At 72.0% G+C, this 50,201-nt stretch carries 42 protein-coding genes and 1 pseudogene (1 of these 43 cut by a window edge); 28 read left to right on the top strand and 15 right to left on the bottom strand.

Going from position 1 to position 50,201, the window contains the following annotated elements; genetic code table 11:
• Positions 1–268: the 5' portion of a VOC family protein gene (locus tag ACIBJF_RS25980; RefSeq protein ID WP_399177103.1), read on the bottom strand. It extends 107 nt beyond the left edge of the window; the window shows 268 of its 375 coding nt (coding positions 1–268); its start codon is at positions 266–268; its stop codon lies off the left edge, out of view.
• Between the two features lie 95 nt (positions 269–363).
• Here ACIBJF_RS25980 and ACIBJF_RS25985 point away from each other — a divergent pair, with 95 nt between their 5' ends.
• Positions 364–870, top strand: coding sequence for a CGNR zinc finger domain-containing protein (locus ACIBJF_RS25985; protein WP_365334205.1), 507 nt, complete (start codon positions 364–366; stop codon positions 868–870).
• A 140-nt stretch (positions 871–1,010) separates the two neighbouring features.
• Here the strand turns inward: ACIBJF_RS25985 and ACIBJF_RS25990 are convergent, their stop codons facing one another.
• The gene (locus tag ACIBJF_RS25990) at positions 1,011–2,354 is read right to left on the bottom strand and encodes a UDP-glucose dehydrogenase family protein (RefSeq protein WP_399177105.1); all 1,344 of its coding nucleotides are present in this window, start codon (positions 2,352–2,354) and stop codon (positions 1,011–1,013) included.
• A gap of 181 nt (positions 2,355–2,535) precedes the next feature.
• On the opposite strand from ACIBJF_RS25990, the gene ACIBJF_RS25995 reads away from it, so the two are divergent.
• Both ACIBJF_RS25995 and ACIBJF_RS26000 read left to right on the top strand, forming a co-directional pair.
• A complete protein-coding gene (locus ACIBJF_RS25995; RefSeq protein WP_399177107.1) occupies positions 2,536–3,693 on the top strand; it encodes an acyl-CoA dehydrogenase family protein in 1,158 nt (385 codons plus the stop codon).
• Positions 3,694–3,856: 163 nt separating this feature from the next.
• Entirely contained in the window at positions 3,857–4,219 is a 363-nt protein-coding gene (locus ACIBJF_RS26000; protein WP_399177109.1) for a four-helix bundle copper-binding protein, read from the top strand.
• Positions 4,220–4,303: 84 nt separating this feature from the next.
• Here the strand turns inward: ACIBJF_RS26000 and ACIBJF_RS26005 are convergent, their stop codons facing one another.
• Positions 4,304–5,626: an LCP family protein gene (locus ACIBJF_RS26005; protein WP_399177111.1), complete on the bottom strand. Its 1,323-nt coding sequence runs from the start codon at positions 5,624–5,626 to the stop codon at positions 4,304–4,306.
• 119 nt (positions 5,627–5,745) lie between these two features.
• Here ACIBJF_RS26005 and ACIBJF_RS26010 point away from each other — a divergent pair, with 119 nt between their 5' ends.
• A complete protein-coding gene (locus ACIBJF_RS26010) occupies positions 5,746–6,306 on the top strand; it encodes an acyl-CoA thioesterase (protein WP_399177112.1) in 561 nt (186 codons plus the stop codon).
• A gap of 88 nt (positions 6,307–6,394) precedes the next feature.
• Positions 6,395–8,074 (top strand): LCP family protein, encoded by a 1,680-nt coding sequence (locus ACIBJF_RS26015; protein WP_399177115.1) that lies wholly within the window; start codon positions 6,395–6,397, stop codon positions 8,072–8,074.
• 1 nt (position 8,075) lies between these two features.
• Here the strand turns inward: ACIBJF_RS26015 and ACIBJF_RS26020 are convergent, their stop codons facing one another.
• Complete coding sequence (locus ACIBJF_RS26020) at positions 8,076–9,452, bottom strand: LCP family protein (protein WP_399177116.1); 1,377 nt, start codon at positions 9,450–9,452, stop codon at positions 8,076–8,078.
• 252 nt (positions 9,453–9,704) lie between these two features.
• Here ACIBJF_RS26020 and ACIBJF_RS26025 point away from each other — a divergent pair, with 252 nt between their 5' ends.
• From ACIBJF_RS26025 to ACIBJF_RS26065, 9 genes and pseudogenes are all read left to right on the top strand, one after another.
• Positions 9,705–10,733, top strand: coding sequence for a glycosyltransferase family 2 protein (locus ACIBJF_RS26025; protein ID WP_399177118.1), 1,029 nt, complete (start codon positions 9,705–9,707; stop codon positions 10,731–10,733).
• Positions 10,734–11,002: 269 nt separating this feature from the next.
• Positions 11,003–12,316: an efflux RND transporter periplasmic adaptor subunit gene (locus ACIBJF_RS26030; protein WP_399177120.1), complete on the top strand. Its 1,314-nt coding sequence runs from the start codon at positions 11,003–11,005 to the stop codon at positions 12,314–12,316.
• Entirely contained in the window at positions 12,313–13,005 is a 693-nt protein-coding gene (locus ACIBJF_RS26035; protein WP_399177121.1) for an ABC transporter ATP-binding protein, read from the top strand. The genes ACIBJF_RS26030 and ACIBJF_RS26035 overlap by 4 nt, the downstream gene beginning before the upstream one ends.
• Before the next feature lie 212 nt (positions 13,006–13,217).
• Positions 13,218–14,395 (top strand): annotated as a pseudogene (locus ACIBJF_RS26040) (ABC transporter permease).
• An 86-nt stretch (positions 14,396–14,481) separates the two neighbouring features.
• Positions 14,482–15,363 carry a hypothetical protein gene (locus ACIBJF_RS26045; protein WP_399177123.1) on the top strand — a complete coding sequence of 294 codons (882 nt, stop codon included), beginning with the start codon at positions 14,482–14,484 and terminating at the stop codon, positions 15,361–15,363.
• A 64-nt stretch (positions 15,364–15,427) separates the two neighbouring features.
• A complete protein-coding gene (locus tag ACIBJF_RS26050; RefSeq protein WP_356311624.1) occupies positions 15,428–15,844 on the top strand; it encodes a hypothetical protein in 417 nt (138 codons plus the stop codon).
• Positions 15,845–15,943: 99 nt separating this feature from the next.
• On the top strand, positions 15,944–16,414 hold the full coding sequence (locus ACIBJF_RS26055) for a DUF2690 domain-containing protein (RefSeq protein ID WP_399177126.1): 471 nt from the start codon (positions 15,944–15,946) through the stop codon (positions 16,412–16,414).
• Positions 16,415–16,460: 46 nt separating this feature from the next.
• Positions 16,461–16,898 carry a hypothetical protein gene (locus tag ACIBJF_RS26060; protein WP_356311621.1) on the top strand — a complete coding sequence of 146 codons (438 nt, stop codon included), beginning with the start codon at positions 16,461–16,463 and terminating at the stop codon, positions 16,896–16,898.
• Positions 16,899–16,959: 61 nt separating this feature from the next.
• The gene (locus ACIBJF_RS26065; RefSeq protein WP_399177128.1) at positions 16,960–17,856 is read left to right on the top strand and encodes a hypothetical protein; all 897 of its coding nucleotides are present in this window, start codon (positions 16,960–16,962) and stop codon (positions 17,854–17,856) included.
• Between the two features lie 75 nt (positions 17,857–17,931).
• On the opposite strand, the gene ACIBJF_RS26070 is transcribed toward ACIBJF_RS26065, so the two are convergent.
• The 4 genes from ACIBJF_RS26070 to ACIBJF_RS26085 all read right to left on the bottom strand — a co-directional run bounded on the left by ACIBJF_RS26070 (position 17,932) and on the right by ACIBJF_RS26085 (position 23,711).
• On the bottom strand, positions 17,932–19,530 hold the full coding sequence (locus tag ACIBJF_RS26070; protein ID WP_399177175.1) for an LCP family protein: 1,599 nt from the start codon (positions 19,528–19,530) through the stop codon (positions 17,932–17,934).
• Between the two features lie 130 nt (positions 19,531–19,660).
• Positions 19,661–21,421, bottom strand: coding sequence for an LCP family protein (locus tag ACIBJF_RS26075; RefSeq protein WP_399177130.1), 1,761 nt, complete (start codon positions 21,419–21,421; stop codon positions 19,661–19,663).
• A gap of 230 nt (positions 21,422–21,651) precedes the next feature.
• Positions 21,652–22,833: an LCP family protein gene (locus tag ACIBJF_RS26080; protein ID WP_399177132.1), complete on the bottom strand. Its 1,182-nt coding sequence runs from the start codon at positions 22,831–22,833 to the stop codon at positions 21,652–21,654.
• Positions 22,834–22,955: 122 nt separating this feature from the next.
• Positions 22,956–23,711: a TIGR03089 family protein gene (locus tag ACIBJF_RS26085; protein ID WP_399177134.1), complete on the bottom strand. Its 756-nt coding sequence runs from the start codon at positions 23,709–23,711 to the stop codon at positions 22,956–22,958.
• Between the two features lie 141 nt (positions 23,712–23,852).
• Here ACIBJF_RS26085 and ACIBJF_RS26090 point away from each other — a divergent pair, with 141 nt between their 5' ends.
• Both ACIBJF_RS26090 and ACIBJF_RS26095 read left to right on the top strand, forming a co-directional pair.
• Complete coding sequence (locus tag ACIBJF_RS26090; RefSeq protein ID WP_399177136.1) at positions 23,853–25,235, top strand: peptidoglycan recognition protein; 1,383 nt, start codon at positions 23,853–23,855, stop codon at positions 25,233–25,235.
• Positions 25,236–25,419: 184 nt separating this feature from the next.
• On the top strand, positions 25,420–26,502 hold the full coding sequence (locus ACIBJF_RS26095) for a sugar phosphate nucleotidyltransferase (RefSeq protein WP_399177138.1): 1,083 nt from the start codon (positions 25,420–25,422) through the stop codon (positions 26,500–26,502).
• A gap of 533 nt (positions 26,503–27,035) precedes the next feature.
• On the opposite strand, the gene ACIBJF_RS26100 is transcribed toward ACIBJF_RS26095, so the two are convergent.
• The 4 genes from ACIBJF_RS26100 to ACIBJF_RS26115 all read right to left on the bottom strand — a co-directional run bounded on the left by ACIBJF_RS26100 (position 27,036) and on the right by ACIBJF_RS26115 (position 30,934).
• Entirely contained in the window at positions 27,036–28,055 is a 1,020-nt protein-coding gene (locus ACIBJF_RS26100; protein WP_399177140.1) for a DNA-3-methyladenine glycosylase family protein, read from the bottom strand.
• Between the two features lie 86 nt (positions 28,056–28,141).
• Positions 28,142–29,449: a coenzyme F420-0:L-glutamate ligase gene (locus ACIBJF_RS26105; protein ID WP_399177142.1), complete on the bottom strand. Its 1,308-nt coding sequence runs from the start codon at positions 29,447–29,449 to the stop codon at positions 28,142–28,144.
• Entirely contained in the window at positions 29,446–30,405 is a 960-nt protein-coding gene (gene cofD, locus ACIBJF_RS26110) for a 2-phospho-L-lactate transferase (RefSeq protein ID WP_399177144.1), read from the bottom strand. The genes ACIBJF_RS26105 and cofD overlap by 4 nt, the downstream gene beginning before the upstream one ends.
• A 34-nt stretch (positions 30,406–30,439) precedes the next feature.
• Positions 30,440–30,934: a cysteine dioxygenase gene (locus ACIBJF_RS26115; RefSeq protein ID WP_399177146.1), complete on the bottom strand. Its 495-nt coding sequence runs from the start codon at positions 30,932–30,934 to the stop codon at positions 30,440–30,442.
• 632 nt (positions 30,935–31,566) lie between these two features.
• On the opposite strand from ACIBJF_RS26115, the gene ACIBJF_RS26120 reads away from it, so the two are divergent.
• The 3 genes from ACIBJF_RS26120 to ACIBJF_RS26130 all read left to right on the top strand — a co-directional run bounded on the left by ACIBJF_RS26120 (position 31,567) and on the right by ACIBJF_RS26130 (position 37,230).
• Positions 31,567–31,830, top strand: a complete 264-nt coding sequence (locus ACIBJF_RS26120) for a WhiB family transcriptional regulator (RefSeq protein ID WP_003975777.1) — start codon at positions 31,567–31,569, stop codon at positions 31,828–31,830.
• 193 nt (positions 31,831–32,023) lie between these two features.
• Complete coding sequence (locus ACIBJF_RS26125) at positions 32,024–35,707, top strand: glycosyltransferase (RefSeq protein WP_399177148.1); 3,684 nt, start codon at positions 32,024–32,026, stop codon at positions 35,705–35,707.
• A complete protein-coding gene (locus ACIBJF_RS26130) occupies positions 35,704–37,230 on the top strand; it encodes a DUF5719 family protein (protein WP_399177150.1) in 1,527 nt (508 codons plus the stop codon). The genes ACIBJF_RS26125 and ACIBJF_RS26130 overlap by 4 nt, the downstream gene beginning before the upstream one ends.
• 170 nt (positions 37,231–37,400) lie before the next feature.
• Here ACIBJF_RS26130 and ACIBJF_RS26135 read toward each other — a convergent pair whose 3' ends face one another.
• The gene (locus ACIBJF_RS26135) at positions 37,401–37,853 is read right to left on the bottom strand and encodes a metallopeptidase family protein (RefSeq protein WP_351812250.1); all 453 of its coding nucleotides are present in this window, start codon (positions 37,851–37,853) and stop codon (positions 37,401–37,403) included.
• Between the two features lie 414 nt (positions 37,854–38,267).
• On the opposite strand from ACIBJF_RS26135, the gene ACIBJF_RS26140 reads away from it, so the two are divergent.
• From ACIBJF_RS26140 to ACIBJF_RS26165, 6 genes are all read left to right on the top strand, one after another.
• Entirely contained in the window at positions 38,268–38,690 is a 423-nt protein-coding gene (locus ACIBJF_RS26140; protein WP_399177152.1) for a DUF3499 domain-containing protein, read from the top strand.
• Between the two features lie 150 nt (positions 38,691–38,840).
• Positions 38,841–40,205, top strand: coding sequence for a phosphomannomutase/phosphoglucomutase (locus ACIBJF_RS26145; protein WP_399177154.1), 1,365 nt, complete (start codon positions 38,841–38,843; stop codon positions 40,203–40,205).
• Between the two features lie 131 nt (positions 40,206–40,336).
• The gene (locus tag ACIBJF_RS26150; protein WP_399177156.1) at positions 40,337–40,507 is read left to right on the top strand and encodes a Trm112 family protein; all 171 of its coding nucleotides are present in this window, start codon (positions 40,337–40,339) and stop codon (positions 40,505–40,507) included.
• A gap of 60 nt (positions 40,508–40,567) precedes the next feature.
• Complete coding sequence (locus ACIBJF_RS26155; RefSeq protein ID WP_399177158.1) at positions 40,568–41,695, top strand: SIS domain-containing protein; 1,128 nt, start codon at positions 40,568–40,570, stop codon at positions 41,693–41,695.
• Positions 41,696–41,811: 116 nt separating this feature from the next.
• A complete protein-coding gene (gene manA, locus ACIBJF_RS26160; protein ID WP_399177160.1) occupies positions 41,812–42,963 on the top strand; it encodes a mannose-6-phosphate isomerase, class I in 1,152 nt (383 codons plus the stop codon).
• Positions 42,964–43,134: 171 nt separating this feature from the next.
• The gene (locus ACIBJF_RS26165; RefSeq protein ID WP_399177162.1) at positions 43,135–44,115 is read left to right on the top strand and encodes a cation diffusion facilitator family transporter; all 981 of its coding nucleotides are present in this window, start codon (positions 43,135–43,137) and stop codon (positions 44,113–44,115) included.
• Positions 44,116–44,124: 9 nt separating this feature from the next.
• On the opposite strand, the gene lepB is transcribed toward ACIBJF_RS26165, so the two are convergent.
• On the bottom strand, positions 44,125–44,817 hold the full coding sequence (gene lepB, locus ACIBJF_RS26170; protein ID WP_399177164.1) for a signal peptidase I: 693 nt from the start codon (positions 44,815–44,817) through the stop codon (positions 44,125–44,127).
• A gap of 625 nt (positions 44,818–45,442) precedes the next feature.
• Here lepB and ahcY point away from each other — a divergent pair.
• Both ahcY and ACIBJF_RS26180 read left to right on the top strand, forming a co-directional pair.
• The gene (ahcY, locus tag ACIBJF_RS26175) at positions 45,443–46,900 is read left to right on the top strand and encodes an adenosylhomocysteinase (RefSeq protein ID WP_399177166.1); all 1,458 of its coding nucleotides are present in this window, start codon (positions 45,443–45,445) and stop codon (positions 46,898–46,900) included.
• 193 nt (positions 46,901–47,093) lie between these two features.
• The gene (locus ACIBJF_RS26180) at positions 47,094–47,708 is read left to right on the top strand and encodes a hypothetical protein (RefSeq protein ID WP_399177168.1); all 615 of its coding nucleotides are present in this window, start codon (positions 47,094–47,096) and stop codon (positions 47,706–47,708) included.
• 45 nt (positions 47,709–47,753) lie between these two features.
• Here ACIBJF_RS26180 and ACIBJF_RS26185 read toward each other — a convergent pair whose 3' ends face one another.
• Complete coding sequence (locus tag ACIBJF_RS26185) at positions 47,754–48,716, bottom strand: RDD family protein (protein WP_399177170.1); 963 nt, start codon at positions 48,714–48,716, stop codon at positions 47,754–47,756.
• A gap of 154 nt (positions 48,717–48,870) precedes the next feature.
• Between ACIBJF_RS26185 and ACIBJF_RS26190 the strand changes: the two genes are divergently transcribed.
• Positions 48,871–49,878 (top strand): stage II sporulation protein M, encoded by a 1,008-nt coding sequence (locus tag ACIBJF_RS26190; RefSeq protein ID WP_399177172.1) that lies wholly within the window; start codon positions 48,871–48,873, stop codon positions 49,876–49,878.
• Positions 49,879–50,201 lie beyond the last annotated feature (323 nt).

Raw genomic sequence — 50,201 nt, forward strand, 5'->3', positions numbered from 1 at the left:
CCTTCTCGGCCGCGTCCAGGTCCTCCACCACCAGGTCCAGGTGGAAGTGCTGCGAGGCGTCCGGCGCGGGCCACTTCGGCGGCACGTACCCGGGCGCCCGCTGGAAGGCCAGCGCCGTCCCGCCGGGCACCTTCAGGTCGACCCACCCGTCGTCCTCGGGGTCCCCCTGCACCTCCACCGTGCCGCCCAGCACCTCGGCGTAGAAGCCGGCCAGCGCGCGGGGGTCGGGACAGTCCAGCACCACGACGCCGAGCTTGGCGAGAGCCATGACTACCTCCTTGTGTCACGGGCACGGTTACCCATAGAGACGGGTAACCGGTAACGGTTACTGCATGCTCCCGCATTGGGGGTAACGTCGCAACCATGAATGAGAGATCGGCCGCCCCCGGAGCCCTGGCGCTGGTCGAGTCCCTGGTCAACACGCTGGACGTCGAGACCGGCGCCGACACGCTGGACACCGAGGAGGGCCGGGGGCGCTTCGGGATCACCGAGGACGGGCTGGAGGAGGCGCGGGAGCTGCGCGAGTCGCTGCGGGCCGTGCTGCTCGCGCACGCCGGGCACGCCCCGCACCGCGAGGTCGCCCCGCTCGGCCGGCTGCTGGCCCACGCCCCCCTGTACGTCGCCGTCGACGACCGCGACGGCTCCGCAGCCCTCGCCCCCGCCCCGGACGCCCCGCTGCTCTCCCGGGTCGCCGCCGCCGTCGCCGAGGGCCTGACGCAGGGCACCTGGATGCGGCTGAAGGCCTGCGAGGCCCCCGACTGCCACTGGGCGTACTACGACCGCAGCCCGGCCGGACGCGGCCGCTGGTGCTCCATGCAGGTGTGCGGGGCACGGGCGAAGATGCGCCGGTACCGGGCCAAGGAGGGGTAAGACACAGGCAGTTCACCGGCCACGTATGTGTCCGGTGGTGCAGAATGCGGACAGACGCCGGTTCGGCCGACTGAGCCTCGGCCGAACCGGCGTCTGTCCGTATGTCCTCGGGCCGGGGCCGCCCCTCGCCCCGTGTGCCCTCAGGCCGTCGGGCGGCCCATCGCGCGGTACGTCCAGCCCGCCCGGCGCCACAGCTCCGGGTCGAGCGTGTTGCGGCCGTCCAGGATCACCCGGGCCGCCGCGGCCTCGCCGAGCGCCGCCGGGTCCAGCTCGCGGAACTCCCGCCACTCGGTGAGGTGCAGGACGACGTCGGCGCCCCGCACGGCCTGAAGCGCGGAGTCGGCGTAGCCCAGGGTGGGGAAGACCTTGCGGGCGTTCCCCATACCCTTCGGGTCGTACACCGTGACCTGGCCGCCCTGGAGGTGGATCTGGCCGGCCACGTTCAGCGCGGGCGAGTCACGCACGTCGTCCGAGTCGGGCTTGAACGTGGCGCCGAGCACCGCGACCCGCTTGCCGAGGAAGGAGCCGCCGCCGAGCGCCTCCCGGGTCATCTCCACCATCTGCCCGCGCCGGCGCATGTTGATGGAGTCGATCTCGCGCAGGAAGGTCAGCGCCTGGTCCGCGCCCAGTTCGCCCGCCCGCGCCATGAACGCCCGGATGTCCTTCGGCAGACAGCCGCCGCCGAAGCCGATCCCGGCGCGCAGGAACTTCTTCCCGATCCGGTCGTCGTGCCCGATGGCCTCCGCCAGCTTCGCCACGTCACCGCCCGCGGCCTCGCACACCTCCGCCATCGCGTTGATGAAGGAGATCTTCGTGGCGAGGAAGGAGTTCGCGGCAGTCTTCACCAGCTCGGCCGTCGGGAAGTCGGTCACCACGAACGGCGTGCCCCCGCCGATCGGCGTCGCGTACACCTCCCGCAGCAGCTTCTCGGCGCGCTCGCTGCGCACGCCCACCACGATCCGGTCCGGGTGCAGCGTGTCCTGGACGGCGAAGCCCTCGCGCAGGAACTCCGGGTTCCAGGCCAGCTCGGCGTCGCCGCCCGCCGGGGCGTGCTCGGCGAGGTGGCCGGCCAGCCGCTCGGCCGAGCCCACCGGCACGGTCGACTTGCCCACGACCAGGGCCGGGCCGTGCAGATGCGGGGCGAGGGAGGAGATCGCGGAGTCGACGTACGACATGTCGGCCGCGTAGTCCCCGTGCCGCTGCGGGGTGTTGACGCACACGAAGTGGACGTCGCCGAAGGCGCCGACCTCGGCCCAGTCGGTGGTGAACCGCAGCCGCCCGGTGGAGCCCTCGATACCGGCCACGTGCCGGCGCAGCAGCTCCTCCAGCCCCGGCTCGTACATGGGGGTCTCGCCGCGCTCCAGCATGGCGATCTTCTCGGGTACGACGTCGAGTCCCAGCACCTCGTAGCCGAGCTCGGCCATGGCCGCGGCGTGTGTGGCGCCGAGGTAGCCGGTGCCGATCACGGTGATCTTCAGGCTCATGGATGTGCTCCAGCTCGGGTACGTCGGTGATGCGGCCCCTGAGCATAGTCGGGCCCCTCGCCGGGCAATCTCCCCGCTGTCGTGTAGCTCACGTAGGCGTGCTGCGGGCCACACTCTAAAATTTGAGTTACTTAACGGTAATTAGCATCAGTATCACTGCGTCTTTGGAGCGTGAGAGACCGTGGCCGGAACGGCTGACTTCGACCTGTACCGCCCGTCCGAGGAGCACGACATGCTCCGGGACGCCGTCCGCTCCCTGGTCGAGGCGAAGATCGCGCCGTACGCCGCGGCGGTGGACGAGGAGGCCCGCTTCCCCCAGGAGGCCCTCGACGCCCTCGTGGCGGGCGACCTGCACGCGGTGCACGTGCCCGAGGAGTACGGCGGCGCCGGCGCCGACGCGCTCGCCACGGTCATCGTGATCGAGGAGGTCGCCCGCGCCTGCGTCTCCTCCTCCCTCATCCCCGCCGTGAACAAGCTCGGCTCCCTGCCGGTGATCCTCTCCGGCGGCGAGGAGCTGAAGAAGAAGTACCTGACCCCGCTCGCCAAGGGCGAGGCGATGTTCTCGTACTGCCTGTCGGAGCCGGAGGCGGGCTCGGACGCGGCCGGCATGAAGACCAAGGCGGTCCGCGACGGCGACCACTGGGTCCTCAACGGCGTGAAGCGCTGGATCACCAACGCGGGCGTGAGCGAGTACTACACGGTGATGGCGGTCACGGACCCGGCCAAGCGCTCCAAGGGCATCTCGGCCTTCGTCGTCGAGAAGTCGGACGAGGGCGTCTCCTTCGGCGCCCCGGAGAAGAAGCTCGGCATCAAGGGCTCCCCGACCCGCGAGGTCTACTTCGACAACGTCCGCATCCCCGCCGACCGCATGATCGGCGAGGAGGGCACCGGCTTCATGACGGCCATGAAGACCCTGGACCACACCCGCATCACCATCGCCGCCCAGGCGCTCGGCGTGGCGCAGGGCGCCTTCGACTACGCCAAGGGCTACGTCCAGGAGCGCAAGCAGTTCGGCAAGCCGATCGCCGACTTCCAGGGCATCCAGTTCATGCTCGCCGACATGTCCATGAAGATCTCGGCGGCCCGCGCCCTCACCTACCAGGCCGCCGCCGCCTCCGAGCGCGGCGACGCCGACCTCACGTACCTGGGTGCCGCCGCCAAGTGCTTCGCCTCGGACGTGGCGATGGAGGTCACCACGGACGCCGTCCAGCTCCTCGGCGGCTACGGCTACACCCGCGACTACCCGGTGGAGCGCATGATGCGCGACGCGAAGATCACCCAGATATACGAGGGCACCAACCAGGTACAGCGGATCGTCATGGCCCGCAACCTGCCGTAACGGCACGGGCCTTCGGGTCTCCTCGCAAAGGCGCCCTCCGGGGCGCCTTTGTGCTGCTCCGCCGCACCTTACGACCGGTCGGTCACATGCGGGCGGGACCGGGGCGGCGTAGGACGGAAGCACACGGGGTCCGCCCCCGGGCCCCCGCCTTTGAGGAGGACCCATGACCCAGTCCCAGATGACGCCGGCGCTCACCCAGCAGATGCAGGACTGCATCGAGGCCTGCATGAACTGCCACAGCATGTGCGAGGAGACCATGAGCTCCTGCATGCAGAAGGGCGGCCAGCAGCAGATGCAGGTCATGCGCGCCCTGATGGACTGCTCCGAGACGACCCGCGTGTGCGCCGACATGATGATGCGCCGCTCGCCCATGTCCGCCGAGATGTGCACGCTGTGCGCCAAGGTGTGCGAGATGTGCGCCGAGGCGTGTATGTCCATGCCCGACGACCAGCAGATGATGCGCTGCGCGGAGGCGTGTCGCCGCTGTTCGGAGACCTGTCGCGCGATGGCGGGCGCCGGAACGTGAGCCCCTCACGGCCGGGCAGGAAAAGGGGTCGAGGGCACCCGCGCGGGTGCCCTCGACCCCTTTTCCTGCGGTCGTCCGCTTCGGCTAGTTGCCGGAGACGGTGACCTTCTGGTCGTTGTTCAGCTCGTTCACCAGCGTCTTGACCTTCGCCTTGTCCCAGACGAGGTTGCCGCCGACGGAGCCGGAGACCGGCATGTTCATCGACGTGCCGTCACCGCCCTGGACGCCCTTCATCGCCCAGAACATCGAGCCCAGGTCCCACAGGGACATGTCCTTGTCGACGATCAGCGAGTCCAGGCCCGCACCCATCACGGGGTAGAACTTGAAGGGGTTGAGGACCGTGGACGGGGTGGCCACCTGGTGGGCCAGCGCGGAGAGGAACTTCTGCTGGTTCTTGGTGCGCTGCAGGTCGGAGGCCGCGAACGCGTGCCGGGTACGGACGAAGGCGAGGGCCTGCGCGCCGTTGAGGGTCTGCTTGCCGGCCTTGAAGTCGGCGCCCGAGTACTTGTCCTTGAAGCCCTTGTCGATGTCGATGGTGACACCGCCGACCGCGTCCACGATGTTGGCGAAGCCCTGGAAGCCGATCTCGACGTAGTGGTCGATGTGCAGACCGGTGTTGTACTCGATCGTGCGGACCAGCAGCGTCGGGCCGTCGTAGGCGTACGCCGCGTTCAGCTTGTTCTGGCCCATGGCGGGGCGGATCTTGCCGGACGTGGAGCCCCGGAAGGAGGGGATCGTGACGTTCGAGTCGCGCGGCAGCGAGATCAGCGTGTCGCCGTTGTCGCCGACGTGCAGGATCATCATCGAGTCCGTGCGCTTGCCCTGGGCGGAGCCGGTGTGCAGCTTCTTCTCGTCCGCCTTGGACATGCCCTCACGGCTGTCCGAGCCGACGATCAGGTAGTTGGTGCCGGCGCCCGACGCCGGCCGGTCGATGACCTTGGACAGGTCGACCTCGCGGCGCAGCTTGGAGTCGGCCCAGAAGTAGGTCGCGACGGATGTGACGACCAGCACGGTCGCCAGCGTGATCGCGGTCCACTTGAGCCGGCGCCGCCAGTTCGGGCGCGGCCGGTAGTGCTGGAGATCCGGGTCCGGGTCGTTGTCGTTGGGTATGAAGCCGCCGTCGCGCCGGCCGCCGCCGTACACCTGCCCGGTGTTGTAGCCGCTGTCGTAACCGGCGCCGTCGTCGTATCCCTGGCCGTCGACGTATGACGGCTGCGGCGGGATTCCGGCCCCGTACGGCGGTGCCGCCGGGCCGGGGTCGCCGTAGGAGCGCTGCCCGGGCGGTACCGCCGGGCCGCGCCGCACCTGCCGCATCACGCGGGCGGCCTCCGGCTGCGAGCCGGCACTGCCGCGTCCGTAGCGCGCGCCGCGGTTGTCGTCGGACCATCCCTCGGGCCAGTCATTCATGCGCCCCAGTGTGCAGGGCGCCGCTGTGTGGCTTACAAGGGCTGTCGGAAAATAACAGCGGCGCTGTTGCGAAGCCGACACAAATTCCGCGATGTTCGCTTCGGCATAAGGTGGACGGCATGACAGACCAGGCCACGGACGTGGAACCGGACATGGAACCGGACATACCAGGCAAGCCGACGTCCGCCTCGCGCACCACTCTCAGCCACATCATGACCCACAACGACACCAACCTGCTGGGGACGGTGCACGGCGGGGTGATCATGAAGCTGGTCGACGACGCGGCGGGCGCCGTCGCGGGCCGGCACTCCGGCGGTCCCGCCGTCACCGCGTCCATGGACGAGATGGCCTTCCTGGAGCCGGTCCGCGTCGGTGACCTGGTCCATGTGAAGGCGCAGGTGAACTGGACCGGGCGGACCTCCATGGAGGTCGGTGTCCGGGTCCTCGCCGAGCGCTGGAACGAGTCGACCCCGCCCACCCAGGTCGGCTCCGCGTACCTGGTCTTCGCGGCCGTCGACGCGGACGGCAAGCCGCGCCGGGTGCCGCCGGTGATCCCGGAGACCGACCGCGACCGCCGCCGCTACCAGGAGGCCCAGATCCGCCGCACCCACCGCCTGGCCCGCCGCCGGGAGATCCGCGAGCTGCGCGAGAAGCGGGCGGCCGAGGGCTTCGAGGACTAGCAACTCCCGTCTTTTTCAAGGGGGTTGCACGGGAGTGGGAAACGTCACGGCCGCCCTCTGTCGAGATCTGTGCGGATACTGTGATGGCGTGGACATATCAGGACCGGATCACGGTGACGACATCGACCCCGCGGACCGGTGGGTGCGCAACCCGCACACCGGCGAGTACGAGCTGCGGCCGGCCCCCTCCGCCGGGGAGCCGGCCGTGCCCGGGCCCCGGTCCACGCCGGACGCCGCGGAAGAGCGCCGGGTGCCCGGTCCGCGCCGCGCCGCGGGCCGCGACGGCGGCCGTGCCCAGCGCAGGGCCGGGAAGAGGCCCACGGGCGGGAAGTCCACCGGAAAAAGGATTCTGCTGTGGACCGGCGGCACGCTGGCCCTCGTCGTGGCCGCCGGTGCCGTCGGCGGTTACGTCTATCTGAGGCACCTCGACAGCAACATCACCACCACGGACACCGCCGGCGCCACCAGCGACTCCTTCAGCAGGGACAAGGCGTTCAACATCCTGGTGATCGGCACCGACAAACGGCAGGGCAAGGGCGACTCCGGCTACGGCGACGCCAACAGCGTCGGGCACGCGGACACCAACATCCTGCTGCACGTCTCCCAGGACCGGACGAACGCGACCGCGCTCAGCATCCCCCGGGACCTGATCACCGACGTGCCGGACTGCCCGACCAGACAGCCGGACGGCTCGCTCAAGACCGTGCCGGGCGCCCGGGGCGTCCGCTTCAACACCAGCCTCGGCCAGTTGGGCCGCGACCCCGGCTGCACGGTCCGTACCGTGGAGCGGCTCGCCGGGGGCATGAGGATCGACCACTTCATGATGGCCGACTTCAACGCCGTGAAGACGCTGACCACGGCCGTCGACGGCGTCGACGTCTGCCTGGCGCACCCCGTGAAGGACGAGAAGTCGCATCTGGACCTGCCCGCCGGACCGGCGAAGATCGAGGGCGAGCAGGCGCTGGCCTTCGTCCGCACCCGGTACAGCTGGGGCAACCGCGGCGACCTCGACCGCATCAAGGTCCAGCAGCAGTTCCTCGGGTCCCTGTTCCGCAAGATGAAGTCCGACTCCACGCTCACCAGCCCGGGCAGACTGCTGGACCTGGCGGAGACGGCGACCAAGGCGCTCACGGTGGACAAGGGCATCGGGCACATCACCACGCTCAAGGACGTGGCCCTGGAGCTGAAGAAGGTGCCGCCGAAGAACATCACCTTCCTCACCCTGCCGGTCCGGGACAACCCCGCCGACGGCCCGGTCCACAAGACGGTCGTCGTGCAGGAGGAGCCCGCCCGGCAGGTCTTCTCCATGATCGGGAACGACACCTCCTTCACGGAGGTGAAGCAGAAGCAGAAGGCGCGGGAGGCCGCCCGGATCAAGGGCCCGCGCTCGGCGCCCGGCGACGTCCGGGTCGTCCTCTACAACGCCGGGGCCCCCGCCGGCTCCGCCCAGACGACCCTGGCCTGGCTGCAGACCGAGAAGGGCGTGACCAAGTCCGGCCAGCGCGGCAACACCGGCACGCACCAGCCGAAGACCATCCTGGAGTACGCCCCCGCCCAGGCCGGTCAGGCGCGCGAGCTGGCCGACCTCATGGGGCTGCCGGCCTCCGCGCTGAAACCGGGCGGGAGCGAGACCGACGACCAGGGGCTCCCGGCGGTCGTGCTGCGGCTCGGCGCCGACTTCCGGGGCGCGGGCGTCCCCCTGACCGGCCCGGCCGAGCCGCCGGCCGTCCCGACACACACGGCCGACCAGGTCAAGTGCGCCTCGTGAGCTAGCTGCTGGAGCACACGACCTCGTTGCCGCGGACGGGGGCCTGCTGGGGCTGCGCCGGGTCCTCGTAGCTGACCTTGTGCACGTCCTTGAAGTCCGCCCCGGCGACCACCTTCAGCAGCGGGCCCTGGCCCGGTACGGCGCGCAGCTCGGCGCCCGGCAGGGCGGCCGCCAGCGCACGGGCCGAGCGGTCCCAGCGGGGGTCGTAGGAGATGACGGTGCGTGGCACGTGCCCGGCGGCCGTCACCGGCAGGTGCGTCGTGGCGAAGCCGGTCCCCGCGAGCGCCGCGTCGACGCGTTTGGCGAGGCCGACGGCGCCGGTGCCGTTCGCCACCTGGACCCGGATCTGCCGGGGATCCACGTCGACGGGCGCCGGAGGCCGCACACGGGGCTGTGCGCGCTGCGGCTGGTCCACGGTGAGCGGCTTGTCGTCGCGCAGGGCCGTGAAGAGCCGGTCCGCCTTGGTCTGGTCCCACTTCAGGGTCGAGCCGAGGCCCTTGACGGCGTAGTTGATCTGCCCGATGGGCACGGTGGTGAACTCGGAGGAGGAGGGGGAGAAGTTCCGCATGGCCCGGCCGAGGTCGAGCAGCTCGTCGGTGCCGAAGCCCTCGTCGGCGCGGACCGAGCCGAGCACCGCGCGGGTCACGTCCCGGAACCGCATCGGGTTCAGCAGCACCCCGGAGGAGGTGGCCCGCTCGATCAGCGCGGCCAGGAACCGCTGCTGCCGCTTCATCCGGCCGAGGTCGCTGGCCCCGTCCACGTGCCGGGCCCGCACGTACTGCAGGGCCTGCCCGCCGTTGAGCAGGTGCGTGCCGGGGGTGAGGTCGAGGCCGGTGAAGGAGTCCTTGAGCGGGGTCGTGGTGCAGACGTTCACCCCGCCGAGCACGTCCACGGTCTTCATGAAGCTGGTGAAGTCGACCTCCAGATAGTGGTCGATCTTCAGATGGGTCATGTTCTCGACCGTGCGGATGGTCAGCTGGGGACCGCCCTCGGCGTAGGCCGCGTTGAGCTTGACCGGGTGCGGCGGCCGCTCCTGCCCGGAGTCGGTGTGCGCGGGGACCTCGGCGTAGGAGTCGCGCGGCAGGCTCACCACGGTGGCCCGCTCCCGGTTCTCCGAGACGTGCACGATCATCATCGTGTCGGTGCAGTGGCAGGGCGCCCCGCCCAGCCGGTACCTCCGCCGCTCCTGCTCGCTGATCTTGTCGCGGCCGTCGGTGCCGACCAGCAGGATGTTCGTGCCGTGGCCCGCGAGCGGCCGGTTCTTCATGTCCTTGAAGGCGTCGACCCGCGCGATCCCCGCGTCCAGGCTGCTGATCACCGCGTGCCCGATCCCGGCGGAGGCGAGCACCACGACGGACAGCGTGCTCAGCGCCCGCATGGCCCACCGGGGTCGCCTGGGCGGCCGTACGGAGCGCACGGGCCGCTCGGGCGGGCGCGGCACCCGGCGGGGCGGCTGCGGTCGGCGCTGCGGTCGCGCGGGGGACCGGGGCGGGCTGGCCAAAGGGGAGCACCTCCGGACGAGGCCGTACGTGGGATCCGTGAGCACGGTAGGCCGATACGATCTCCAGCCCGGGCCCGAGCCCTGGCGGCGCGCACCGGTGTCCCCCGTTCGCGGTAACGTGAGCCCCCTATGAACGCCAAGCCCGACGTGCGACACCCCGCCGTATCTGTGATCATGCCCGTCCTCAACGAGGAGCGGCATCTGCGCGGGGCCGTCCAAGCGATCCTCGCGCAGGAGTACGCCGGCGAGATGGAGGTCGTGATCGCCCTCGGTCCGTCCACGGACCGCACGGACGAGATCGCCGCCGAGCTGGTCCGTGACGACCCGCGCGTGCACACCGTCCCCAATCCGACCGGCCGTACCCCCGCCGCGCTGAACGCGGCGATCAAGGCCTCCCGGCACCCGATCGTGGTCCGCGTCGACGGCCACGGCATGCTCTCGCCGAACTACATAGCCACCGCGGTCCGCCTCCTGGAGGAGACCGGCGCGATGAACGTCGGCGGCATCATGCACGCCGAGGGCGAGACCGACTGGGAGCACGCGGTCGCCGCCGCGATGACCTCGAAGATCGGGGTCGGCAACGCCGCCTTCCACACCGGCGGCGAGGCCGGGCCCGCCGAGACGGTCTACCTCGGGGTGTTCCGCCGCGAGGCGCTGGAGCAGCAGGGCGGCTACAACGAGGAGTTCATCCGCGCCCAGGACTGGGAGCTGAACTTCCGGATCAGGGAGGCGGGCGGGCTCATCTGGTTCTCGCCGGAGCTCAAGGTCTCCTACCGCCCCCGGCCCTCCGTCCGGGCCCTCGCCAAGCAGTACAAGGACTACGGCCGCTGGCGGCACGTCGTGGCCCGCTACCACTCCGGGTCCATCAACCTGCGCTACCTCGCCCCGCCCACCGCTCTGTGCGCGATTGCGGCCGGGATCGTCGTCGGCGCGGCGCTCAGCCCGTGGGCCCTCGTCGTCCCCGGCGGCTATCTGGCGGCGATCGCCGCGGGCTCGGTCCCGGCGGGCAAGGGGCTGCCGCTGAAGGCCCGGCTGCAGATCCCGGTGGCCCTGGCCACCATGCACATGTCGTGGGGCTGGGGCTTTCTGACCAGCCCGAAGTCGCTGGCGCGCAAGGTCATCGCATCGCGGAGGCCCGCGGTCCTCGCCTCGCGCTGACCCACGGCGCTCCCGCCGAGTCGTCCGGCAGGGCCCCTCCCGCACCGGGGAGGGGCCCTGTCTTTTGCTTGCGCAACCGCCCCTTGTTTGCTGCGCGTTGACCCTCTTGACCGGCCAACGGGACTCCCGGTGAAGGTTCTTGACAGTTTCGGTTCATTAATGATCAGCTGTCTCCCGACTGTGGAGTAACTGTGGGCCTTCTGACCAAAGGCTCGCGGTATGGGGGATCTGGGGGACTCTTGTCCGTCTCGGGGGAGAAGTCTGCGCTGTTGCGGCGCAAGCGCTTGCTGGGCGGTCTGGCCGGCGGTTCCGTGCTGCTCGCCGCCACCGCGCTGTGGACCTCCGCGTATGTGAAGTCGCCCGCGCAGGCCGCCGCCGACGCCCGGCCGCCCGCGGCCGACGTGCTCACCGCCCCGGTCGAGCGGCGCGTGCTCTCCGACACGGTCGTCACCCGGGGCACCGTCTCCGCGTCGCAGAGCGTGGACATCGCCGCCGCCGAGGGCGGGCTCAAGCCCGTCGTCACCAAGGTGATGGTGCGCTCCGGGCAGACCTTCCCGGCCGGCCGCGTCCTCCTCGAGGTCTCCGGCCGCCCCCTGTTCGCCCTGCGCGGCAGCCTGCCCGTCTACCGCGACCTCAGGCCCGGCGCGCACGGTGACGACATCCGCCAACTCCAGGGCACCCTGCGCGAGTTGGGGCACCCCACCGGGACCGACCGGCCGGGCGTGTTCGGGCCCGGCACCAAGCGCGCGGTCGCCGCGCTCTACGAGGCGATCGGCTACGAGCCGGTCACCACCGACGGCTCCGCCGCCGACACCGCCCGTGGCGACGTCAAGCGGGCCCAGCGCGAACTCGACCGCCTCATCGGCAAGGGCGCGAGCGCCGAGGACATCGGCTTCGCCCGCTCCGACCTGGCCGACGCCAAGTCCGCCCTGGCGAAGGCGGAGTCGGTCTCCGGGCCGATGGTGCCCGCCTCCGAGGTCGTCTTCCTCTCCGGCTTCCCCGCCCGCGTCGAGAGCCTCGGGGCCAAGGTCGGCGCCGAGGCGGGCGAGAAGCTCGCCACCGTCTCCGCCGGCCGGCTGGTGGTGAGCGGCTCGCTCAGCCTGCAGGACAAGGGCCTGGTCCACCCCGGACAGAAGGTCCGCGTCTACTCCGAGGTCACCGGCGACGAACTCACCGGCACGGTGGCCAGCGTCGCGGACGCGCCCACCACCTCCGGCTCCGACGCCGACGGGCAGGACGGCGGACAGGACGGCGGGCAGGGCGGCGAGGGGTACGCCGTCACGGTCACGCCGGGCTCGCCGCTGCCGGCTCGCCTCGCCGGCCAGGACGTACGGCTGACCATCGAGGCCGCCTCCCCCGGGCACAAGGTCCTCGTCGTCCCCGTCTCGGCGATCTCGGCCGGCGCCGACTCGCGCACCACCGTCACGGTCCTCGACCGCTCGGGCACCCGCCGCCGCATCGAGGTGCGCACCGGCACCTCCGGCGACGGCTACACCGCGGTGACCCCGGTCGGCGGCGCCCGCCTCCTCGCCGGGGACAAGGTCGTGGTCGGTGTCGCACAGGGCTCCGGGGCGGCCCGGTGAGCACCCTCGCCGCTCCCGTCGTGGAGTTCCGCGGTGTCGGTCTCACCTACCCGGGCCCGCCGCCCGTACCGGCCCTGCGGCCCGGTGACGTGACGATCCGGCGGGGCGAGTACGTCACCGTCGTCGGGCCCTCCGGCTCCGGCAAGTCGACCTTCCTCAACATCGCCGGGCTGCTGGACGCGCCGACCAGCGGACGGTACTTCCTCGACGGCGTGGACACCGGTGGGCTCGGCGACGCCGACCGCACCGCGCTGCGCGGCCGGCGCATCGGGTTCGTGTTCCAGAGCTTCCATCTGCTGCCCCACCGGTCGGCCACCGAGAACGTGATGCTGGCCATGGTCTACAACACCGGACCGCGCACGGACCGCCGTACCCGGGCCCGTGAGGCGCTCGCCCGGGTGGGCCTCGCGCATCGCGCCGACGCGCTGCCGACCCGGCTCTCCGGCGGCGAGCGGCAGCGCGTCGCCATCGCCCGCGCGCTCGTCACCCGTCCTTCGCTGCTGCTGTGCGACGAGCCGACCGGCAACCTGGACACGGCGACGGCCGGGTCCGTCCTGGGTCTGCTGGACGATCTCCACCGCGACGGCATGACCCTCGTCGTGATCACCCACGACCCGGGCGTCGCGGCGCGCGGCCGGCGCACGCTGACGATCAGGGACGGCGTCCTCGCCGAACGGACGGCGGCATGAACCGCCCGGCCCCCCGCCCCGGCACGGGAGCCCCCGGCGGCCCCGACGCCGGCCTCCCCGACCCCGGCACGCCCGGCTCCGGTCTGCCCGGCGCCCGGCCGGCGCGCCCCCGGCTGCCCGGGGTGCTCCGGTGGCCGGTGTGGCGGCGGCCCGCGGCGGTGCGGCCCGTCGAGAGGTCGCGGCTCAGTGCGCGGGACGTGTGCGCCGAGGCCATGGCCGGGATTCTGCAGCGGCCGGCGCGGTCCGCGCTGACCGCGCTGGGGACCGTGCTCGGCGTCGGGACGTTCGTCGCCGTGCTCGGGCTCACCGCCACCGCCTCCTCGCAGATCGACTCGCGCTTCAACGCCCTGTCCGCGACGGAGGTCACCGTCGAGGACACCGGCGGCGACCAGCCCGACCTGCTGACCGACGCCTTCCCGGCCGACGCCGACCGGCGCATCGAGGCGCTGCACGGCGTCCGGCACGCGGGGGTCTACTGGCCCGTGCGGCTGCGGGCCGACGAACTCGTCGCCGCCGTACCCCCGGCTCGGCCGCGGAACCGGCGACGGGCGAGCGGACCCAGGTGATCGCGGCCTCGCCCGGCGTCCTCGCGGCGGCCCAGCCGCATCTGGCGCAGGGACGGATCTTCGACGCCTTCCACGACCGGCGGGGCGAGAACGTCGCCGTGATCGGCTCCGGACTGGCCGCGCGGCTCGGGATCACCACCCTGGAGACCCAGCCCGCCGTCTTCGTCGGCGGCCGCCCCTTCACCGTCATCGGCATCGTCGACGACGTGCGGCGCAAGGCGGACCTGCTGCTGTCCGTCGTCGTGCCCCGCACCACGGCCCAGCGGATCTGGGGCGGCCCGGACGGCGGGCGGCGGGCCGAGATGCTCGTCTCGACCGACCTGGGCGCCGCCCGGCAGGTCGCCGGCGAGGCACCCCTCGCGCTCAATCCGGCGCACCCCGACCTGTTCCGGGCCGTGCCGCCGCCCGACCCGCGCGCCCTGCGCGGCGACGTCACCTCCGACCTCGACCAGCTGTTCATGCTGCTGGCCGGCATCTGCCTGGTGATCGGTGCGGTCGGCATCGCCAACACCACGCTGGTCGCGGTGCTGGAGCGCACCGGCGAGATCGGGCTGCGCCGCGCGCTGGGCGCCCGGGGCCGGCACATCACGGCGCAGTTCCTGGCCGAGTCGGGCGCCCTGGGCGCGCTGGGCGGCCTGGTGGGCACCAGCCTCGGCACGGTGACGGTGGTCGGCATGGCCGTCGTACGCGACTGGACACCCGTGATCGCCCCGCTGACGGTCGTCGCCGCGCCCGCGATCGGCCTGGCCACGGGACTTCTCGCCGGCCTGTACCCCGCCTGGCGCGCGAGCCGCGTCCAGCCGGCGGAAGCGCTGCGCCGGTGACCGGCCCGGCCGGGTGCGGCCCGCGCCACCCCGAAGACAGTGCCCCGCACCACCCCGAAGACGTCGTGGGATCACGAGGAAGACGCATGCGAAAGAAAACGACCGCCGTCCTGTTCGCCGCCGCGCTGCTGCTCACGGGGTGCTCCGGTGCGGGCGGCGACCACGGCGGGGCGCGGGCGTCCGCCGCCCCGGACAGTTCCCTCGCCCCGAAGTCCTCCAGCCTGACGGCGGACCTGGCCCTGCCGGTCGAGGGCTACATCTTCTCCGAGTCCGAGATGGGCCTGCTCACCCACGCGATGAACGACCTGGCCCGCGACTGCATGAAGGCCAAGGGCTTCGACTACCGCCCCGACGAGACCGACACCCCCGACATCGGCGTCATGGACCGCCGGTACGGCATCGCCAACTCCTACACGGCGGCCACCTACGGCTACCACTTCCCGACGCCCAGGACCGGCCGGGCCAACGTCCGGTCGCTGGGCGAGGCGGGCCGCATCGCGCTGAGCGGCAAGCCGCGTGCCGACGGACGGCTGGACCCGGACGGCGGGTGCGTCGGCGAGGCCAAGCGGCGGCTCGCCGGGGACAGGGGCACCTTCGGCCCCGACGAGATCGCGCGCCGGATCAACCTGGACAGCTACGTCCGCAGCCAGAAGGACCCCCGGGTGCTGGCCGTCTTCCGCGCCTGGTCCTCGTGCATGGCGGACAGGGGCTACCGCTACGCCTCGCCCATGGACGCGATCGACGACCCGAGGTTCGGCAAGGCCCGGACCGACCCCGCAGAGATTTCGACGGCCCGCGCGGACGTCGAATGCAAGAAGAAGACCCGGCTCGTCCGCACCTGGTTCGACGTCGAGTCCGCGATGCAGCAGACGGAGATCGACAAGAACGCCGAGACGTTGGCCCGGATCAAGCGGCACAAGGAGGACCAGCTCAAGCGTGCCGCCGCCGAGGCCGGTCGGTCCCGGTGACCGTACCGCTGCGTCACCACCCCGGTTCACCCATCAGTTCACCACCAGAAGGGACCAACCCCCCATGCGCCTTCGCAGCTCCGCCGTCGCCGTCGCGATGGCCGCCGCCGGCACCTTCGGCATGCTGGCCTCCGCCGCGCCCGCCCAGGCCGACAGCATCCCGGACAACCTGTGCGGCGGTGTCATCGATGTCGACTACTGCCTCTGGTACAACTCGAACCAGAAGGGCGGCTGGACGGCCACCTACGAGAACATCTCCAACTGGGCCGGCTGGAACTTCTCCGACGGCGGCCAGGGCACCAACGGCGTGAACACCCCGGTGAAGAACAACGCCGCGTCCTACGCCAACAGCCGCACCGACAAGACCGGTGTGTCGTACTACAACTCCAACTACGCCGGCGCCTCGGACGTGGCCCCGCCGCGTGACCTGGGCAACCTCGTCAAGACGTACAACAACAACGCCTCCTTCCGCTGGCGCTGACGCGCCACCTCACCCATCCCACCCACGGGACGGCCCGTCCGCGACCGGACGGGCCCGTCCCTCCATCTGTCATGCCCATGCTCATAGGGGGACTCTGAAATGCGTTTCAACCTGCGGAACTTCGCGCGCGCCGGCGTGGTCACGGGCGCTCTCGGCCTCGCGATGATCGCCGCCACCGGCGGCGCCCAGGCGTACACCTACGACGGCTCCGACCCGTCCGCCACGGGCTGCGCGAGCGGCGCCACCACCGTGGAGTCGGCGGTCGTGAAGAACTCGCACTCCACCTTCGGCACCATCGAGCTGCGCTACAGCACCGCCTGTCACACCGCCTGGGCGAGACTGACCCTCGACTACACCCAGTCGGCGTGCGGCAACGCGGCCGCCGGCTACGACTGCGCCCACGCGTTCGTCACCCGCAACAACGACGGCCGCACCTACAGCTGCACCATCGGCCAGGGCCAGAAGCAGTGCTACACGCCGATGGTCTACGACAAGGGCCTGACCTCCTTCGCCGAGGGCACCGTCGACACGGCGGCCGGCATGGCCGACACCCGCACCGCGGCCTACTGATCCGCCGCCTCCCGCACACCCTTCGCTTCCGAACAAGGAGAACGTCATGAACGTCCGCAGGAACATCGCCGCCGCGGCCGTGGCCCTTCCCGTCGTGGTGGGCTCGCTCTTCGCCGCCACCGCGCCGGCGTCGGCGTACGCCTCCGACAACTGCCTGGACAGCTCGCTGTGCGTCGTCTTCGACTTCAACAGCAACCTGGAGGGCGCGTCGGCCCACTTCGAGCGCGACAACGTCTCGAACCTGGCCGGCTACACCTTCGACGAGTACTCCGGGGACGCCGGTTACGGCCAGCCGGTGAAGAACAACGCCGCGTCGCTGGACAACGTGTCGCCCAACTCGTACGTGACCATCTACTTCAACAGCGGCTACGGCGGCTCCTGCGACTCGGTCCCGCCCTCCAAGCTGGTCTTCCGCCTCCACAACACCTACAACAACGACGCCTCCTTCAAGTTCACCCACGACAGCCGCTGCTACCAGTTCTGACGACACCGCGCGTGCGGCCCGGTGACCGACACCGGGCCGCACGTCACCGTGGAGGCTCCCGGTGCTCACCTCTCTTCCGGCGTCGTTGCGCGGCGCCGCCGTCGCGGTCCTCGCCACGGCGGCGCTGACGGCCTGCGCCGGCCCGTCCTCACCGCCCGCCGGGCGGACCGGCCCGCCGCGGGCCCCGGCCCCTGCCGTGCCCGTGCTCTCCGGCGACTACAGCGGGAAACTGCCCATCGCCGCCTACAGCCTGACGTCCGTCCAGAGCGAGCTCATCCAGTCGGCGGAGCAGAAACTGGAGCAGACCTGCCTGGCGCGTTACGGGATCTCCTACTCCTTCGTCCGGCAGCCGGAGACGCACACCGCGGACCGGCGCTACGGACTGTCGAGCCCCGAGGAGGCGTCGGCGTACGGCTACCACCTCCCGCCGGGCCCCGCCGTCCCGGCGCCGCCGCCACCGCCGGGGATGCTGACGGTGCTCAGGGGAGACCGCGCGACCTACCACGGCAAGGCCGTCCCGAAGGGCGGGTGCCGGGCCGAGGCGGTCCAGCGCGTCGAAGGGAAGTACGCCCGGCCGGACATCTCCGCCGCGGCCGCCGCCATCGCCGACGGCGGTTACGCGCGGTCGATGCGGCAGCCGGCCGTCGTGGCCGTCTTCCGCCGCTGGTCGAGCTGTATGGCGGCGAGCGGCGGCTATCACTACGCCTCGCCCATGGACCCCCTCGACGTGCCCGCGTTCGCCAAGGGCCGCCCGGGAGCACGGGAGATACCCACTGCGGTGGCGGACGTGGCGTGCAAACGGAAGACCCGGCTGCTGCCGGTCTGGTTCGGCGCCGAAGCGCGGATCCAGGCGGCGCTGATCGGCGAGCGGGCCGGGGCGCTGGCGCAGCTCCGGCGGATCCACCGCGCCCAGGTGGCCGCGGCGAAGGCCGTCCTGAAGGGCGACGCACGACGCTGACGTGCCAGGAGGGGCCCGCCGCCCGGGCGGCGGGCCCCTCCTCGTGTCCGTGCCGTCACCCGGCCGGCGGTCCGGTCACCACTGGTAGGGCTTGTACACGTCCATGCACGTGCTGGTGTCCGCACCGTTGATGGCGTCGGAGCCGTCGGGCACGTCACCGGCCTTCGGCTTGGACGGCTTGGGATAGCTCGTGCCGGTGCGCCAGTCCGCGCCCACGACCACCGTCACCCCAGAGACGTCGGTCGACTGCTTCACCGCGCTCATCGGGATGCCGAGCGCCTGCGCCACGGCTTGCGCGTCACCCTGCAGGTCCGCGCTCGGGTACTGCACGACCGTGCTCTCCTCGGACAGCGTCCCGGAGGTGTCGGCGGTCGCCCGGGTGTAGCCCTTGTGCACCAGCACCTGGCCGACGTCGTTCGCCCGGCCGCGGACCGCCGCCTCGGTGGAGGTCTGGGTGGCGTTGCGCACCAGCACCCCCAGCCGGCCCGGGTCCGTGGAGGGCGACTTGGTCGCCGGGGTCTTGTTCGCGATCTGCTTCGTGGCCGACGGCTTGCCGTTCTTGTCGAACGGCACGTCGTCGCGCAGCATCTCCCACACCTTGTCGGCGTTGGCCGGGTCCGGCACCACGTGCTCGCCGTTGAGCGAGTCCTTGACGTTGGGCATCGTCATCGACGTGATGCGGTTCGTCGGCACCGACTTCAGCTCCATGGCCAGGTCGTACAGCTTCTTGACCGAGCCGATCTCCTCGGAGACCTGGAGCGACTTGGTGGCGGCCTCGGCCAGGCCCATCAGCCGCCCGCTGTCCGTGAAGACGTTCTGGTGCTTCAGGGTGCGCACCATCGAGTTCAGGTACATGTGCTGGGCGCGGGCCCGCATCAGGTCGCTGCCCCAGGCGTGCCGCGTGCGCAGCCACTGCAGGGCCTGCTCGTGGTAGATCTTCCGCGTCCCGGCCCTCAGCTTCAGCCCGGAGCCGCCGGGCTGGGCCGGCGTCGGGTGGTCCCAGACGTTCTGCTTCACACAGACCTCGACGCCCCCGATGGCGTCGGCCATGTCGACGACACCCGAGAAGTCGATCATCATCCAGTGGTCGATGTAGACCCCGGTGAGGTTCTCCCAGGTGGCCAGCGTGCAGCCGGCCCCGCCCCGGGCCAGGGTGGTGTTGATGATGTCGTCGGTCTGCGGATACTTCTTGCCGGTCTTGGGGTCAGCGCACTCGGGGATGTGCACGCGGGTGTCGCGGGGGATGCTCACCATGGCGGCGCTCTTGCGGTCCGCGGAGAGGTGGATGAGCATCTGCACGTCCGCCAGCGGCGGGGCGCCGACGCTTTCGCGGTGCCCGCCGAGCTTCAGGTCCTCCGGAGTGTTGCGGCTGTCGGAGCCGATCACCAGGATGTTCAACGGCGTCTGCCCGGCCGCGTTCGCCGGTGTCTTGTACGCCTTGGAGTCGTCGGCGCTGCTGCGCTGACCCTTGCGGATGTTCGCGTTCAGGTGCTGGTAGTACAGGAAACCGGCGCCGGCCGTGCCGAGTATCACCACCGCCAGGACGGTCGCCGACCAGCGCAGTGCGCGCCGTCTGCGCCGTGGCCGCCCGGTCGTGGAACCGCCTCTGCGTCGCCCCCCGCCGTGCCGGCCGGACCCCTCCGGTGACTTCCCGTCCCCCGGTCCGAACGACATCGCGTCGTCGACCGCAGGATCCTGCCCCCGCACGTCACTCTGCGCCAATCTTCCTGCCCTCCCCACCCTTGCGCCATACAACGGGCCCGTCCCGCGTCCAGTTAGACGCACGACGGGCCCATTGGGTTACCTACGAGGCGCACTTCACCTTGTCCGCCGTGGACTTGTCGACGGTCGGCGCCTTCGACGGAGCGGTCAGGGAGACCCCGGCGCCCTTGAAGTCCTTGCCCAGGGTCAGCGTCATCGCCGGCAGCCCCTGGGAGTTGGTGACGCTCTTGCCCGGCTTGAGCGCCGAGCCGGACAGGCCCATCAGATGGGCCAGCTCCCTGGCCTGGGCCGCCTGGTCGGGCGCGTACTCCAGCGTGGTCTTGCTCAGCTCCGCCGGGGCGTTGCCCGCGTTCTCCGACTTCAGCACGCCCTGCTCGTTCTGCAGCCAGTCGAGGGTCTGCTGGGCGCTGCCCGCCTGGGCACCGCCGTTGAGGATCCGCACCCGCACGTCGGCGGGCGCGGACCTGGTGCCCTTCAGACGGGCGGCCTGTGCGTCCTTCTCCGCCTTCTGCTTCTTCTTCACCTCGGTGAAGGAGACGTCGCTGTTGATCGCGTCGAACACCTGCGGGGCGAGGGCCGGATCGACGATCACCGTCTTGTGGACCACGCCGTCCGCCGGGTTGTCCTTCACCGGCACCGTGAGGAAGCTGATGTTCTTCGTCGGCACCTTCTTCAGCTCCAGCGCGATGTCCTTGAGCGTGGTCACGGAGCCGATGCCCTTGTCGACGGTCAGCGCCTTCGTGGCGGCCTCCGCCAGACTGACCAGCTTGGTCGGGCTGGTGAGCGTGTCGCTGGAGGACATCTTCCGCATCAGCGAGGCCATGAACTGCTGCTGCACCTTGATGCGGTCCAGGTCGCCCTTGTTGCCCCAGCTGTGCCGGGTCCGCACGAACGCCAGGGCCTGCTCACCCTCGATCTTGTGCTCGCCGGCGGGCAGTTTGAGATGCGACTCCTTGTCGTTGACCGCGTGGGCGAGGCACACGTTCACCCCGTCGACCGCCGTCGTCAGCGTCTTGACGGCGTTGAAGTCCACCATCATGAAGTGGTCCGGCTGGATGCCGGTGACCGCCTTCACCGTGCGCATGGTGCAGCCCGGATCCCGGCCGTCCTGCCCGAGGCTCGTGTTGAAGCGCACGTCGTCCGTGCCGGGGATGACCTTGGTCGAGCCGTCGGCCTGCTTGGTCGGGCAGTCCGGCACGTTCACGATCAGGTCGCGCGGGATGCTGAGCGCGGTCGCGTTGGACCGGTCCTTGGCGACGTGCAGCAGGATGTTGGTGTCGGCGTGCCCGACGCTGCCCTTGTCGCCGTAGCCCTCGTTGCCCTTCCCGGTCCGCTTGTCGGTGCCGATGATCAGGATGTTGAAGGCGTCGTCCTTGCTGAAGCCGTCCTTGGCGGCGCCCTCGACGTCCGTCGTGGTGACGTTGCCCTCGAGGTGCTTGATGTACAGATAGCCGGCGGTGCCGACGGCGAGCAGCACGAATGCCGTGCCGCCGGCCGTCCACGCCAGGGCCCTCTTGACCTTCGACTTCTTCTTCACCGGCCGCCGGGCGGCCCGGCGCCCCGGCGGTGGCTCCGGCTCGCTCCCCCGGCGCCGGCCCGACCGCGGCGGCGGTACGTCGCCCCCGCGCACCTGTCCCGTCTCGCGGGTCCGGCCGGACGCCGGGTCGGTACGGCGGCGCGGCGCACCGGCGCCGGCCCGGGAGGCAGGTCTGCGCGGACCGGGAACCGCCGACTGCGGTGCGGAAGGGCCCAGTCGCAGTTCGTATTCGCCGGTGTTCGGATTGAGCACCCACTGGTCTGCGGGATCGATGTTGTCCGCCCGCCCACGGCCTTGCGCGTCCACGGTTGTCCGAATCCTCCGTCGGGGCCACGCGGCGCCTTCCCCCTCAAAGGCGCTCGGGTCTCGGTGAAAGGTGCACGAACCCAGGACGGATCTCGCGGCCTGGTGCACCGGATCGCTCACACTATCCGCCCAGTTCAGCGTCAAGCGACGCCGCTGACAAATTCCTTGTGCCTACAACTGGGCAATCCGGCTCATTTCCCGGACGGAAGTCCGGTGTCTTGATGTGCGCATTACTCACAGCCGTGTTCGGCGGCGGTGTTCCCGCGGAATGTCGGCGCGGGGGAGGGGCCGGCCTTGCCGCCGGCCTGACCACCCGGCTCCGCGGCTTCCTGCGGCGGCTCCTGGGCCACCGCCACCGGCTGATCGGCCCGCAGCCGTGCGAACAGCTTCTCGGCTTCCGGCTCCACGAGTTGATCACGGTTGGCGTCGTAGACGTACGACTCCCTCGGCACCGTCAGGAACTGCACCCGTTCCGTGGGGATGTCACGCAGCCCGCGCACCAACTGGTACAAGCCGCGCAGACTGGCCAGTTCCGGATCCGTGGTCAGCGAGGAGGTCGCCGCGTCCAGCACCGGATACAGCTTCACCGGGTTCAGCAGAACGTCGTTGCTCTGCATCTTGTCGACCAGCGCGCCGAGGAACCGCTGCTGGCGCTCCATCCGTTCGGTGTCGCTGCCGTTGCCGAGCGACTTGCGGGCCCGCACGAAACCCAGCGCCTGCTCCCCGTTGAGCCTGACCTTGCCCGCGGGCAGCTTCAGCAGGGCCGCCTTGTCGTCGATGGGCGCCTTCAGGCAGACCTGCACCCCGTCGACGGCGTCCACCATCTCCTTGAACCCGCTGAAGTCCACGACCACGTGATGGTCGATCCGAATGTCCGTCAGCTTCTCGACGGTCCGGATCGTGCAGGCCGAACCGCCCAGCTGGAAGGCGTGGTTGAACATCGCGAACACCGGCTGGCTGCGGCTGCCGTCCGGCTGTTCGCAGCCGGGGATGTCCACCATCAGATCCCTCGGCAGGGACACGGCGGTGGCGCTGCGCCGGTCGGCGGCCAGATGCAGCAGGATCGTCGTGTCCGACCGCTCGCTGCCCAGATCCCGCCCGTACACGGAGTTCCCGTCCCCGGCCCGCGTGTCCGACCCGATCAGCAGGATGTTCTGCGCGCCCCGCACCAGCTCGTTGGGCCGCTCCCGCTCGTACCGCTCCAGTTCGCGGGCGGCCGCGTCATCGGCGGTGATGTTGTTGCTGAGCTTGGCGTAGAGGGCCCAGCCGGTCCCGGCGCCCGCCACGACGAGCACGGCCACACCGAGCGCCGTCGCCCGCACCCACCGCCGCCGGCACCGCCGTAGCAGCCCCGCGCCGGTGGCGGAGGCCCCGTGGCCGGGACCGAGGGGCTTGCCAACGGTGTCGGTCACGGGCGGGGCACCCTTTCACGGCGTACGAGCGTCACGTCCTGCTCTTACGACGATGGCGGGGGCGGACACCGACAGCGCCCTCAGGTACTCCGATCGGGGGACGGGCGGATGCCGGACCCCTCTCAGCGGCGCACCGCGGTCACCCGCTCGCTCTCGATCCGCTTCGCGAGGGCCTCCTCGCCCAGCCGGTCCAGATGCCGGCACAGCACCACGGAGCCGCCGACGGCCAACGGCGCGTACAACCCCGCGCCGACCCCTTCCCAGGTGTCGTACGACAGCCCGGACAGCAGCCTCGATCCAGGCCCCGTCAGATCGAAGGAAGGCGCGTCCGTGAGCGCCCGGTCGACGACCTCGGCCCCGCTGAACTCGGCCCCCGCGACGATCAGCGCGGGCTCCTCCGCGTCCACCGGGGCGAACGGCACGAACCGGTCCCCCTGCCCCGGCACTTCCACGGCGTAGTCGACGAACCCGGCCGGGGTCTGCGGGAACCGCCCGCCGAGCGGCCGCAGTGCGAGCGCCACGCGCTCCCCGCCGCACGCCCGCGCCGCGTCCAGCGCGTCCGGCCCGCTGACCACGACGTCCGCCGCGGCCGGATCCCCGCCCACGTCCGCCACCGCGCCCACCGCGGAACAGGCCAGCAGCCACACCGCCGTCTGCCAGTGCGCGGGCAGCAGCAGCGCGACCCGGTCACCGGGCCCGGCGGACAGATCGCCCTGAAGGAGGTTCGCGGTCTTGGCCACCCAATTGGCGAAGGTGGCCACGGACAGTTCGACGCGTTCGCCCGTGGCGTCGTCGTAGAAGGTCACCAGCGGGCGGCCGGGGTCCGCGGCGAGCGCGGAAGCCAGCAGGTCGGCAGGGGTGCGATCGGTGGCGTTCACCCGGGAAAGGGTACGCGCGGGCGGACGCGCGCGATGTGCGGTGGGGCCACCGGTTCGGCGGAATGATTCCCCGACGGACCGTCAGTTCACCGCCGCCTCACCGTTGGACAGATTTGTATGCCTATGTCCACGATCATGACCATGCGTGGATTCCTGACTTCGTCCCCCGGCGCCCCGTCGACCGCCGTCGCCTCGATCGGCGTCGCCTGCGCCGCGGCCCTCGCGCTTCCGCTGCTGTCCCTGCCCGCACCCGCACGCCCCTTTGAGGCCCGGGCCCCGGGCGGCACCCGCTCGCTGCCCCTCGCCCCCCTCACCCGCGAGCGGGTCCTCGGCACCGCCCCGGAACAGGGCCTGTACCGGCCGAACGGCGAGCACTTCTCGCTGGTCGGGGTCGTCTGGGACGATCCGGACGTCGAGCTGCACGGCCAGGTCCAGGTGCGCACCCGGTCGGCGACGACGCGGAAGTGGTCCGGCTGGCAGGACGTCGAGACGCACAACGCCGACCACGGCGCCGACCCGGGCACGGCGGAACGGGACGCGCGGCGGGTGCGCGGGGCGACCGCACCGCTGTGGGTGGGCGACTCGGACGGTGTGGACGTACGGGTGCGCGGCGTCGGCGGGGGCGCGCGGGGCGGTCGTTCGGTCGGCGGGGGCGCGCGCGGCGGCCGTACGGTCGAACCCGAGCCGCCGCTGCCCCACGGTCTGCGCCTGGAACTGGTGGACCCCGGTGAGGAAGCGCCGCCCGAGGGCGCGCCGGCCGACGCCCCCCGTACCGGTCTGCACACGGACGCGGCGCGGGCGGCCTCGACCGCCAACATGGACCTCGCCGGCTTCGGCGTCCTTCGGATCCCGGCACTGGGCAGGCGGGCCACCGAGCGGGAACTCGCCCGCCTGGCAGGCCCGGTGGGGGCCAAGCCGTACATCGGGCCGCGCCCGCGGATCGTCACCCGGCGCGGCTGGGGCGCGGACGAGTCACTGCGCGAACGCGGGTTCGTCTACACGAAGAAGGTCAAGGCGGCCTTCGTGCACCACACGGCCTCGGGCAACAAGTACACCTGCGCCCAGGCCCCCTCCGTCATCCGCAGTATCTACCGCTACCACGTCACGAGCATGGGCTGGCGGGACCTCGGCTACAACTTCCTCGTCGACAAGTGCGGAACCATCTACGAGGGCCGGGCCGGCGGCGTGGCGAAGGCGGTCCTCGGCGCGCACACCCGCGGCTTCAACAGCGACAGCATGGGCATCGCCGTGATCGGCTCCTACGGTGCCACCAAGCCGCCCGGCGCCGCGGTGACGGCCGTCGCCCGGCTCACCGCGTGGAAACTCGGCCTGTACGGGGCCGATCCGCGTGGCAAGACATATCTCACCTCGGGGGGTGGCAATCTCTACCCCAAAGGTAAGAACGTACGACTGAACGTGATCTCCGGCCATCGGGACGGATTCGCCACCGAGTGCCCCGGCAAGCGGCTTTACGCCAAGCTCGGTACGGCCCGTTCCAGCGCGGCGCGCTATCAGGGGCGCTGAGCCGGCCGGGGTCGCGCTCGGCACCGTCTTCGGGGGCCCGCCGCTCTCACACCGTTCTCTCACCGATCTCGTGGGAAAGCGGGTGGTTGTCAAGGGTGCCGCCGCTACGGTCTGCATACACTGACCGGCCGAAACGAGTGAAACGAGTAGTTCGGCCGGTCCCGGCAGGAAGCAGAGACGACAGGTGACAGAAGCGATCCTCCTGGTCGGCGGCAAAGGCACCCGGCTGCGTCCGCTCACGGTGCACACGCCCAAGCCGATGGTCCCGGCCGCCGGGGTGCCGTTCCTCACGCACCAGCTGGCGCGCGCCAAGGCGGCGGGCGTGGACCACATCGTCCTCGCCACGAGCTATCTGGCCGAGGTCTTCGAGCCGTACTTCGGCGACGGCTCCTCCCTCGGTCTGCACATCGAGTACGTGACGGAGGTGGAGCCGCTCGGCACCGGCGGCGCCATCCGCAACGTCGCCTCGCGCCTGCACTCCGGCCCCGAGGACCCGGTGCTGATCTTCAACGGCGACATCCTGACCGGACTGGACATCAGGGCCCTGGTCGACACCCACGAGTCGACCGGCGCGGACGTCTCCCTGCACCTGACGAAGGTGACGGACCCGAGGGCCTACGGCCTGGTCCCCACGGACGAGACCGGGCGCGTCCTCGCCTTCCTGGAGAAGCCGCAGACGCCGGAGGAGATCGTCACCGACCAGATCAACGCGGGGGCGTACGTCTTCCGCCGCTCGGTCATCGACACGATCCCGCTGGGCAGGCCGGTCTCGGTGGAGCGCGAGACGTTCCCGGACCTCCTGGCGGCCGGCGCCCATCTGCAGGGCATGGTCGACTCCACGTACTGGCTGGACCTCGGCACCCCGGCGGCCTTCGTCCGCGGCTCGGCCGACCTGGTCCTGGGCCGCGCCCCGTCCCCGGCGGTCCCCGGCCGCTGCGGCGACCGTCTGATCCTCCCCACGGCGACGGTGGCGCCGGACGCCAAGCTGACCGGCGGCACGGTGGTCGGCGAGGGCGCGTTCGTGGCCGAGGGCGCGCGGGTCTCCGGTTCGACCATCCTCCCCGGCGCCGTCATCGAACCCGGCGCGATCATCACCGACTCCCTCATCGGCACGAGGGCCCGCATCGGCGAACGCACCGTCCTCACCGGCACGGTCATCGGCGACGGCGCGATCATCGGCGCGGACAACGAGCTCCGCGAGGGAGTACGCGTGTGGTGCGACGCCCGCATCCCGGCCGGCGCGGTGCGCTTCTCCTCCGACCAGTAACGCTCACCCGGGCGGCCGACTCCGGGGGCCGTCGCCGGGCCCCGCGCCCCTGGGGAGTTCCAGCGCCGCCGACTTCAAGGCACCGCTGCTGCAGCCGGTCGAGCCACTGGCCCGACGACCACGCGGCAGCGGTGAGATGTACGTAGCGGCGGCCAGCCGCGCAGCTGGTCCGGCGCCCACGCGGCAGTGGCGAGATGTACGGAGCTACGGGCAGTCCTGCCGCTGGTCCGGCGCCCACCCGGCAGCGGCCGTCATGCCGCCGTAGCTGCGGGCAGTCGTGCCGCTGGGGCGGCACGGGTGGGCGCAGCGGCACCCCGCCGGCGCGGGCAAGCCGAAACTCCCTGTTGTCCGGCGGCAGCACCCGGCACCCCGTCGGTGCGGGCAAGGTGGAACTTCCCGTTGTTCGGCGGCAGCACCCGGCACCCCGTCGGCGCGGGCAAGCCGAAACTCCCTGTTGTCCGGCGGCAGCCCCCCGCACTGCGCCTGCGCCGCCGCCGAGCGCCCCCCGCCCAGCCGCGGCAGCACCCCGCACGTCACAGCAACCCGATGTCCACCCGAGGCATCTTCGGCGCCCGCCGCGCAGGCGCGTTCCCGCTCAGCAGGATCAGCCGGGCCGCCCGATGCTGCTGCCCGGCATACGGCTCGAGCAAGCGCAGCATCTCCGCGTCGTCGGCATACCGGTTCCCCGCCAACGCCCACCCCACGATCCCTGGCAGATGCAGGTCCCCGACCGTCACCGCATCCGCCGCCCCATGACTGCGCTGCACCACCTCCGCCGACGTCCACGGCCCGATCCCCGGCACGACCTCCAACCGTGCCTGAGCCTCGACCGCCGGCATCCCCACTGCCTGCTCCAGCCGCGCAGCGACCCGTACGGACCGCAGGATCGTCGACGCCCGCTTGTCGTCGACCCCGGCCCGATGCCACTCCCAGGACGGGATCAGCGCCCAGGTCCGCGGCGCCGGCATCACGAACATCGGCCGTTCCCCGGCCCCCGCCGGCCCCGGCGCGCGCTCCCCGAACTTCCGCACGAGCAACCGCCACGCCCGGTACGCCTCGTCCGTCGTGACCTTCTGCTCCAGCACCGAGGGGATGAGGGACTCCAGCACCAGCCCCGTCCGCGTCAGCCGCAGCCCCGGCCGCCGGTGCCGCGCCAGCGCCACCACCCGGTGCCGGGGCACGAACGCCTCCGGCTCGTCGGCCGCGCCGAGCCACTCGGGCAGCCGGTCCAGCAGCCACTGCGCCCCCCGCCCCCACGCCTCGCCGAGCACCTCACCGCCGTACGCCCGCACCCGCAGCGTGCCCGGCCCGGCGGGCGTACGGCTGGCCCGCCACACGGATCCGTCCGCGGTGGCCCGGAACGTGGGGTCGGCCGGTCCGCGCCGCAACGGTCCGAGCACCAGCCCGAGATCGAGCGGCCCCTTTGGCACCCACCGCCGTACCCGCGCGGGAGCCGCGGCCTGCCGCGGTATCCCGGCGGCACCCGCGGGCACGCCGACATGGCCGCCGCGCACGGTCGTACGCGAGGGGCGCTGAGCGAAACGTCCTGCCACGGATGAAGTCCTGTGAAGTCCTGGGAGCCTGGGCCGTCCTTTGAGACTAGGCGGTCGCACGAAGGCTACGGCCGCGTACGCCGAACTCAGCGCACCTCTATGAACGCCCCCGCGTCCCGCTCCGGCCGCGGTCTCGGCTCCTCCGCCGGATGCCCGACCGCCACCGCGCCCATCGGCTCCCAGCCGGCGGGCAGCGTCAGCGCCTCGCGCACCACGTCACGGCAGAACATCGTGGACGACACCCAGGCCGAGCCCAGCCGCTCCCCGGCCAGCGCGACCAGCAGGTTCTGCACGCCCGCGCCCATCGCGACGACGAACATCTCCCGCTCGGCGCCGTCCCGCCGCGCGTCCCCGTAGTGGTGCGAGCCGTCCATGACGAGGCACGGCACCACCAGGTACGGCGCGTTGCGCAGGACGTCCCCGCGGCGGATCCGCTTGGCGATGGACTCCTCGCTCTTGCCGTCCCGGCGCAGGTCGGCGATCCAGGCGTCCCGCATCGCGTCCAGCAGCCGGGTCCGGGACCGGGCCGACTCCAGCAGGACGAACCGCCAGGGCGTGGTGTGGTGCGGGGCCGGCGCGGTCACCGCCGCTGCCACCGCGCGCCGTACCGCCCCGGGGTCCACGGGTTCGTCGGTGAACGCCCGGACCGTACGCCGCTGGGTCACCGCCTCCCGGACCGCCTCGGACGTGCCGAGCCGGAACATGTCGTCCCGCGCGGTCCGCACCAGCGCCCGCGCGCCCTCGCCGTCCTCGGGGGCCAGCACGTGCGGCAGGCCGCGCAGCACGGCGACGGGCCGTCCGGCCGCCTTGCCCTTGACCAGGTCGCCGGCGGCAGCCAGTTCGTCCGCCGTGGCGACGATCGTCGAGCTCAGCGGATTGCCGTACGCGTCCGTGCCGCCGCGCAGATCGTCCAGCACGCGCACCCCGGCGGCGCCGATCGCCACGTCCGTGAGCCCCGCGCGCCAGGGCCGCCCGAAGGTGTCGGTGATGACGACGCCGACGTCGACGCCGAGGGCGGCGCGCAGGCCGTCGCGGATCGCGCGCGCGGACGCGTCCGGGTCCTCGGGCAGCAACAGCACGGTACCGGCGGGGGTGTTGGAGGCGTCGACCCCGGCGGCGGCCATCACCAGACCCTGCCGGTTCTCCACGATCCTGAGGGCGCCGCGCCGGGCCACGACCCGGACCGTCTCGGCGTCGATGGCCGCCTCCCGGTCGGCCGCCTCCAGGACGCGTCCCTCCGCCTTGGAGACGATCTTGGAGGTGACGAGCAGCACGTCCCCGTCGGCCAGGCCCGGTTCGGCCGCGGCGATCAGCTTGGCGAGGTCGTCGCCCGGCTGCACCTCGGGAATGCCCGACAGGGCCCGGACCGTGTACTCCAGGCGCTCCTCACTCACGCTTGCCGCACCTCCTCGGCCAGCGCCAGCGCCTCCCGCGCCATCTGCGCGGCCGCCTCGACGTCCGTCATCATCAGCGGTACGGCCCGGCAGCGGATGCCGTCGGCCTCGACCCGCTCGACCGCGGCCGCGTCGACGGTGTCGACCAGCCAGCCGTCCAGCAGCCCGGAGCCGTAGTGCTCGGCGACCGCGGCGGCCGTGGACTCCACGCCGACCGCGGCGAGCACCTTGTCGGCCATGCCGCGCACCGGAGCGTCCCCGACGATGGGGGACAGGCCGACCACGGGCACGCCCGCGTCCGCGATGGCCTCCCGGATGCCGGGCACGGCGAGGATGGTGCCGATGGAGACGACCGGGTTGGACGGCGGGAAGAGGATGACGTCCGCCTCGGCGATGGCCTCCAGCACGCCGGGCGCCGGCTTGGCCTGCTCGGCGCCGACCGGGACCACGGCCTCGGCGGGGACGGAGGCCCGCAGCCGTACCCAGTACTCCTGGAAGTGGACCGCCTTGCGCTCGCCGTCCAGCTCCACGGCCACATGGGTCTCCACGCGGTCGTCGGTCATCGGGATCAGCTTCACGCCCGGCTTCCACCGGTCGCACAGCGCCTCGGTGACGGCGCTGAGCGGATAGCCCGCGCCGAGCATCTGCGTGCGCACGATGTGCGTGGCGAAGTCCCGGTCGCCGAGGCCGAACCAGTCCGGCCCGACCCCGTAGGCCGCCAGCTCCTCTTTGAGGTGGAAGGTCTCCTCGGACCGACCCCAGCCCTGCTCCTCGTCGATGCCGCCGCCCAGCGTGTACATCACCGTGTCCAGGTCCGGGCAGACCTTCAGCCCGAAGAGGTGGATGTCGTCGCCGGTGTTGCCGATGACCGTGACGTCCGCGTCCGGCACGGCTCGCTTCAGACCGCGCAGGAACCGGGCACCACCGATGCCGCCTGCCAGAACCACAATGCGCATGGTCCCAAGTGTTGCAGGCGGGTACGGCAACGCGTCAGGCAGTCACCCGACGAGCTTCGCAGTGCGGCGAGGTGTGCATGGGCATCTCGGTCAGGCCCGGGTGGTACACGTGCAGGCTGACCGCCGGCTCCAGGGTGTCGTTGACGACCTCGTGGACGTACCCCGGCGCGAACACCCGCTGGGCTCCCGCCGCCAACGCGCGCGTGGCGCGTCCGGTGCGCTCGGTGAGCGTGCCCTCCAGGACGGTCAGGACGCCGGAGGAGCGGCCGTGGTCGTGCAGTCCGCTGCCCTGTCCCGGCACCCAGGACAGCAGCCACACCTCGTAGCCGGGGCCGGTGCGCAGCCGGTGGTACCAGCGGGTCGTCGCGTCGTACCGCACGAGGTGCTCCCACTTGGAGCGGTCGGCGGCGATCCGGCGGGCGAGGCCCACGAACTCGGCCACGGTGGCAGGGTGCTCGCGCGGCGGCTGGAGCAGGTGCGGGACTTCGAGGATGTCGCCGGCGATCTGGAGGTCGTTGTCGCTGTTCATGGGGTGCTGTGGTTCCTCGGTGGGGGAAGGCCGAAGGTGCCAGGCGGCCAGAGGGAACGGAGAGGGGAAACCGGGTCGCGGGGGGACACGGCCTACAGCTGGAGCAGAGGTGTGCTCAACAGCTGGAACAGCGACAACAGCTACAGCGAGCCCGGGCAGCACCGTGGGACCCGGCGGTGCGGGTCGAGGTGAGTGCCGAGTTCGCGAGCATGCCCGTTAGGACATCGGTTCACACGCGCAGTGTCAACTCGGCGCCCGGTATGTGGGATAGATTTCACCCAATCCGGTGCATCTGGGAGATGAAAGGTTTGTTCGCCTGGATGCTGGGACACTTGGGGCACATCCGGGCGCTCAAACCTTGCGGAACGCGATCGAACGCCAGGGCGTCCTTCTTCGTACACATGTCCGTACGGGGTTCCGGCGCCCCTCCGGGCCTCGTCTGCGTGTCACGGTTAGTGGCGATTTGAACACTTTCCGCACGGCCTTGGTTCCGCAGAGTGAATAACGGGCTCAATAGCAGATCTCGGCTTGACTCGCCCGGAGCAGCACACTTGTAATTTCACTCGTGTCGTTCAGCCGAAATCGGTAACGGCAACGCACACGGGGACGCGAAAGACAGACGAGGGGCGCACATGACCGAGCTGGTGCAGCAACTGCTGGTCGACGACGCGGACGAGGAACTCGGCTGGCAGGAGCGCGCGCTGTGCGCCCAGACCGACCCCGAGTCCTTCTTCCCCGAGAAGGGCGGCTCCACCAGAGAAGCGAAGAAGGTCTGCCTCGCCTGCGAGGTCCGCTCCGAGTGCCTCGAGTACGCCCTCGCCAACGACGAGCGCTTCGGCATCTGGGGCGGACTGTCCGAGCGGGAACGCCGCCGGCTGAAGAAGGCCGCCGTCTGACCACGGCAACGCACACAAATCCATACCAAATCGTTACGAACGGCCCGTCACCGGTGGGTTATCCACAGGCGGCGGGCCGTCGTCATGGTCAGCCGATAGTGTGGTCGCTCGTCCGAGACGCCCCGCCGTCCCCTCGCCCCCCGAGAGGGCGCAGGCGTCCACCGCAGTCCATCGAACCGGGGCCCGTACCTCGATGTCCGTGCACAGCCACACGGCAGCCCAAGAGCACGCTGCCACACCAGAGTTCCCGCGCCACGTGGTGACCGCGGTCCTCGTCTCCCACGACGGCGCCCGCTGGCTGCCCGACGCGCTCGCCGGGCTGCTCGGCCAGGAGCGACCCGTCCAGTACGCGGTGGCCGCAGACACCGGCAGCGCGGACGACTCCGCCCGGATGCTCACCGACGCCCTCGGCGACGCCAACGTGCTGCACCTCGCCCGCCGCACCGGGTTCGGCCAGGCCGTCGAGGAGGCGAGCCGCACCGCCCCGCTCCTCACCCCGGAAGAGCTGCCGTACCTCAGGCGCCCCAGCGGCTGGGACCCCGTCACGCGCAGGTGGCGCGACGACGCCTACGACATGCCCGAACTGCCGTACGGCGAGCCCATCCAGTGGCTCTGGCTGCTGCACGACGACTGCGCCCCCGAACCCGACGCCCTCGCCGAGCTGCTGCGCGTCGTCGACAACGAACTCGAACTCGGCCGCGAGGACGTGGCGGTCGTCGGCCCCAAGCTCCGCGGCTGGTACGACCGCCGGCAACTGCTGGAGGTCGGCGTCTCCATCGCCAACTCCGGCCGCCGCTGGACCGGCCTGGACCGCCGCGAACAGGACCAGGGCCAGCACGACCACGTGCGCACCGTGCTGTCCGTCTCCAGCGCCGGCATGCTCATCCGCCGCGACGTCTTCGAACAGCTCGGCGGCTTCGACCGCCGACTGCCCCTGATGCGCGACGACGTCGACCTGTGCTGGCGCGCCCACACCGCCGGCCACCGCGTCCTGATCGCCCCCGACGCCGTCGTACGGCACGCCGAGGCCGCCTCCCGCGAGCGCCGCACCGTCGACTGCGTGGGCCGCACCGCCGCCTCCCCGCACAAGGTCGACAAGGCCGGCGCCGTCTACACCCTGCTCGTCAACACCCGTGGCGCCGCGCTCCCCTGGGCGCTGCTGCGGCTCGTGTTCGGCACCGTCCTGCGCACCATCGCCTATCTCGTCGGCAAGGTCCCCGGCCAGGCCGTCGACGAGATCCGCGGCCTGCTCGGCACCCTGCTGCGCCCCGAGCGGATCATCGCCGCCCGGCGCCGCCGCGGCCCCTCGCAGATCGACAAGGCCGAACTGCGCCGGCTGTTCCCGCCGCCCGGCGCCACCATCCGGGCCACCGTGGAACAGCTCGCCGCCAACTTCACCAGCGGTACCGACGACACCTCCCCGGCCGGCCGGCACGGCGGCGCGGTGGAGTCCGGACCCGGCGGCGACGACGCCGACTTCCTGGAGGTCGAGCAGTTCGCCCGGCTCAAGCGGATCGCCCGCAAGCCCGGCCCCGTGCTCTTCCTCGCCCTGCTGCTCATCTCCCTGGCCGCCTGCCGCGCCCTGCTCGCCGGCGGCGCGCTCGCGGGCGGCGCCCTGCTGCCCGCCCCGGCCGGCGCCGGCGAGCTGTGGTCCCGATTCGCCGACTCCTGGCACCCGGTCGGCGCGGGCGGAACCCCGGCCGCACCGCCCTACCTCGCGATCATCGCGACGCTCGCCACGATCCTGTTCGGCTCCACCGGACTGGCGATGACGGTCCTGCTGGTCGCCTCGGTACCGCTCGCCGGCTTCACCGCCTACTTCGCCTCCCGGCCGCTCGTCACCTCCCGACTGCTGCGCGCCTGGGCGGCCATCGCCTACGCCTTCCTGCCCGCCACCACCGGCGCCCTGGCCGGCGGCCGCATCGGCACCGCCGTCCTCGCCGTGCTGCTGCCGCTCATCGCGCGCGCCGGGATCGCGGCGAGCGGCCTCGCCAACCGCTCCGGAGCACGTGGCAGTTGGCGCGCCACCTGGGCGTATGCGCTGCTGCTGACCATCACCACCGCCTTCACGCCGATCGTCTGGCCCATCGCGCTGTTCCTCGGCATCGGCGTGCTCGTGCTGCGCCGCGGCGACCTCGTCGCCCACGCCCTGCGCTTCCTCGCTCAGCTCGGCACCCCGCTGCTGGTCCTCGCCCCCTGGTCGCTGACCCTGCTGCCGACCGGCTTCTTCAAGGAAGCCGGCCTGGCCTACGGCACGTCGGCCGCCTCCGCGCTCGACCTGCTCGGCGCCAGCCCCGGCGGCCCCGGCACCGTGCACGGCCTGATGCTCATCGGCATCGTCCTCGCCGCCCTCGGCGCACTCCTGCGCTCTGAGCGGCAGCGGGCCATCCGCACCGCCTGGGCCGTCGTCCTGGTCGGCCTCGTCTTCGCCGCCCTGTCCAACAGGTCCGCCTGGGCCGGACCGGCCACCCTCGTCTACGGCATCGCCCTGCTGGCCGCCGCAGCCCTCGGCGCCGACGGCGCACGCGCGCGTGTGGCCGAGCAGAGCTTCGGCTGGCGCCAGCCCGTCGCCGCCCTGATCGCCTTCGCCTGCGCCGCGGGCCCGCTGCTCGTCGCCGCCGGCTGGATGATCCGCGGCGCCGACGGCCCCCTGGAGCGCAGCGACCCGACCCAGGTGCCCGCGTTCGTCGCCGAGGACTCCTCCACCGGCGACCGGGCCCGCACCCTGATCCTGGACAGCGACTCCACCGCGCGCGTGCGCTACACCCTGGTCCGCGGCTCCGGCGCCCGCATGGGCGACGCCGAGATCAGCGCCGCCGACGGCCAGAACACCCGGCTGGACAAGGTCGTCGCCAACCTCGTCGCCGGCTCCGGCGCCGACCAGGCCGACGAACTCGGCGGCTTCGCCGTGCGGTACGTCCTCGTCCACAAGGGCGCCCCCCGCGACATCACCCGCGTCCTAGACACCACCCCCGGCCTGTCCCGGCTCAGCCAGCAGAACGGCGGCGCCTTGTACCGCGTCGACCAGGAGGTCTCCCGGGCCACCATCGTCCCCGCAGGCGGCTCGGGCACCGCCCAGCCGGTCACCGCGGGACCGGTGGAGATCCACACGACCGTCCCGTCCGGCTCGGGCGGCCGCGTCCTGCGCCTCGCCGACACCGCCTCCGACGGCTGGACGGCCACCCTGAACGGCAGGCCGCTCACCCGCACCACGGTCGACGGCTGGGCCCAGGGCTTCCAACTGCCCGCCGACAGCGGCAGGCTGGACGTCACCTACACCGACCCGATCACCCACACCGCCTGGCTGTGGGCCCAGGGTGCGCTCGCCGTCGTCCTGGTCGTCCTCGCCCTGCCCGGCCGCCGCCGCGACGTCGACGACGACCTGCCCGAGGAGGAGCCGCTGCCCGCCCAGGCCGTCGCCGGCGAGGGCCGCCGCGCCCGGCGGCTGCGTGCCCAGGCAGAGGAACAGGCCGGCGACGACCAGTCCGGCCAGTCCGGCGAGGAGCAGCCGGCCGCACCGCCGCTGCCGGAGGAGCCCCCGGCCGCCGTACCCCACCAGCAGTCCTACGAGGACTGGGACCAGGGTTCGTACGCGAACGCCGGATACGCCGGCTACGGAACCGACCAGTACCACGACGGCGGCCAGTACCCGCCCTCCGGCTACGACCAGCAGGCGTACCCGGCCGCCGACCCGTACCAGACGGGCGAGGGCCAGTACGACCCGTACGCCTACGGCGGTACGGCCGACCAGATGCCGTACGACGCCACGTCCTACCAGCAGGGCTACAACCCGGCGTACGACCCCGCCCAGCAGGGCTACGACCCGGCCCAGCACCCCCACGGCACCAGCGAGCGCCCCGACGGGAGCCAGCAGTGAACCGCACCACCCTGTCCCTGATCGCCGCCGGCACCGCGCTGGCCGCCGTCACCGCGTTCGCCGCTCTCGACGGCCCGTCCGCCTCCGGTGCGGCCGCCCCCGAGGCGGCCGCGAACCTGCCGGTCCAGCGCACCAGCCTGCTGTGCCCGGCGCCGAGCGTCTCGGACATCGCCGACACGTCGTACACGTCGTTCACGCCCGTCACCCAGGGTGCGTCGAGCGGCGGCAAGGCCCAACTCCAGGCGGCCGGCGGGGGCTCGGCGGACGGCACGGACAACTCCGGGACCGGCAAGGGCTCGAAGGGGTCCAAGGGCGGGAAGAAGACGGCGGACCAGCCGGTGCTCACCCCGAGGGCGCCGGGCACTCCCGTCACCGGCGACACCTCCGGCGCGGACGCGCCCGCGCTCATCGGCACCGCCGACGGGAAGTTCGCGCCCGGCTGGACCGTGCAGGAGACCACCGAGGTCGCGGCTGGCACCGGCCGTGGCCTGCAGGGCGTGAACTGCACCGCCGCGGACACCGACTTCTGGTTCCCGGGCGCCAGCACGGCCACGGAGCGCACCGACTACGTCCACCTCACCAACCCCGACGACACCCCCGCGGTCGTCGACATCGAGCTGTACGGCAAGAACGGCGCGATCAAGTCCCCGCTCGGCGAGAACCAGACCGTCCCGGCGCACGCGAGCAAGCCGATCCTGCTGTCCACGCTCACCGACGAACAGCAGGCCGACCTGACCGTGCACGTCAGCGTGCGCAGCGGCCGGGTCGGCGCGTCGGTGCAGGCCCTGGACGACAAGGTGGGCGGCGACTGGCTGGCCGCGGCCGCCGACCCCGCCGGCAGCCTGGTCCTGCCCGGTATCCCCAAGGACGCCACCGACGTCCGCCTGATCGTCTTCACCCCCGGCGGCGACGACGCCGACCTGAAGGTCCGCCTGGCCTCACCGGACGGCCTGATCACCCCGGCGGGCAACGAGACCCTGCACGTGAAGTCGGGCATGACGACCACGGCCGACCTGCGCGACGTGACGCGGGGCGAGGCGGGCTCCCTGGTCCTGACCCCCACCGACCAGTCGGTCCCGGTCGTCGCGGCCCTCCGGGTGGTCCGGGGCAAGGGCGACAAGCAGGAGACGGCCTTCATCCCGGCCACCGCCCCCGTCGGCACCCGCGCTACCTCTGCCGACAACAGCGCCAAGGGCACGACCCTGGCCCTGAGCGCGCCCACCGCCACCGCCACGGTCAAGGTCACCGCGTCGGCGGGCAGCGAGGGCGGTACGCCGACGGCGAAGACCTACACGATCAAGTCCGGAACCACGCAGGACGTGACCGTCCCCGTCCCCTCCGGCCTGAAGGGCACCTACGCCCTCACCGTCGAGACCGTCTCCGGCGGCCCGGTCTACGCCTCCCGCACCCTCTCCGCCACGGAGTCCGGAATCCCCGGCTTCACCATCCAGACCCTCCCGAACGACCGGGGGATGGTGGCGGTACCGAGGACGACGGAGGATCTGTCGGTCCTGCAGAAGTGAGGGGGCGCTCCCGCAGCGCCGTCGGCTGCGCAGTACCGCCGGCGCTGCGGGCGGTCGCGCCGCCGGGCGGCGCCCACCGGCAGCGGCGCTCGCGTCGCCGTAGGGCGGGCCGTCGTACTCGCGTAGCTGCGGGCAAAAGGCGGCCACCGGCCGTACCCCGGCGGCCCGCCCTAATCCTCGCCGTACCGCGGATCCACGGTCTCCGGCGTCAGCCCGAGCAACTCGGCGACCTGCTCCACGACCACCTCGTGTACCAGCGCGGCCCGCTCGTCCCGCCCCTTGGTGCGGATCTCCACCGGCCGCCGGTACACGACCACCCGCGCCCGGCGCCCGTCCCGCGCGGGCACGACCCCGCCCAGCGGCACGGCCTCGTCGCTCCACACCTGCTCACCGCGCCCGTCCAGCCGGGGCACCTCCAGCACGAGGAAGTCGATGTCGGCGAGCTGCGGCCACCGCCGTTCGAGACGCTCCACGGAGTCCTGCACCAGGTCCGCGAACACATCGGCCCGGCTGGCCGCCAGCGGCACCTGCGGCGGCGCGATCGGCCCCCGCATGCCCCTCCCGTGACGATCACGGCGACGGGGCCCGGGGCCGGCGGCACGGGGCGGTACACGGTTGTCCATCACTGGGGAAGCGTAGTCCCCGCGCGCTCCCCCCGCCCGACCCCACACGGCAACCCGTCCCCCACCCCGCCCCACCCCGACCAGCCACACCCGGCCGACCGCATTCCGGTCGATCAAGACCCTCCCCGGCCGCCCGCACCCCCCGCCGATCAGCCCGCCGCCGATCGGCCCCGTTCGGCTCCGATCGGCCTTCTCCGCCTCCCTGTCGCAGGTTGACCGTTCCAGCCAACGTCTGGCTCGTTTCCGTAACCCTCCAAGACCGCCGAACTCAAGGCAATTGACGGTGTTTGTGCCGACTCATGACCGTATCGAGCCGCGCCCGAAATCCGCCGCGTACCCGTCCACGCAGGTCAACAGGGCCTCCTCGAAGGGGTGTGTGGGGCGTTTCACAGCACGACACGGTGGAGTGACCTGGTGGAGAGTCGTCGCGGCCCGCTCAAGAGTGCGGTACCGTCCAACATCGTGAGCCCTGTACGTCGCTGTTCGCGCACCGCCTGCGGCCGACCTGCCGTCGCGACGCTGACGTACGTCTACGCCGACTCGACCGCGGTCCTCGGCCCGCTCGCGACCTACGCCGAGCCGCACTGCTACGACCTGTGCGCCGAGCACTCCGAACGCCTCACCGCCCCCCGCGGCTGGGAGGTCGTCCGTCTCCTCGACGGCTCCGCCCCCGCGCGGCCCAGCGGAGACGACCTGGAAGCGCTCGCGAACGCCGTGCGCGAAGCGGCCCGCCCCCAGGAGCGCGCGGCCCAGGCGGGCGGCGGAGGCCGTACGGCGGACCCCATGGAGGTCGCCCGCCGCGGCCACCTGCGCGTCCTGCGCTCCCCGGACAACTGAGCCCACACCCCTGCGGCCCACGGTCGTCAAACCGGCGCACCGCACCCCACCTCCGGTTACGACTGGGCGTCCACCTGGTGTCCGCACACCACACCCTTACCCCGGACGGGTAGTTTGTGGGCACACATAGGACTTTCAGGAGGGTTGGCCGTGGCTGCTGATCTGTCGCAGATCGTGAAGGCATACGACGTACGTGGAGTGGTTCCGGACCAGTGGGACGAGTCACTGGCCGGGCTCTTCGGCGCCGCCTTCGCGGAGGTGACGGGTGCGGCGGCCATCGTCGTCGGCCACGACATGCGGCCCTCGTCCCCCGGCCTGTCCCGCGCCTTCGCGCGCGGCGCCGCGGACCGTGGCGTGGACGTCACCGAGATCGGCCTGTGCTCCACCGACCAGCTGTACTACGCCTCGGGCGCGCTGAACCTGCCGGGCGCCATGTTCACCGCCTCCCATAACCCGGCCCAGTACAACGGCATCAAGATGTGCCGCGCGGGCGCCGCCCCGGTCGGCCAGGACACCGGTCTCGCGCAGATCCGCGAACTGGTCGAGCGGTGGCTGGAGTCGGGCGCCCCCGAGCCGGTCGACCGGCCGGGAACCCTGTCCTCGCGCGAGACGTTGGAGGACTACGCGGCCTACCTCCGCTCCCTGGTCGACCTGACCTCCATCCGCCCGCTGAAGGTCGTGGTCGACGCCGGCAACGGCATGGGCGGCCACACGGTCCCCTCGGTCTTCGCCGGCCTGCCCCTGACCCTCGTCTCGATGTACTTCGAACTGGACGGCACCTTCCCCAACCACGAGGCCAACCCGCTCGACCCGGCCAATCTCGTGGACCTGCAAAAGCGCGTCCCGGCGGAGGGAGCCGACCTCGGCATCGCCTTCGACGGCGACGCCGACCGCTGCTTCGTCGTGGACGAGCACGGCGACCCGGTCTCCCCGTCCGCGATCACCGCGCTGGTCGCCGCCCGCGAACTCGCCCGCAACGGCGGCAAGGGCACGATCATCCACAACCTGATCACGTCCCGTACGGTCCCGGAGGTCGTGAAGGAGAACGGCGGCGCCCCGGTCCGCACCCGCGTCGGCCACTCCTTCATCAAGGCCGAGATGGCCCGCAGCGGCGCGATCTTCGGCGGCGAGCACTCCGCGCACTACTACTTCAAGGACTTCTGGAACGCCGACACGGGCATGCTGGCCGCCCTGCACGTCCTCGCCGCCCTCGGCGGCCAGGAGGGCCCGCTGTCCGCCCTCGTCGCCCAGTACGACCGCTACACCGGCTCCGGCGAGATCAACTCCACCGTCGCCGACCAGTCCGCCCGCCTCGCCGCGATCCGCTCCGCGTACGAGAACCGCGCCGGCGTCACCCTGGACGACCTCGACGGCCTCACCGTCGCCGCCGTCGACTGGTGGTTCAACGTCCGCCCCTCCAACACCGAGCCGCTGCTCCGTCTGAACGCCGAGGCGAAGGACGAGGCCACGATGACCAAGATCAGGGACGAGGCCCTGGCGATCATCAGGGCCTGAGCGGCCGGTCAAATGGCGTCCAGGGGGCGCTGCCCCCTGGACGGTGCTCGCAGCCCGGCTCAGCCCGTCCACCAGCGGTACGCTGACCAGGCACATCCACAGACAGACATCCGCCCTCGAAGGGACACCCCATGCCGCTCGAAGCCGGTCTCCTGGAGATCCTCGCCTGCCCGGCCTGCCACGCCCCGCTCAAGGAGCAGGAAGCCGAGCTGATCTGCACCGGCCAGGACTGCGGCCTCGCCTACCCGGTCCGCGACGGCATCCCGGTCCTCCTCGTGGACGAGGCGCGCCGCCCCCAGTGACGACGCCCCTCACGTCGTAGCCAACCCGCACAGGACCCCGGCGCTCGGAGGCAACCGCCCATGCTGGACGAATCGCTGCTCGACACCCCGGAGGGCCTCGCCGAGGCCGACCGTCGAGGCCTGCTGCGCGGCGCCGCCGAGGCCGGCGCCCGCGTGCGCACCGCGGCCCGGCACGCCGCCGAGGCCGGCGTCGGCGACCTCAAGCCCGACGGCCGCCCCCGCGCCGTCCTCATCGCCGGCCCCGGCGCCGCCGCCATCCACACCGCCGACCTCATCGGCACCCTGGCCGGCGTCGGCAGCCCCGTGGTCCGTCTGGCCCCGACCGGTGTGGCCCCGGCCGCGGGCGCCCTGCGCTGGGAGCTCCCGGGCTGGGCCGGCTCCGTGGACCTGCTGCTGATCGCCACCCCGGACGGCACCGAACCGAGCCTGTCCCTCCTCACCGACCAGGCCTACCGCCGCGGCTGCTCGGTCGTCGCCGTGGCCCCGGCCGGCACCCCGCTCGCGGAGGCGGTCGACGGCGCCCACGGCCTGTTCGTACCGATGGCGACGGCGCCGTACGACCAGGAGGAACCGCTCGCCGCGTCCTCCCCGGGCGTCTTCTGGGCGCTGCTCACCCCGCTGCTGGCGGTGCTGGACCGGATCGGACTGATCGGCGCCCCGCCGGACGCCCTGGAGAAGGTCGCCGACCGCCTGGACCACATCGCCGAGCGCTGCGGCCCCGCCATCGCGACCTACAGCAACCCGGCCAAGACCCTCGCCGCCGAACTCGCGGACGCACTGCCCGTGGTGTGGACGGAAGGGCCCTCGGCGGGCCCCGCAGGCCACCGTTTCGCCGCGGCCCTCGCCGAACTCGCCGGCCGGCCCGCGCTCGTCGCCGAACTCCCGGAGGCGCTCTCCGCGCACAGCGCCCTGCTGGCCGGCCCGCTGGCCGCCAGCGCCGACCCCGACGACTTCTTCCGCGACCGCGTCGAGGAGCCGCCCGCGCTGCACGCGCGCGTGGTGCTGCTCCGCGACCGCCCGATCAGCGGTCTCACCGCCGCCCCCGCCGCCCGCGACCTGGCGCTCAGCCACGACACGCCGATCAGCGAACTCGAACCGGAGGAAGGCGGCGAACTGGAGTCCCTCGCTGAACTGATCGCCGTCACGGATTTCGCCGCCGTTTACCTGGCGCTCGCTTCGAGGGCCTGATCTGGCTACGGGCCGGAACCCCCGCGCCCACCATCAGCACGGCAACCACGACCGGCACCGGCACCAGCACCGGCGCCCGGCTGGGGCAGCCGTACGTACGGAGACAGAGAAGACACATGGACCGCCTCGACAACACCGTCCGCCCCTACGCCTGGGGTTCCCCCACCGCCATCCCGCACCTCCTCGGCGTCGAGCCGACCGGTGAGCCGCAGGCGGAGATGTGGATGGGCGCGCACCCGGGAGCCCCCTCGCGCACCGCGCGCGGGACGCTCGTCGACGTCATCGACGCCGACCCGGAGCGCGAGCTGGGCGCCGGGGCGGTCGCGAAGTTCGGCCCGCGGCTGCCGTTCCTGCTGAAGATCCTCGCCGCCGGCGCGCCCCTCTCCCTCCAGGTGCACCCCGACCTGGCACAGGCCGCGGAGGGTTACGCCGACGAGGAGCGCCGCGGCATCCCGGTCGACGCCCCGCACCGCAACTACAAGGACGCCAACCACAAGCCCGAACTGATCTGCGCGCTCACCGAGTTCGACGGCCTGTGCGGTTTCCGCGACCCGGTCCGGGCCGCCGACCTGATCGACGGGCTCGGCGTCGCCTCCCTCAAGCCGTACGTCGACCTGCTGCACGGCCAGCCCGAGGAAGCGGCCCTGCGCGAGGTGCTCACCGCGATCCTCACCGCCGACCCGCAGAAGATGGCGCACACGGTCGCCGAGGCCGCTGCCGCCTGCGCCCGCCTGGGCGGCGACTACGCGCCCTACGCCGATCTCGCCCAGCACTACCCGGGCGACCCCGGCGTCATCGCGGCGATGCTGCTGAACCACGTGCGCCTGCAGCCCGGCGAGGCACTGTTCCTCGGCGCCGGCATCCCGCACGCGTACATCAGCGGCCTCGGCGTCGAGATCATGGCCAACTCCGACAACGTCCTGCGCTGCGGCCTGACCCCCAAGCACGTCGACGTCCCCGAACTGCTGCGCGTCGTCCGCTTCGAGGCGAGCGACCCGGGCGTCCTGCGCCCCGAGGCCTCCCCGGCCGGCGAGGAGGTCTACGACACGCCGATCGACGAGTTCCGCCTCTCCCGGTACGTCCTGCCCGAGGGCGGTACCGCCCGCGACCTCACCCTCGGCACCCCGCAGATCCTGCTCTGCACGGCCGGCTCGGTCCGCGCCGGCGAGCACGAGCTGAACCCGGGGCAGTCGGTCTTCGTCCCGGCGGGCGAGAAGGCGGAGATCTCCGGCACGGGCACGATCTTCCGTGCCACTGTGATCGTATGACCTGTGATCGTCTGACCGGGGTTGTGGATACCTGACGCGGCGGCGCCCGGCCGGGCTGCAACAATGGCCCACCGGCAAAGGCCGGGCAAAGTACGGCCACGCCTGGACGGCGTGGCCGTGCGAAGGCGCCGCGCCAAGGCGACGACTAGGGCGAAGGGACAACGCGGACACATGAGCGCGTCAGGCGGTACGAAGGCGATCGTGGCGGCACTCGGCGCCAACCTCGCGATCGCGGCATCCAAGTTCGTGGCGTTCGCGTTCAGCGGCTCTTCCTCGATGCTCGCCGAGGGCGTCCACTCGCTCGCCGACTCCGGCAACCAGTTCCTGCTGCTCATCGGCGGCAAGAAGGCCCAGCGCGAGGCGACCCCGCAGCACCCCTTCGGCTACGGACGCGAGCGCTTCATCTACGCGTTCCTGGTCTCGATCGTCCTGTTCTCCATCGGCGGCATGTTCGCCATCTACGAGGGCTTCGAGAAGATCAGCCACCCGCACGAACTGAAGGACTGGTACTGGCCGGTGGGCGTGCTGGTCTTCGCGGTCATCGCCGAGGGCTTCTCCTTCCGCACGGCCATCAAGGAGTCGAACGAGCTGCGCGGCAAGCTGTCCTGGTCGCAGTTCATCCGCCGTGCCAAGGCCCCCGAGCTGCCCGTGGTCCTGCTGGAGGACTTCGGCGCGCTGATCGGCCTGGTCCTCGCCCTCCTCGGCGTCGGCCTGTCCGTGCTCACCGGTGACGGCGTCTGGGACGGCATCGGCACCGTCTGCATCGGCGTCCTGCTCGTCCTGATCGCCCTGGTCCTGGCCGCCGAGACCAAGTCGCTGCTGCTCGGCGAGGCGGCGGGCCTGGACGTGATCCAGAAGATCGAGGAGGCGACGGTCGACGGCGACACCGTCACCGGCGTCATCCACATGCGCACGCTCCACCTCGGCCCCGAGGAACTGCTGATCGCCGCCAAGATCGCCGTCCGGCACGACAACACGGCCGCCCAGGTCGCCAACGCCATCGACGCCGCCGAGGCCCGCATCCGCGCCGCCGTCCCCATCGCCCGCGTCATCTACCTCGAACCGGACATCTACAGCGAGGTCGAGGCGGCCAAGGGCCCGGACCCGGAGGCCACTCCCGGCGGCCCGAACCCGCACGCCGCCGGGCACTGAGCCGGGACCTCAGCTCCCGCTCGGCCGCACCGGCCAGGGCATCTGCGCGATCTCCGGCGCCCTCCGCCGCCGTACGGCAAGGAAACCGATGCCCAGGCCGATCCCGACGAGCAACAGCACTCCGCCCAGCAGCAGGGCCGCCACCAGCAGGGCAGGAACCGCGCGGTCATCCGTCACCCGCCCCAGCACCGCGTCCGCGGACACCGTGCCGCCCTGCTCGTCGAGGTGGAACCGCGAGTCGTTGGAGTTCGCGCGGTAGTCGCCCAGGAGGAACAGCCGCCCCTCCGGGACCTTCACGTCATACGCCCGGTGCGCGCCGTCGGCGTCGCCGCCGTACAGATACGGCTCCTCGATCGGCTTGCCGTTCACGGTCACCCGCTCCCGCGCCCCCGCGAGCGTGCAGCACCGCACCCGGTCCCCGCCCACGCCGACGACCCGCTTCATCAGGGGCGCGTCGAACCCGTAGGACTTTGGCGGCCGGAACAGCACGACATCACCGCGCCGCACCTCGCTCCCGTCGACGCGCTCCCAGACGATCCGGTCCCCCTGCCCGTACGTCGGCCGCATGCTGCCACCACCCACGCTGGAGACCCCGTACGCCCCCCGCAGCCATCCAAAGGCCCCGACCACCAACACCAGCCCCAGCACCCCCACCACACCGGCCGACATCCCCAGCCCGCGACCCCGCGTCCTACCCGCCATGCCTCGTCCTCCCCGAGCGGCCCGTCCAAGGCGGCGGAGAATAGCGTCACCTTGTGAACCGGCTGTGCGGTGGGGCGCCTTTGTCCCGCGGGTGGGGTGGGTGCGGGTGCTCGCCGAGGAGGGGCGCGCCCGTGGAGGGGGCCGGCCGGACCGGGCACGTCTGCCTCCTCACACCTTCGCCGCACCAGGCACCTTGCCGGACACCTCGCGAGCGGACCGGACGGCCCCGGTCCGGCCCGCGTCCCGTACCACCCCGCCCCGGCACGCGACGCCAAAGCCCCTGTTCGTCACGGTCTGCGGGCTCCCGTTCCGTGCTTTCCGCGCCCCCGCCGACGAGGCTCCCGCCCCCTCCCCGCCCCTCGGAACCGCCTCCCGGACGGCTCGACCCATGCGGAGGCGGACTGGGGCCGACGGGGCCGTCCGGTGTAGCTTGGGACGGAGCCAGACGTCGCTGCTGATGGCGGTCGGGCGGTCCCACGCGGACCGACCGAGGGAGAGAGGGCCTCCGACGGACTGCGCTGCGCGCACGTGGGCATGCCAGTGTCCTCATCTCGGGCACCCGTGTGTCCGCCGCCGCGCAGACCAGCCGTACCCACCTCGCCCCGACACCGAGGAGCAGCTCGCAATGACGACTGTCGACAACCGACAGGACTTCAAGGTCGCCGACCTCTCGCTGGCCGAGTTCGGCCGCAAGGAGATCACCCTCGCCGAGCACGAGATGCCGGGCCTGATGGCGATCCGCAAGGAATACGCCGAGGCCCAGCCCCTCGCCGGCGCCCGCGTCACCGGCTCCCTGCACATGACCGTGCAGACCGCCGTGCTCATCGAGACCCTGGTCGCCCTCGGCGCCCGCGTCCGCTGGGCCTCGTGCAACATCTTCTCCACCCAGGACCACGCGGCCGCCGCCATCGCCGTCGGCCCGAACGGCACGCCCGACAACCCGCAGGGCGTCCCGGTCTTCGCCTGGAAGGGCGAGACCCTGGAGGAGTACTGGTGGTGCACCGAGCAGGCGCTGACCTGGCCGGACAGCCCCACCGGCGGCCCGAACATGATCCTGGACGACGGCGGTGACGCCACCCTCCTCGTCCACAAGGGCGTCGAGTACGAGAAGGACGGCAAGGTCCCCGGCCTGGAGACCGCCGAGTCCGACGAGCACCGCGTCATCCTCCAGCTGCTGCACCGCACCCTGGGTGAGAACCCCCAGAAGTGGACCCAGCTGGCCTCCGAGATCCGCGGTGTCACCGAGGAGACCACCACCGGCGTCCACCGCCTGTACGAGATGCAGCGTGACGGCGTCCTCCTCTTCCCGGCGATCAACGTCAACGACGCCGTGACCAAGTCGAAGTTCGACAACAAGTACGGCTGCCGCCACTCCCTGGTCGACGGCATCAACCGCGCCACCGACGTCTTGATCGGCGGCAAGACCGCCGTCGTGTGCGGTTACGGCGACGTGGGCAAGGGCTGCGCGGAGTCCCTGCGCGGCCAGGGCGCTCGAGTGATCATCACCGAGATCGACCCCATCTGCGCCCTCCAGGCGGCGATGGACGGCTACCAGGTCACGACCCTCGACGAGGTCGTCGAGACCGCCGACATCTTCATCACCACGACCGGCAACAAGGACATCATCCTTGCGTCGGACATGGCGAAGATGAAGCACCAGGCGATCGTCGGCAACATCGGCCACTTCGACAACGAGATCGACATGGCCGGCCTCGCCAAGATCCCCGGCATCGTCAAGGACGAGGTCAAGCCGCAGGTCCACACCTGGAAGTTCCCGGACGGCAAGGTCATCATCGTGCTGTCCGAGGGCCGCCTGCTCAACCTGGGCAACGCCACCGGCCACCCGTCGTTCGTGATGTCCAACTCCTTCGCGGACCAGACCCTGGCCCAGATCGAGCTGTTCACCAAGCCCGACGAGTATCCGACCGGCGTCTACGTGCTGCCCAAGCACCTGGACGAGAAGGTCGCCCGCCTCCACCTGGACGCGCTCGGCGTCAAGCTCACCAGGCTGCGCCCGGAGCAGGCCGCGTACATCGGCGTGGAGGTCGACGGCCCGTTCAAGTCGGACCACTACCGCTACTGAGCCGGCGACTCCGTAGTCCCGCCCGCCGGGGAGCACAGCGGTGCACCGCCGCGCTCCCCGGCAGCAGGTCCCGCGAGGCAGGCCCCCGCACCCCCGTGCCGGGGGCCTGCCCCTTTGGCCGGTCCGCCCGGACAGCACCGCAGGCACCGGCAGTCCGGCCGGACCGTCAGCCCGTCGAAGACCCAGGACCCCCATGCCCCGCGGCCGTTATTCGCTCCACGATCCGCACGATCACACCCCCCTCGGCGAAGAACACTTCCAGTGCGCCCCCGGCCCCTCCGGCTGGCGCTATGTCTCCCGGCTGACCAGCCCCGCCGGCGATCAGCGCGGCTCGGTCGACCTCGCCCTGGACGACCTCGGCCGCCCCATCCGCCTCGAACTCCACGCGGGGGAGTGGCAGGTGCGCGGTGCCGCCCTCGACGGCGTCACCTGGGTCCGCACCGACCCCACCGGAACCCATGCCACCGAAGGCAATGTGCGCGCCCACGCCTTCACCGGCACGTCCCCCGCGTTCCTCGTCGCCACCGCCCGTCTCCTGCGCCTCACCCCCTCGTCCGGCGCGACCCGCGTACGCCTGGTCGCCTTCACAGACCCGGTCCTCGCCCCCCGCACCGTGGACCAGTCCTGGGCCCTGGTGAACAGCGAAGCACACGCCACTGACAACGGCCCTCTGACCGTGGACGAATACCAGGTCACAGCCCTGGACACCGGTGAGCGGCACACCGTTCACATCGCCGGGGACGTCGTCCTGGCCGCACCCGGAGTCGAGCTGGAGGACCTCCAGTCACCGCCGTCGACGTTCGACTGAACGCCGAGACCGGGGACGCCTGGAAGGGGAGGGGCGGGCCCGTATCTACGCCGGTGGTGCGAAACCGGTGGCCGGGCGGTCCGCTGGGGGCTCGTCCCGCGGAGGTACGGCGGAAGGCGGAAGCGGAGCCTGCGGCGGCTGAGCGTAAGCAGGAGGCTGCGCGGAAGCCGGTGGCTGCGGAGCAGCGGGTGGCTGGGGAGAAGTGGGTGGCTGATGAGCGGCCGGTGCGCGAGGAGCGGTCATCCGGGGGTCGAATCCAGCGGCGCCGAACGCCTGCCGGGCCTCTCGCGACTGCCGCTCGTGCACCACAGCCGCCAGGAAGGCGGCCGCCGGCAGATCCTGTGGCACAGAAGCCCCCGTCCGCGCCGCCAGGTCGGCCGCGAGCCGCTGGGCCATCCCCATCGAGACCTGCGGGTCGAGCTGTCCCATCCGGGTCAGGTACTGCCGAACCGCCAGCCACAACCCGTCCGGCACAGCCGAGAGGTCCAACTCGGCGAACCGCCCCGCCAGCCACGCAGGCGGCGGCGGAACAAAGCCGGCCCGACCTGCCGGTATTCGCTCACGCACGACCAGCGTGCCCGCGAACACGTCACCGAGCCGCCGGCCGCGCGCCGACACCAGCGAGGCGATGCAGGCGACCACGCCGAACGTCAGCAGGATCTCGACCACCCCGATCGCGCCCCGCACCAGCGCGTGCCGGAACCGGATCGGCCCACCGTCGTCCCGGACCACGCGGAGCCCGAACGCCAGCTTCCCCAGCGAACGCCCATGGCTAAGGGTCTCCACCGCGATCGGGCCGCCGACCAGCACCAGCAGAAACGTGGCGATCGACAGCGCCACCTGCGCGGCCTCGTCCAGCGAGGCGGTCGACAACACCACCGCGATGGTGACGACGACGTACGCGACCACGGCCACCACGAGATCGAGCAAGACGGCAAGCGCCCTGCTCGGCAGCTTTGCCGGCCGCAGTTCGAGCGCCACCGCCTCGCCCGTCACCAGCTCACTCACGCCCGCCGTCCTTCCCTGATCTGCCCCCGGGAGCGCAAGTCTGCCAAGCTGTGGGCACATCGCGCGCCGGTGCGACTATCTGACCGCGATCGAGAGCATTCACGACGACTCCGCGACGAGCAGTCGACGACCAGCCGAGGAGCAGGCAGACCCGATGGACCTGGACGTCTTCGTCTCCGTGCACCGAGCCGAATGGGACCGCCTCGACGACCTGCTCCGCCGCCGACGCCGCCTCACAGGCGCCGAAGCCGACGAACTCGTCGCCCTCTACCAGCGCACCGCCACGCATCTGTCCCTCATCCAGTCCAGCGCCCCGGACCCGCAGCTGACCGGACGGCTCAGCCAACTGGTGGCACGCGCGCGTAGCGCCGTCACCGGCACCCGCCGCGCCTCGTGGCGTGACGTCACGCGCTTCCTGGGCCAGGGCTTCCCGGCCGCGGTCTACCGCGCTCGCCACTGGTGGGTACCCACGGCACTGGTCTCCACGGCCATCGCGATCCTCCTGGGCTGGTGGATCGGCACCCACCCGGACGTACAGTCGTCGATCGCGGCGCCCAGCCAGCTGCGCGAGCTGACCCGCCCGGGTGGCGAGTACGAGACGTACTACTCCAGCCATCCCGCGGCGGCCTTCGCCGCCCAGGTGTGGACGAACAACGCCCAGGCAGCCGCGATGTGCCTGGTCCTGGGCGTCTTCCTGGGACTGCCGGTCCTCTGGATCCTCTTCGAGAACATGCTCAACCTGGGCGTCGGCTTCGGCCTGATGTCCTCCGCCGGCCGACTCGACACATTCCTCGGCCTGGTCCTTCCGCACGGTCTGCTCGAACTGACCGCCGTCTTCGTCGCCGCCGGTACGGGACTGCGCCTGGGCTGGACAGTCATAGACCCAGGTCCCCGCAGCCGGCGCACCGCGCTCGCCGAGGAAGGACGCGCGGCCGTCGGCATGGCGATCGGACTCGCCCTGGTCCTTCTGGTCTCCGGCGCCATCGAAGGCTTCGTCACCCCGTCCGGCCTGCCCACCTGGGCCCGCATCGGAATCGGCGTCCTGGCCGAGCTGACATTCCTGACGTACGTCTACGTCCTGGGCGGTCGAGCGGTACGCGCAGGTGAGACCGGCGACGTCGAAGCGACGGATCGCAGCGCCTCGGTGCCGACCGCCGCGTGATGTGCGTTCCACCCCTGTGAGCTGCTACTCTCCTCTTCGCCCCGCAAGACCCGTTGACACGGGCGGCGTGGGGAGGTAGATTCAAACAGTTGCCTGGAACTGGACAAGTCCAGCGGCGAAGGTTAGACTCTACGAGCTTCAGAGAAGTCGAGAACGACATCTCGGAGAAGCGCCTCCCGATTACTCAGAAATGAGCGGCCGGTCAGACCGGCCAAGAACTTCTGATAAAGTCGGAACCGCCGGAAAGGGAAACGCGAAAGCGAGAACCTGGAAAGCACCGAGGAAATCGGATCGAGAAAAGATCTGATAGAGTCGGAAACACC

Origin of the sequence: Streptomyces sp. NPDC050743, from assembly GCF_044456925.1 — a bacterium.
Taxonomy (GTDB): domain Bacteria; phylum Actinomycetota; class Actinomycetes; order Streptomycetales; family Streptomycetaceae; genus Streptomyces.

What these genes read in the sequence shown, in the direction of transcription:
- ACIBJF_RS26060 (WP_356311621.1), top strand. Translation starts at nt 16,461, where the DNA reads ATGAACGTCCGCAGGAACATCGCCGCCGCGGCCGTGGCCCTTCCCGTC.
- ACIBJF_RS26010 (WP_399177112.1), top strand. Translation starts at nt 5,746, where the DNA reads ATGACAGACCAGGCCACGGACGTGGAACCGGACATGGAACCGGACATA.
- ACIBJF_RS26150 (WP_399177156.1), top strand. Translation starts at nt 40,337, where the DNA reads ATGCCGCTCGAAGCCGGTCTCCTGGAGATCCTCGCCTGCCCGGCCTGC.
- ACIBJF_RS26045 (WP_399177123.1), top strand. Translation starts at nt 14,482, where the DNA reads ATGCGAAAGAAAACGACCGCCGTCCTGTTCGCCGCCGCGCTGCTGCTC.
- ACIBJF_RS26025 (WP_399177118.1), top strand. Translation starts at nt 9,705, where the DNA reads ATGAACGCCAAGCCCGACGTGCGACACCCCGCCGTATCTGTGATCATG.
- ACIBJF_RS26190 (WP_399177172.1), top strand. Translation starts at nt 48,871, where the DNA reads ATGGACCTGGACGTCTTCGTCTCCGTGCACCGAGCCGAATGGGACCGC.
- ACIBJF_RS26050 (WP_356311624.1), top strand. Translation starts at nt 15,428, where the DNA reads ATGCGCCTTCGCAGCTCCGCCGTCGCCGTCGCGATGGCCGCCGCCGGC.
- ACIBJF_RS26165 (WP_399177162.1), top strand. Translation starts at nt 43,135, where the DNA reads ATGAGCGCGTCAGGCGGTACGAAGGCGATCGTGGCGGCACTCGGCGCC.
- manA (WP_399177160.1), top strand. Translation starts at nt 41,812, where the DNA reads ATGGACCGCCTCGACAACACCGTCCGCCCCTACGCCTGGGGTTCCCCC.
- ACIBJF_RS26070 (WP_399177175.1), bottom strand. Translation starts at nt 19,530, where the DNA reads ATGTCGTTCGGACCGGGGGACGGGAAGTCACCGGAGGGGTCCGGCCGG.
- ahcY (WP_399177166.1), top strand. Translation starts at nt 45,443, where the DNA reads ATGACGACTGTCGACAACCGACAGGACTTCAAGGTCGCCGACCTCTCG.
- lepB (WP_399177164.1), bottom strand. Translation starts at nt 44,817, where the DNA reads ATGGCGGGTAGGACGCGGGGTCGCGGGCTGGGGATGTCGGCCGGTGTG.
- ACIBJF_RS25990 (WP_399177105.1), bottom strand. Translation starts at nt 2,354, where the DNA reads ATGAGCCTGAAGATCACCGTGATCGGCACCGGCTACCTCGGCGCCACA.
- ACIBJF_RS26115 (WP_399177146.1), bottom strand. Translation starts at nt 30,934, where the DNA reads ATGAACAGCGACAACGACCTCCAGATCGCCGGCGACATCCTCGAAGTC.
- ACIBJF_RS26000 (WP_399177109.1), top strand. Translation starts at nt 3,857, where the DNA reads ATGACCCAGTCCCAGATGACGCCGGCGCTCACCCAGCAGATGCAGGAC.
- ACIBJF_RS26020 (WP_399177116.1), bottom strand. Translation starts at nt 9,452, where the DNA reads ATGCGGGCGCTGAGCACGCTGTCCGTCGTGGTGCTCGCCTCCGCCGGG.
- ACIBJF_RS26155 (WP_399177158.1), top strand. Translation starts at nt 40,568, where the DNA reads ATGCTGGACGAATCGCTGCTCGACACCCCGGAGGGCCTCGCCGAGGCC.
- ACIBJF_RS26005 (WP_399177111.1), bottom strand. Translation starts at nt 5,626, where the DNA reads ATGAATGACTGGCCCGAGGGATGGTCCGACGACAACCGCGGCGCGCGC.
- ACIBJF_RS26120 (WP_003975777.1), top strand. Translation starts at nt 31,567, where the DNA reads ATGACCGAGCTGGTGCAGCAACTGCTGGTCGACGACGCGGACGAGGAA.
- cofD (WP_399177144.1), bottom strand. Translation starts at nt 30,405, where the DNA reads ATGCGCATTGTGGTTCTGGCAGGCGGCATCGGTGGTGCCCGGTTCCTG.
- ACIBJF_RS26125 (WP_399177148.1), top strand. Translation starts at nt 32,024, where the DNA reads ATGTCCGTGCACAGCCACACGGCAGCCCAAGAGCACGCTGCCACACCA.
- ACIBJF_RS26055 (WP_399177126.1), top strand. Translation starts at nt 15,944, where the DNA reads ATGCGTTTCAACCTGCGGAACTTCGCGCGCGCCGGCGTGGTCACGGGC.
- ACIBJF_RS26090 (WP_399177136.1), top strand. Translation starts at nt 23,853, where the DNA reads ATGCGTGGATTCCTGACTTCGTCCCCCGGCGCCCCGTCGACCGCCGTC.
- ACIBJF_RS25985 (WP_365334205.1), top strand. Translation starts at nt 364, where the DNA reads ATGAATGAGAGATCGGCCGCCCCCGGAGCCCTGGCGCTGGTCGAGTCC.
- ACIBJF_RS26180 (WP_399177168.1), top strand. Translation starts at nt 47,094, where the DNA reads ATGCCCCGCGGCCGTTATTCGCTCCACGATCCGCACGATCACACCCCC.
- ACIBJF_RS26135 (WP_351812250.1), bottom strand. Translation starts at nt 37,853, where the DNA reads ATGGACAACCGTGTACCGCCCCGTGCCGCCGGCCCCGGGCCCCGTCGC.